The following is a 55,257-nucleotide window of genomic DNA, read 5'->3' as shown; positions in this document are numbered from 1 at the left end:
TAGTTTAATCCACTCTGTTCGATAAGGTTTACCGCATCGGTTACATAAGAACTGAAACTTGCTGTATTTGTACCAACAGGAACAACGCTGATTTCCAGAAACGGCAAAGATATCACCCCTGTTTTATATGGTTTTACATATTGTAAAATGCCCCGAACAGACAAAAATGATGCGATGTTTTAGTGCGGTCCGGGAAAACTCATATATAAACCTGTTGAGGGGGAAATACGGAGACAATCATCCCGTTCGGCACCGGTCTTAAATGAGAAGGTTATTTTTTATTTTTCTATTTTTTTAATCCGATGTTCCAAAAATATTGGGATTCGATATTCGATAAATTCTTAGCCTCTTTAAGGTGTTTTCAGTCCGGTTGTTGATCATACGTGACACTATGCCGCTTGGCGCCATGGTTTGCCGGGCAGTTTGGAGATATAATAGGAATCAGAGGGCTGTATTTTATCTCAAAAAGCCGAGAAGACTCCCACTGCAACAAAGTAGGTGGAGGATAAATCGGCTTCGGACGAGGGAGGGCATGAACCCTCTCAGGAGTCCGACGCTTGTTTCAGATTCCATTGACTCATCATTCCTTGATGTGTCACAAACAGCCTCTTTCATTGCTTCTCACCTTATCCTCACCTCCATGAGTTGTACTCATTTTTTCTGTTTTTCAAAATAGTACTTGCAAACGTATGTTCTATATGTTATAACTTGATCTAGTTCGGAGGTGAAAATCAAGTGCAATTTTAACCATTTTCTAAGTATTCAAAAGGACTTGTATAGCAAAAAGAGCAAGATTCCGGGTCAGGATGTGAACGCGTTTATCAACATTCTGAAGGAAGGTTTAAGGATCCTTGCGGTTGGGACGACCGTGTAAGCTTGGTAAACTTCCTGTCACGAGTCAGGACGTCCCCTACCTCTAAGTGTTTGCGTAGGTGGAGGGAGTGTTCAAGATTGGCGCTTTTATCTGTGTTTTCGCAATGGGGGGACCCTGTCGCCCTATTTTCGCTTTTTGGATGAGGAGCAGATGCAAAAGACGGCCTTATTGTGATGGGATTCGCTAAATAAGAAGTTTTGCCAAGGAACCGATAAATAAAGCAAGTAAAAAGATAATGAAATGGCTCGGGGGGACTTTTGGATGAAATGTCAGGTAAGAGATCTATTGATTCATTATGAAGTGTATGGGGAAGGGACACCGATCATTTTCCTGCATGGCTTTGGGGTTAGTCATCGGAGTCTTATGGGATCGATGGAACCTGTTTTTGCATCTCAAAAAGGCTATAAGCGAATCTATGTAGATTTGCCGGGGATGGGACAGACTCCCGGGAAAGCATGGATTAAAAGTTCAGATCACATGCTGGAAACAGTGAGTGAATGGATTGATCACATTCTTCCCAACCAACATTTTATTTTGGTTGGCGAATCGTATGGAGGTTATTTGGCACGAGGTCTTGTGCATCAGAGAATGAAGGAGATCGACGGGCTATTGTTAATTTGTCCCGCTATACATCCTTATGAAAGAATTCTCCCTCCTCAAACGGTTTTAGAAACTGACCCTGATTTATTATCTGAGTTAACTCCGGATGAAGCGGCGGATTTCCAACAAATCTCCGTGATACAAACCAAAAGGATATGGAACAGATTCAAAGATGAAATATCAGCAGAAAAGCACCTTCCGGATATGGATTTTTTAACGAAACTACGAACTGAAGGCTACTCTTTCTCTTTTGACCCGGATTCTCTTCCTGAACCGTTTGCCAAGCCTGCGATGGTTGTTACCGGACGCCAGGACCATATCACCGGCTATCAGGATGCCTGGGGAATCCTGGATCAATACCCGCACGCCTCTTTTTATGTGTTGGATCGGGCCGGACATTTCCTGACCTGGGAACAGGAAAATCTGTTTCATGCGCTGGTGCGTGAATGGCTTGAACGGGTGAGATTGGCAACCGGAGCTTGTGTATAAGAAGTCAGGTATGTCCCTGTGGGGCTCCGTCCCATTGGTGGAGCTAAAAGTTCTCTGATTTCGCCACTCGATTAATCCATCAACACTTTCACAGCAAAAGCCCCTATTTAAGGCCACTCCACATGGAGTAGTTTTGCAAACGGGATTTGCTTCTTGCAATCGCCGTTGGATAACCGAATCACCCTGGAATAGGGATCCACCTTATCGACAAAGCCGCAAAACTGCTCGCGAGAATATTTGGCCGCATAAGTAACCAGGACTGGTTTCTCTTCTTCCAGGGCTTCCCGGAGAATGTAGTTCATATATTCGAGCTGGCTTTCATCCAGTTCGGGCGGAGTAAACTCTTCGGCGCGGCGGCGTTGTTTTAACAGGGCTTCCCTGTGTTCGGGTAAAAACATGCGGCTTCCTTCCCAGAGCATATTTTTTCGATCCGGAATATCGCTCATTTGTAATGACCTCCGATCTTGCGGGAGCGTTCGATTGCCTGCCCGGCCGGGGTGAGGGAAGAGGCGCGCAAGATGGCGGTGGCGCCAAAACGCTGTTTGATTTCATCCATCACATAGCCGAGCTGCATTTCTTTATCCCGGTCTGCAAATAAGCTGAGCTGAACTGTGTCATCCCGTTGCAGTTGGCTTAAACTCACCCCTAAGGAGCGGATTGGCTGTTCATCCCAAAATTTGTCGAACAACTTCCAAGCATGTTGAAAAACCTCCATCGTCTGGTTGGTGGGATCAGGCATTTTCATTTGCCGGTGAAATCCGCTGGGGAACTCAAAGCTGGCTCCGCGGCACCCGACAGTCACGGTCTGCCCCATTAAATGGTGGCTGCGGGTGCGCCGGCATACTTCTTCACACAGTTCCAGAAGAATAACCCGGATTTCCTCCGGGGTGCGGTAATCGCGGGGGAGGGTCATATGATGCCCGATCGCTTTTTGCTGGCTGAAGGACTCTCTGGTGACAGGAGAGGTGTCAATTCCGTTGGCAGTCAGCCACAGGATGTGGCCGTTCACGCCCCAGCGCTTTTTCAACCGTTCGAGCGGAAAACAGGCCAACTCACCGATGGTACGGATTCCCATTCGCTGCAGATGGCGGGACATGCGGCGGCCGACGCCAAACATCCGGTCCACCGGAAGGGGCCACAGATATTTCTTCATATTGTCTCTCGTTAACTGGAAGATCCCGGTCTTATTTTTTTTGGCGAAGTTATCGCATGCCATTTTGCTGAGCACCTTGTTAGGGCCAATTCCGATTCGTCCATAGATGTCCATCTCTGTGCGGATTGCATCCTGGATCTTCTTTGCCATCTCTTCCGGCTCCCCGAAAAGTTTTTCGCTGCCTTTTACGGAGAGAAACTGTTCGTCAATGGAGTAAGGTTCCACGAGATCGCTAAACCGTTCCAAAATCCCGGTAATCCGGAGGGAGGCTTGCAGGTACAGTTCCATCCGGGGGCGGACAACGGTAAGGTGCGGACAATGTTGCCAGGCTTCCCACAGGGTGGTCGCATTTTTAATTCCGTATGATTTGGCAATCGGACAGGCCGCCAGTACAACCCCGCTGCGCCGCTCAGGGTCCCCAGAGACGACAACGGGGCGGTTTTTTAATTCGGGGCGCCTGGCCTTTTCGATGCTGGCATAAAAAGATTGCATGTCAATCAAAAAAACAACAGAATCCATATGAAACACGCTCCATATCAGAACATATGATTGCTTTTATCAGCTATTATATGCAAATATATGTTCGGTTTATAGCGAAAAATGTTTCCAAAAAAGGGGGGCTTCGGTTTCAAGCATCCGCAAGGGCCGAAATCTGGCAGAAAAACAGGTCTTTGCGTTTCCGCGTGATTCGGCTATCATGAAAACAGGAAAATGATCCAACATCGACCGAGAGGGAAATGGGAATGAGTAAAATCATTTATTACAATGGCCATATCACCCCACTCGACCCCACTTGTCCGCAAGCAGAAGCGATTGTTGCAGATGACGGGCGAATTACGGCGATTGGTTCAAATGAGGAGATTTTATTGGATTTTGCCCGGGCAGATGTACGGAAAGTAGATCTTATGGGTGGATATGCATATCCGGGACTGGTTGACAGCCATATGCATCTGTCCAATCTGGGTCAAAAGTTAAGACAGCTGGATTTGACACATTGCCAATCGAAGGAAGAGATGCTGTTTGCCATCAGGCAAAGGGCGGAAACAATTAAACCGGGTGAATGGATTCTGGGGATGGGCTGGGATGAAAACAAGATACAGGGCCGGGTTCCCAGTTTGGCTGAGCTGGATGCGGTCGCTTCTAACCACCCTGTCTTCCTCAGCCGAATTTGTTTTCATGCTTACCTGGTTAATAGCCGTGCCTATCAACTGGCCGGAGTGGGGCCTGATCAGCCGGATCCCGAGAACGGGGCTTACGGACGGGATGAAACCGGGAAATTAAACGGATGGGTTTATGAAAATGCTGCCAATCCTTTTTATGATGCCCAGCCGGAGCCGGACTATGCCGAGAAAAAAGAATCAATTCGCCAGGCCATGAAAATGGCGCTTTCCTGTGGATTGACCGGTGTACATACGGAGGATTTAAGATATATCGGCAGTGTGCGGGATATGATCCGTATCTGTCGGGAATTGATTGAAGAAGGAGTGCTCCTGCGGACACATCAGCTCATCTATTATCCATTTTTAACGGAATTGGACGAGTTGAAGATACGGGCCGGACAGGGAGATGAATGGTTTCGGATCGGGGCCTTGAAAATGTTTGCAGATGGAGCCATCGGCGGACGGACAGCCCTCTTATCTGAACCCTACGCTGATGATCCCGGAAACTGTGGAATCGCTATTCATGAACAAGCAGAATTGCTTTATCTGACTGCTCAGGCAGCGGATCGGGGAATGCCTGTCGCTGTTCATGCGATTGGAGATGAGGCAGCGGATCGGGTGATCCAGGCTATGCAAGCGTATCCGATAGATCCCGACAAGGGGAGCCGCTTGCGCCACCGGCTTATCCACGGGCAGTTTCTGCGTGCCGATCTTGTGGAGATGCTCAGACGGATGGAAGTAGCGATAGATATCCAGCCCCGGTTTGTGGCCAGTGATTTTCCGTGGGTCCTGGAACGGGTGGGCGAAGAGCGTACCGCCTATGCTTATGCGTGGAAAGCGCTTTTACAGGCCGGCATCCGCTGTGCAGGCGGAAGCGATGCACCTATAGAGCCGCTGCACCCGCTGCTGGGAATCCATGCGGCGGTAACCCGGAGGCGGCCGGACGATCCTCCCAGTCATCCCGGTTATCTGCCTGGACAGAAGCTTGCCCCTTTGGAAGCGCTGTTGTTATTTACAGAGGGAAGCGCCTATGCGGCGGGGGAAGAGCATGAGCGGGGAACGCTGTCTGTAGGAAAATACGCTGATCTCTCGGTCTATGATCGTGATCTGTTAACGATTGACCCGGATGAACTTCTGCAAGCACAAACCATGTTTACCATTGTCAGCGGAAAAGTGGCTTACCAGGCATAAAGCCATGAGTCTCTCGTTTGAAACGGTTGATAAAAGATCCTGTATTGGATTAGAGCCATCCCCAGCCTGTTTGCCGGAGGGCAAAAATGGGCGGGAGACGGCTTTTTTTTCATTTCATCAGCTGGATGATTTTCGCTGGTTCTTTTTTGTCAACATGTAACATAACATAGCTTCAGAGGTGATCTCATGGCCATCATCAACGCACCCGAAGAACATGTAAAGCTACTGGCTAGATTGATGCGTGCAGAGGCAGAGGGAGATGGGCGGATGGGCATGATGCTGGTCGGGAATGTGGGTGTCAATCGTGTCCTGGGGAACTGTCTGGACTTTGAGGGGATCAGGACCATCCAGCAAATGGTTTTTCAATCTCCCGGCGGCTTTGAGGCTGTGCAAAAATCATATTTTTACCAGCGGGCACGGCAAAAAGATATCCGTCTTGCACGGCGCGTGATCCGCGGAGAACGTATGGAACCGGCAAAGTACGCGTTATGGTTTTTCCGTCCGCCCGGTGCATGTCCGAGTACCTGGTTTAACCAGGCCCACAGCGGACGCTATAAAAGCCATTGCTTTTACATACCCTCACAAAATGCATGCCCGAAAGTTTATCTTGTCTAGGAGGAGAAATAAATGTATTGGAATTACCCATATGGAATGGTTTCACACGCGGGAGCGGTTACACAGCAACGACAGGAGCGTGATCGTGATCGCATTTTTTCTGAAGATTTCTTACAGAGAAATATAGGGAAAAGAGTTACTGTTTACATGACGTTTGATGCGAGCAGCCAGTGGAGGGATAAAGTATTTACCGGTGTGCTTCGCCGGGTAGGCCGTGACTTTTTTGTAATTCGTGATCAAAAAACCGGCAGAGATATCATGCTGTTAAACATTAATCTGGATTATATTGTTTTTGAAGAGCAAACATCTGGCATGTCTGATGAAACAAATTAAAAAAGATTCAGGTAAATCATGTGTATGGTAATTGCTATTTAGTAATTTAACATTTAAAATAGAAGAAGAGTTTAGTGAATAGACTATCTCGAATAAAGTCGAAGAAACCCCGAACCTCTGCAGGTCGGGGTCGTTTTTGCGAAAAAAGGTTGCCAGGGTGTGTATTTTGTTTATTCCAGGACATAAGCCAGTGCATCCAGTGCCTGCTCCGGCGTTTCAACGACTGCCTGTGCACGCTGGGCCAGTTCTTTCAACGGGTGATGCAGGCTTTCAGGGCGAACGAGAATCAGCGGTTTGCCTGACGCGATGGCGGCTGAGGCATCCATGGCGGTATTCCACTGGCGGTACTTTTCGCCAAATAAAGCAATGACAACGTCTGCTTTTTGCATCCAGATTCGCGTGCGCAAGTTATTAAATTCAGAGGCAGCATGGTCACGGAAAACGGCATTGGGCTGTTTTCCTTTAATTGTTTCACCGATCGCGTCTGAACGGTCGTGATCCTCCTGGGGACCTTTAAAAAGGATGGGAAGTTGACGTTCTTCGGCCATTTTGCGCATTTTGTCGCGCCAGTCGTCATGAATTTGTCCGGCCAGGTAGACGATGAGTTCCATATTGGGGGCTCCTTTCATTTTTTCTGTTGAAAGTGTGTGTGACAGGGGAAGGCAGGATGCTTTAAATCTGATTGTAACAAATCATTTTGGGATAGATCTACAAGTTCAGGAGATAAGGTGAGGTTGTTTATGGACGAAAAAGAGAGATATATAGAAAAACAATGTGAGGAAGCCGGGGCAACCGTTGCCGTTTTAGCGCCAACACAGGGAATGAATCAGCATGAGCCGCCGGGCCGTGAAAATCTCCAAACAGAGGGGCGGGGAAATTCACAGACAGCCCAGCCGGACCTTTTTGATCCGCATAAACCACTGTGGAAGACGCTGTTCACCTTTTTGGTGCCGCTGATGTTGAGCAATGCGTTAAACTCGCTGGGCGGAACAGTGAGCTCCGTCATTATGGGAAGGGGACTGGGGGAAAGTACATTGGCGGCCGCCAGTGCTGTTTTTCCTGTAACTTTTTTTCTGATCTCGTTAGTGATTGGGCTGGGGAGTGCCAGTTCCATCCTGATTGGACAGGCGTATGGGGGAAGAGAGGAGGAGCGTTTAAAGCAGACGGTGAATACCTCACTCAAATTAGCTTTTCTGCTCGGGGTCCTTATGGCTGCAGTTGGCGTTCTTTTTACCCGGCAATTATTTGAATTAATCGGCACCCCGCCCTCCATCATTCACCTTTCTACAGATTTTGCCCGGATTTTGTTTGCTTTTCTACCGATTCAGTTTATCTATATCAATTACACAACCTTCCTGCGGGGAACAGGTGACTCGAAGACACCATTCTACTTTTTGATTATCAGTACATTTTTAAATATTCTGCTCACCCCGTTTATCGCTTTTGGCTGGCTGGGGTTGCCGGCGATGGGAATTGAAGGGGTGGCGTTGGCCAACATTATCTCCATCACAGTTGCACTCTGTCTGCTGCTCTTTTATTTGAAACGAAAAAATCATGTTCTCGCTTTGGATGGCAGCTTTTTTGCCAGTATGAAAATGGACGGGCAAATTGTAAAGCTTCTCATCAAAATCGGTTTGCCCACCAGTATTCAAATGGTGTTTGTCTCTTTGTCTTCCGTGGCGGTGATTTTCCTGATTAATGCTTATGGAGAAAAGGCAACGGCCGCTTATGGTGCTGTCATACAGGTGATTACCTATGTACAGTTGCCCGCTTTAAGCCTGGGAATGGCTGCCGGGATCTTTGGTTCGCAATTAATTGGAGCCAATAAAGTAAAACGTTTAAAAGAATTGTTGTTTAGCGCCGTTACTCTTAACTACATCATTGGTGTCACCCTGGTGAGTACGGTTTATCTGTTTAGCGGATTTATTCTGTCATGGTTCCTGGTTGAGCCTTCCACACTTGCAACCGCGAAAAAAATTCTCTTTATTGTCCTCTGGTCGTACATGATTTTCGGTCACGGGTCAATCCTGTCCGGAATGATGCGGTCCAGCGGCACCGTTTTCTGGCCTACCTTGATCGGAATTGTGTCAATTTGGGGAGTACAGGTCCCTTTCGCTTATTTTCTGTCTCACCAGGTCGGGTTAACGGGGATTTGGATAGCCTATCCCATCTCCTTTCTGTTTAATGTGGCCGTTCAGTACTTGTATTACCGCTATTTCTGGCGGACGAAACAGCATCAAAGCTTTTTTGCCAAACCTTCCTCCCAAGAGTAAAACAGGGAGATTCCAAATAAAATCAGGCACGGGCGCACCTTCGCGGATGGATGCAGGCTACTGCACCAAATGCAGCAAGAAGCCCGCCATTTCAATGATGATGCAGTTTACGAAAAAGAGTCGGGGAAGAACGGCTCTTTTTTATTTTATCTGCAAAAAAGTTATTGACAGTTGTTTTTTTTGTGTGTATTCTACATTTAACAGCCAACAAAACCTACTTAATCGATAGGAATTAACAAATTATCTTTAATTGAATCAAAACCTTTCTTCATTTAGAGAGGGGGAGGGACTTGGCCCTGTGAACCCTCGGCAACCGGCCCGGATTCCGGGCAAGGTGCCAAATCCGGAGAATGTCTGGGGACATTCAAAGATGAGGAGAGAAAAGTGAGCCTTCAACCCTTTTTCTCTCCCGGGAAAGGGATTTTTTTATAAGGAGTGGTATGATGGCCAGGCAGTGGAAATGGGGCGAAAATCCGGACAAACTGAATAAGGTTGAACTGCAAAAATTAGAGCAGGACGGTCTGGATATTATTGATGAGATTGTTAATGTTTACGCCGTGAACGGATTTGAATCCATACCGGAAGAGAAGTTCTCCCTGTTTAAATGGGCCGGTGTGTATCAGCAAAAACCCAAAAAAGACGGGTATTTTATGATGCGGATTCGCATTCCCGGCGGTGTGCTTACCAGTGAACAGGCCCGCGTTCTGGCACAACTGGGGCAGGAGTACGGGCGCGGGCTGATCGATGTGACCACTCGCCAGGCGGTGCAATACCACTGGTTGCGTATTGAACATTTTCCAGATATCTTCCGCCGTTTGGGAGAGGTGGGTCTGCACTCTTATGAGGCATGCGGCGATTGCCCCCGTACGATTGTCGGTAACCCGCTGGCAGGGATTGATGCAAATGAGCTCATTGACACCCGTCCCATTGTAAAAGCTTTGGAGAAGGAATTTTTACTGAATCGTGACTTCTCCAATTTGCCGCGAAAATATAAAATGTCGATTTCCTCCAGCATTTACAACCCGGCTAACGCTCAAATCAATGATTTGTCCTTTACTCCGGCGGTCAAGGAGATTGACGGTGAGGAAGTGGTTGGTTTCCACGTCTGGGTGGGCGGCGGGCTCTCCAATCGCCCTCATCTGGCGAAGCAATTAGATATTTTTGTCAGGCCCGAACAAGTGGTAGATGTTGCTGTAGGGATTACAACCGTTTTCCGCGATTATGGATACCGTGAAAAACGGCACAGAGCCAGGCTGAAGTTTTTAGTGGCTGACTGGGGGCCGGAAAAGTTCCTGGAAGTGTTAACGGGCATTATCGGACCGTATCCGAAACGGGGAGAAGACAAAATTGCCGATTGGAATGCGGGATACTTCACCGGTGTCCATCCGCAAAAGCAGGAAGGCTATTCCTATGTGGGTCTCAATATCCCCATCGGACGGACTTCTGCGGAGGAGTTTTTCCAGCTTGCCGATCTGGCGGACCAGTACGGTTCCGGATCTCTCCGTACAGTTAATACACAAAACATCATCATTTCGGATGTGCCAAACGAGAAAGTGGAAAAACTGCTGCAGGAGCCGCTGTTGAAGCGTCTCTCGCCCAGGCCGAAAGCATTTGAAGGACACGCTGTATCCTGTACCGGGGTGGAGTTTTGCAATCTGGCCCTCACGGAAACAAAGGGTTTGATGAAGCGGGTTGTGGAGTACCTGGATGAGCATGTTGAACTGGATACCCCCATTCGCCTGCATATCAACGGTTGCCCCAACTCCTGCGGGCAACAGCAGATAGCCGACATCGGCCTGATGGGCGGTAAGATGAAAACGGCAAATGGCATGCAGGAAGCTTATACGATTTCCGTTGGCGGACATCTGTATGGCGAAGGGGAGTTTAATACACAGTTGAAAGGCCGGGTACTGGCAAATGATGTGGCTCCTGTATTGAAAGAACTGGTTGTTTTCTTTAAAGAGAACAAGCAAGAAGGAGAGAACTTCACCCGGTTCGTTCAACGCGTGGGAACCGCTCCATTCCAGGAGAAACTCGACCAGGCTCTAAAGCAGGTGGTTTCCTAAATGAGCGGCCAGGAACTGTATCTGTATCGTTTGGAGGCGGAAGTGGAAGAGAAAGGAATCTATCATATCATTGTGCTTGCACCGTCAGATGAAAAAGCTTTTGACTATGCAGAGAAAGAGCTGGAACGTTACACCATCGCCACACCGGAAGTGAAGGAATGGGTCCTTGAAGAAAAAAAACGGGTTCGTTCAGGTGCCGGCTATGTGATAGAATAAGTTTTTTCAAAAAAAGTGTGACAACATAAGCGACAGACGAATATGGATTGGGAGAGGGAGGGAGCAGATATGAGCAGACCATCGACAGAACAAGCAGTGCTTCAAGACATATCTGCCAATACAACCGAAGAACAGTTCAAACAAGTGGCAGATGAACTTAAACATGCTCATCCCATCGATATCATTCGTTGGGGTGTGGAGCAAATCGGAGCCTCTGCCATCACCTTGGCATGCAGCTTCGGTTACGAAGATGTGGCACTGGTAGATATGGTTTCAAAGGTTGATCCGGAAGTAGATATTTTTTATCTGGATACAAACTTGCATTTCTCTGAGACGTACGAGGTGAGAGACCGCCTCAGGAAACGGTATCCGTTGAATTTTATACGTGTAACTCCCGCGCTCACTCTGGAAGAGCAGGCCGCAGAATATGGTGACGAGTTATGGAAACGCGACCCGGACCAATGCTGCCGCATGCGAAAGGTTGAACCATTGAAACAGATTTTGTCCGGTTATCAGGGATGGATCACCGGGATCCGCCGGGAGCAATCAATTACACGGGCACATACTGAAGTGGTGGAGTGGGATGCGGGATTTGGGTTGATCAAACTTAATCCGCTTGCTTTTTGGACAACAGAACAAGTATGGTCTTACATTCATGAACATAACATCCCGTATAACCGCTTGCATGATCAAAATTATCCAAGCATTGGATGTTTCCCATGTACTCGGCAAGTAAAACCTGGCGAAGATCCGCGGGCAGGGCGCTGGGCAGGAAGCACCAAGACAGAATGCGGACTTCACAATAGTCTGGTCAAATGATCCTGGCAATCGTAGGTACTGGATTTGTCGTCGGCTTTCTGGTCGGGCTCACCGGGATGGGAGGGGGATTGCTGATGACTCCCCTCCTGATTTTGCTGTATGGCTTTTCACCTACGATGGCAGTAGGAACCGACCTGATTTACGCTGCGACGACAAAGGCGTTTGGAAGCTACCAGCATTTCAGGCAAAAAACAGTCGACTGGGGAATTGTAAAGAAGCTGGCACAGGGAAGTATACCAGGCGGTATTGCTGGTGTGCTGATGATTCGTTTACTGGATCGGACCACTTCTCTGCCGGTCGAAGAGGTGTTGGGCCATATACTGGGCATCACCTTTATCTTTGTTTCTCTGTTTATGTTATCTCAACTGCTGAAACGACACGGCCAAAGGCCTGCCAAACCGGCGTGGAAAGTCCCCATACGGCTTGTCGGCCTCTTAGGCGGGCTGTTAGTTGGACTTACCTCTGTCGGCAGCGGAACCCTGTTTATGGTAGTCCTGTTGTCCAGTACCTCTTTATCAGCAGCTTTGCTGGTAGGAACGGATGTGGTACACGCCTTTTTTCTTACCTTAAGTGCGGGGGTTTTACATGCATCGATGGGACATGTGGATTGGTCATTTGTGTCCTGGCTGTTAGTCGGTTCCATTCCCGGAATCTTGTTGGGCGGTCGTTTGACCTTACGTGTGCCGGAACTCCTACTCAGATTAGCGATCATTCTCGTCTTATTGTTCACAGGAATCAAAATGGTTTGAAGGGAGAAGCATTATGGGAGAAACGATAGCCCCTCATGGCGGCATCTTAGTGAATCGAATCTTAGAAGGGAAAGAAAGGGAAGAGTGGCTGTCGCGGGCAGCCACCTTTCCTTCATGGACAGCTTCCCCGGTGACAAGAGCTGACCTGATCTGTATCGCCACCGGTATATATTCACCACTGTCCGGTTTTCTGCGGGAGGAGGATTATCTTGCTGTCCGGGATACGATGCGCCTTGCCAGCGGTACAGTGTGGAGTATTCCCGTCACCTTGCCTGTTCCACGGGAGCTTGCGGGAGAAGTAGCCGGTTCTTCCTATGTTGCCTTGCGCGAGGAAAAAGGAACGATCCTGGCAGTGGTCAAGGTGGAAAGTTTGTATCAGGTGGATGTAAAGGAAGAGGCAAAACAGGTGTTTCGCACGACAGACACCGAACATCCCGGCGTGGCCCGTTTGTATCAACAGTCTTCCCTCTATCTTGGCGGGGAAATCTGGTTGCTGAACCGCCCGGATCAGGGGGAATTTGCGGAGTATTATTTCGACCCTGTTCAAACACGGGCGATTTTCCGGGAGAAAGGGTGGCGTCGCGTTGTCGGCTTCCAAACTCGCAACCCTGTACACCGCGCCCATGAATATATCCAAAAAGCAGCGCTGGAAACTGTGGACGGATTATTTCTCAACCCTCTCGTCGGAGCGACAAAAGCTGATGATATCCCTGCCGATGTCCGCATGAAAAGTTACAACGTGATTTTGGAGAACTATTATCCGAAGGAACGTGTCTTTTTTGCAGCATTTCCGGCGGCAATGAGATATGCCGGACCGCGTGAAGCGATCCTTCATGCTATTTCCCGCCAAAATTACGGTTGTACCCATTTTATTGTCGGCCGGGACCATGCGGGTGTGGGGGACTATTACGGGACCTATGATGCCCAGAAAATTTTTGACAACTTCACCAGTGAAGAACTGGGCATTACCCCGCTCTTTTTTGAACACAGTTTCTATTGCAAAAAGTGCAGCGGCATGGCTTCTTATAAAACATGTCCCCATTCCTCCGAACATCATGTCATTCTCTCGGGAACAAAAGTGAGAAAAATGTTGCATGCAGGGGAAACGCCTCCGCCGGAATTTTCCCGTCCGGAAGTGGTACGGGTTCTTATCGAAGGTTTGAGGGAAAAAAGTATGGCGCAGTAATAACGAAACCGGTGTACTGATCAATAGAGGGGGTCCTTCACGTATTTTTACGTGGGGGACCTTTTTTTTCCTTTTACTCAGGTCGTAAAGAATGGATTGATGCAGCCGGGATTAAAACAGTATGCAGTCCTTGAATACTGCTGCAATGACGTATCAAATTCCGGGTCCCCAAACCTCTTTCTTAACGATTCTTCTTGGCCAGTCTGTCATATTGCATTTTGAACAGCTTTAGCAAATGAGAAATGTCTTGCTCTCCTTTGATCCAAAAACTTACCCAACCTGAATTGGGAAGAACATGATGTGGCTGTGCCAGTCCTGCTTGAATGAGCTCATCTCGAATAGATTTAGGAAAAGGAAAGTCAGCAAGTTCTTCGCCATGTATATGGCCCAATTCTTTATTTTTATAGCGGAACTCAACTCCCCCAAACCGATGTGCATGATCACTGACACCATCCCAACTAAGAAGCTCCTGTCTTAACGATTCAAGTATCATTCGTCTTGCCCTCCATCTTTCGTTTATCAACAAGCTCAATGATTACTTTCCCTGTCGGCTTGTTTAATAAACATAATATACATAAATATTTATTAATTCTGTTTTGGGGTGAAGGGAGATAATCTAAGTGAACAAGTTTAAAATGAGGATAGAAGATTCCCCCCTATACAGAATTTAGCGAAGAGAGATAGGGGGAAATAATGATACTCAGAGGAGGCCTGCTTATGTCCATTCCAATCGGTGTGCAATTATATACACTGAGAAATGAAGCAGAAAAGGATTTTGTCGGTGTACTGGAAAAGGTAAAGGAGATTGGGTATGAAGGGATTGAGTTTGCAGGTTTTGGCGGGCTGTCTGTAAGGGAAGTGAAAAAGGCGGTTGATCAACAGGGCCTGGTTCCTGTTTCTTCCCATGTACCACTGGATTTGCTTGAATATGATCTTGATCAAGTCATAGCCGATCATGCGGAGCTGGGGGTGAAGTTTCTTGTCTGTCCCTGGGTGGAGGAGGAAAGGCGAAAAGGGACTGGGGATTATCAAAAGCTGGCCGAAACGTTCAATCATATTGGAAGAAAATGCCTGGAAGCCGGTTTTCAGTTTTGCTACCATCATCATGAGTTTGAGTTTGTGCGATTTAGCGGAGAACAGGTCCCTGCGCTGGATCTGTTACTTCAGCAGACAAATGAGCGAAATGTTCACTTGGAGCTTGATGTTTACTGGGCTGCCTATGCCGGAGAATCACCGGTTCAGTATTTAAAGCGCTATCAAGGGCGCTGTCCCCTTGTCCACCTGAAGGATATGGAGGCGTTGGAGAAGCGGTCGTTTGCAGAAGTTGGTGAGGGAATCCTTCCGATTGGCGAGATTATCGCTGCAAGCCATCAAACCGGGGTTGAGTGGCTTATTGTGGAACAGGATGAATGTCAACGCCCGCCGCTGGAAAGTGTCCGGATCAGCATGGAAAATTTAAGGAAAAAAGGGTATGTTGCCGGAGTATAATGGAAAACAGATGGGGGACATGATTCCTCTGAACCATGTCTCCTTTCTGTGAAAGTGTGTATTTAAAGGGGAAAGCAGAATTATGTCTCGCTCCCGACTGGTGTCCTGCAAGAAAGTAAAAATGGCCGCTCCCCTGAATTCTGCTTTCCCAGCCTGATTAAAACTTTCATCATGAAGGTTCTCAATAAAGATTCATCGCAGGAAGCGGGCAATCAGTGGCTTGATATCCTCAATGGGAATGGCAAAGCCCATACTCTGTGAGGGATAAATAATCAGGGTGTTGATGCCGATCACTTCACCCAGAATATTCACTAACGGACCCCCGCTGCTTCCGGGATTGATGGCGGCATCTGTTTGGATCACTTTGTTATAGAAGCGGTTGCCTACACGCAAGGGCCTGTTTTTTCCGCTGATTACCCCGACGGTAACGGTTTGTTCCATGCCAAACGGATTGCCGACGGCCAGAACCCATTCTCCTACTTGTGTGGATGAGGAGGTGCCGAGTTTTAGAGGTTTTAAGGAACGGGAAGTGTTTATTTTCAGGACTGCGAGATCATGGTGTTCGTTTGTCCAAACAGGTGCTGCCGGGAAAGGGCTGCGAAAACCTTCAACTTTGACAAGGATGCTGGAAGAATCGTGAATCACATGCTCATTGGTTAAAATATAGCCATTGGGATGAATAATAAAACCGGAACCAAACTGGTTGGCGGGCTGTTCATGGGAACGGGACAAATCCGGGAACAACAGACTCAAAATTTCCTCATTCATGAAAGACGGCTTTGACTTCTCCTTCGTGACGATTGAAACAACACTGTTTTTTACATGACGGACCACAGATACAAAAACGTTGGCAGGATGTACTGAAGCGGTTTGGGCATCTGAACGCGGCAAGCGGATTTTACGCTGGTACATCTGTTTCACTCCCAACCCAGCCTGTATAAAACGGGTGATACATCATATGAACGGACCGGGCAAAGGGATCGGGGCAACCTCCCAGAAGCAGCTCAAATGCCAAAACATCTTTTTGCTTCTCTTAAATCCTGCCTCAAAATCCGGCAAAGGCGGGAGAATTTACTTCACGGGCAGGATAAATATCACCATCATAATAAAATGAATGATGGTTCCGCCCATGATAAACAGATGAAAAATCTCATGGAAACCAAACTTATTGGGGAAAAAGTCGAAAATTTTAGTTGCGTAGATGACTGCCCCAATTGTGTAGACAACACCACCGGCAAACATAAGAATAATGGCTCCGACAGGCAATGAGTGCACCAGTTGCCCGATCGGAATTAAAGCAATCCAGCCTAAACAGACATAAAAGGCAGTAGACAAATAGCGCGGTGCATGGATAAACCAAATTTTTAAAAATATACCGATCAATGTGAGCAACCAGACAGAAGATAACATGATCCATTTCCATAACCCTTCTAATCCATAATAAAGGACGGGAGTATAGGAACCAGCAATAAGCACGTAGATCGCAATATGGTCAATTTTTTTCAAAATCAGTTCTTTGCGTGGTGTAGTTCGTACCCAGTGATATAAAGAACTTGCCCCATACAGCAAAATCACACTTACTCCATAGATGGTCATGGTGATCAGTTTGGAAAGATTATCTTTCGACAGAATGATAAGAAAGACTAATCCCACAATCCCGGCGAGAAAAGTGATAAAATGGGTCCAGGTATTCACAGGCTCTTTCATTTTTAAACGTCGGAACAATTCGGGGTCCTCCTTTTTTAAGATCGAGGGATTACATAACAGACACTTTCACAGAAAAAATTGACCCGGTTGAAATGAATAATCTCTTAATTATACCTTTTTTAATACCTGCAAACCAGGATTTTTTTGTGATAAAATACAGAATATTAGCGATAAATATCAGATAGTCTTCAGTTTTTGCAGGTCATTAATTGAACCGGGAGGCTCTGTGATGAAAATTTATATATCTATCGATATGGAGGGAATTGCAGGCGTTGCGGCAGGGGATCATGTGTTACCGGGAAGCAGTGATTATCATCGTTTTCGCCGTTTGATGACACAGGAAGCCAATGCGGCGATTCAGGGAGCGATTGACGGTGGGGCCACAGAGATTGTGGTCAACGACTCGCACGCTTCTATGACAAATCTTCTGATTGAAGAGCTTCACTCCGAAGCGCGTCTCATCAGTGGAAGCAATAAGCCCCTTCTGCAAATGGAAGGGATTGACAGCAGTTTTGATGCTGTTTTTCTGGTTGGTTATCATCAGCGTGAGGGCGGTGGTGACGGAGTTCTCAACCATACGTTCATGGGCAAGATCGTTTATGACATCCGGATCAATGGACAACCGGTTGACGAAGCTATTACCAACGCAGGAATTGCCGGCTATTACGGTGTGCCGGTTGCACTGGTTACGGGGGACAGCGCGGTTTGCGGCCATGCCGGCGAACGGCTTCCGGGAGTGGTCACTGCACCTGTGAAAGAGCCGTTGGATCGCTATGCCAGTCTGTCCTTAACCCCGGAAAAAGCCCATCAGTTGATTCATGACAGGGCATCCAGGGCGGTGCAGAATGTACGTACTGGCCAAATAAAGCCTTATCAGACTAAGGGGCCATTTACTTTTGAAGTTGACTTTAAAAGAACCGCACCTGCTCTCATGGCCACGTTGCTTCCCAATGTTGAACGGACCGGCCCACGTACCATTGCGCTGACGGATGATGATTATTTGCGGGCTTTTAAGTTGTTTCATGCTTGTCTTCTCATCGGTGACAAAGTATTCGACGGGTCGTTAATCTAGAAGTTTTCCCCCTTTAAACACAAAACAAGGTTGCCTGTTCTTGTTTTGACAGGCAGCCTTGTTTTGTGGGCAGAGAAAAACAGTTGCCCCTCTTACCTTATTGTAAACTGAAAAATAAAATAAGTTGACAATTATCTGCCCAATTTTTATCCTGAATAAGGACGATCTTAGGAGGGGAGTTTTCATATGAGCAAATCGGCTTTATCAGTTCGTAATATGACATTTATCGCTATGTTTGTCGCATTATTGGCTATTGGGGGACAAATTAGTATCCAGACCGTGATCCCGATTACGATGCAAACGTTTGTCGTTATGCTGGCAGGGTCGATTCTCGGGGCACGGCGCGGGTTTGTGAGTATGCTTGTATTTATTGCCCTGGTGGCTGCCGGTGCACCGTTGTTAAGCGGGTGGAAAAGTGGTCCCGGAGCTTTAGTGGGTCCAACCGGCGGCTATATTGTAAGCTGGCCGTTCGCCGCATTTCTGATGGGATTGATAGTGGAGAAGTTTGCGGCAAAGGGGCCGCTAAAGGCCTGGCAGATCACACTTGCACATATCACCGGGGGCATTCTCCTGGTACATCTGATCGGTTTTCCCTGGGCAGTGGCTGCTTTAAAGCTGCCATTAAATATGGAAACCTTTATTTCTTCCTTTCTCATTTTCATGCCGGGAGATTTGATCAAAGCGTTTGTGGCAACACCGGTGGCTCTTGCTGTTTACAGGGCAGTTCCCTGGTTGAAACCAAGGCGCCGGGAACGGGAAAACCAGTAATCCATCAAACAAAAAAAGTGTCCGTTGAGGACACTTTTTTGTTAGACAGGCAGCATCGTAAGATCAGTATGGTTTTTAACAAACTGCATAAAGCGGTCATTTAGTGGAAGAATTAAGTCCGTAGCGCCTCTGGTATAAAGACCCTGGCGATTGATGATATGCAGCTCGCCAACGGAAATTTTATAGCATTTAGCGGAAAAATTGCGGTGGGTCCAACTTTCTTCAATAAATGATTTCGGCAGATGCGCCGATTTTTTTATTTCATAAGGAATTACTCCGATCACATCATCTAAGAGAATATGATAGGAGAGGTGGGGTTTTTGAAAGACAAACTCTTTGGTTGTCAGTGTAAACCCCAGATTGTTCCGTTTCTGGGAGATAAGCAGATCACCGGCCAGGCGTTTAACAGGGATAAAATTTGAGTATGACATGTTTTGCACCTTTCATGATCTGATATATGTACTATTGTATCATGTACGTCAAACAGGATGTTATGAGGAGGACGAAAAGTGAAGACAATAGCAGATGTACGCAAATTATTGAAAAATTTCGGGACGGTCATCTATACCGGGGATGTTGAGGGGGATATTGATCTCATGTTAGAGGAATTAAAGGAATTAAATGAAACAGGACTCATTGAGCGTGAAATATTTTTACAAGCATATGGGATATTAGTAAGTACACAAAACAAAAACTGACCTGTGCAAGGTGAAGGAGGCTTTGCTTTTTGAATCCCCTTTTGCAAAAAAATCAATCGAACATTTACAGAGAGAAGGGACCAAAAAAACGGGATTTGAACGGGTGTTGGGCTTGTGGACCCTGACGGCGATCGACTGGGCGGAATGATTGGTCGGGAATCTTTGTTCTCACCAGAGTAGCAACTGCTGCCAAACCAGATCCTGCAATCCTCATTTCATTTATCATCGCCGGCCTGGCCAGTGCTGCTGCCGCTTTGTGTTATGCAGAGTTTTCCGGGCTGATCCCGGTTGCCGGGAGTACCTATACTTACAGCTATACCGTTCTGGGTGAATTTGTTGCCTGGATGATTGGCTGGGACTTAATCCTGGAATACGCACCGGTGACTCCAATTGTCGGGATTATTGCTTCCATCTGGCTGATCATCAGGCTGCCTCCCGTGACATGGGGTGTTTTTCCATTCTCCCTGGGGATTGTGCTTTATTTCCTTTACGGAATCTGCCATAGTGAGTTGGCGAAGGCAGAGAAAGGAACGGGCGGATCATGATTGTGATAAACTCAAAATACGGAACCCCGCCTCTTCCAGCTTTTGTTTAATTTCTTCCGTATACGGGGAGTGTTGGATTTTTAACAAGATGCGCCGAATCGCTTTGTCTCCGGCATCAAAGGTGACTATAGAGATAATATTCAGGTTATACGGTTTGAGACAAGCGAGCAAATGCTCCAGCTCATGAGGAAAATCCACGATCACCCCCAGCATAAACCGGGCTCCGGGAACATGATGGCCGTAAGTAGCTTCCAGTACCGCTTCAATGTCACTGATTTTCACAATACCCAAAAAAGAAAAACCATCTTCATCGACGATCGGAACAAACGGATAACGCACAATCACAGGCAAGGTTTCCTCGAAATTGGCGTTAATCGACAGGGGCTTTACCCAGTGCAGGCTTTGGATCACCCTGTATTTGCTCAAATCCTGGTTGAGTGTCCCTTCCTCTTTCGATAACAGAAATTTAAATATATAGGAATAACCAGTAATTCCTACAAAGAAACCTTGAACATTAACTACAGGAATGGAGTCTAAGTGATTTTCTTACAGAATTTGAATACATTTTTGTAAGTTTGTTTCCGGTGTTACTGTTGCAATTTGCTTGACGGATGTTAAACAATTTTTAATAAACAATATAAATCAATCCTTTTTAATATATTTTTATATAATAATACAACAAAATGGGAGACCTGTAGTATCATCATGATGTTGACTATTTCTGAGGGGGACCCAATGGTGCAAGAAACACTCCGACGAGCGAAAGAAATAGCTGCCGCTCTCGCAAAGCAGGCAGGAGAGATGGCCAAAGCGCAGTTTGACCGGGATAAACGGGTGATGTTCAAAAGTGAGTTTGATGATCTGGTAACTGAGGTTGAGAGCAAGCAGAAAAGCTGATTATCGAGGGATTGAAATCCGGCTTTCCCCATCATCGTTTCAAGGGAGAAGAGTTTGGCTGGTCTGATGAAGAAGAAAGTGAATGGGTGTGGCTGGTTGATCCCCTGGATGGAACAAATAATTATGCGATCGGACACCCGCTGTATGCCGTTTGCATCACCTGTATCTACCGTGGAGAACCGTTGCTGGGCGTGATTTATGACTCTCATTTGGACAACATGTACATTGCTGAAAAAGGAAACGGGGTTACATGTAACGGTGTTCCGTTGCGAATGAAAAAAAGGGAATTTCGACTACCCACTTTTGCCTGGATTCAAGGACATCAGGTGCAAAAAGATCCTGTGGCGATGCAGTTAAAACAGCATTTGGATCAGGTATGTAAGCGTGTCTTGCGATTGTGGGCACCTGCTTTGGTCTGGTGCATGCTGGCGAGAGGGGATATTGATGGAGTCCTGCTGTACAACTCCGAAGGTGATGACCTGTATGCCGGCCTGCTTGTCGCCCGGGAAGCAGGGGCGATCACTGTTGACTATAACGGAAATCCGTTTGTCGGAATGAAGAAGGAACCGTACATATTAGCCTGCCATCCTGACCGGAAAGAAGAGTTTCTCCGGTTGGTTTATAATGGGATGGCAAAAAATAACAGGGGATGACTGCCGATAGAGAATTAAATCCGGCCATCGGGCGGGCCGGATTTTTTAAATAAAAGATGGCAATGAAACGTTTGTTCATTGATTCATTTTATACGGAGTAATATGAGGGAAGATTTGCTTCATAGGCTGCAATGCGTTGTTCCGATTGCAAGGTGATGCCGATATCATCTAAGCCGTTTAACAAACAGTAACGGCGGTATTCATCCACTGTGAAGGAGTAGCTTAATCCGTCATCATCACAGACTTGTTGTGATTCCAGATCAACGGTTAAACGATAATGCTCTTTTTGCGCAGTTTTTTCAAATAATGCATTCACTTGTTTTTCGCTCAACTGGACAGGCAACATGCCATTTTTAAAACAGTTGTTGTAGAAGATATCGGCAAACGACGGTGCAATGACCACCCGAAATCCGAAATCCATCAGTGCCCAGGGAGCGTGTTCTCTTGAAGAACCACAGCCGAAGTTGTTTCTGGCAAGCAAAATAGAGGCTGTCTCATATTGAGGCTGATTGAGAACAAAGTCGGGCACCAATTCCCCTTTTTCATTAAAACGCCAGTCATAAAATAAAAATTGGCCAAATCCGGAACGCTCAATACGTTTTAAAAATTGCTTGGGGATAATGGCATCTGTATCTACATTAGCCCGGTCTAACGGACAGACAATACCTTGATGCTGTTTAAGTGGCTGCATGAATTTTTCCTCCTTCACTGAGATATGTCCATTCGCGGATGTCGACAAAATGTCCTTTGATTGCAGCGGCCGCAGCCATTTCCGGAGAGACGAGATGAGTTCGGCCGCCGCGGCCTTGCCGCCCTTCAAAGTTTCGGTTGGAGGTGGAAGCACAGCGTTCCCCCGGTTGTAAAATATCCGGGTTCATGGCGAGACACATGCTGCAGCCCGACTCACGCCATTCAAACCCGGCTTCCTTAAAGATTTGATCTAATCCTTCTTCCTCTGCCTGGCGCTTCACCGCTTGTGATCCGGGTACTACCATGGCCTGGACGCGGGAGGAGACCCGGTATCCTTTCACTACCCGGGCGGCGGCACGCAGATCTTCGAGACGTGAGTTCGTGCAGGAACCGATAAAGACACGGTCAATCTGAATCTCTTTCATCGGTGTCCCCGGGGTGAGCCCCATATATTCCAAAGCAAGGCGAACTGATTTTTTTTGGGTCTCTGTCGGGAATGATTCAGGATCGGGAACAGCTTGCGTGATATCTGTTCCCATTCCGGGGCTCGTTCCCCAAGTCACCTGCGGGGCGATTTGGGAGGCGTCAATCTCTACCCTGCTGTCGTAAACAGCCCCCTCATCGCTCTGTAATTCCCGCCACTCGGAGACAGCACGTTCAAATGCTTCTCCTTCGGGGGCATAAGGGCGGCCCCGTAAATAGCTGAAGGTGGTTTCATCGGGAGCAATCATGCCGGCACGGGCTCCTGCTTCGATTGACATGTTGCAAACCGTCATTCTTTCCTCCATTGACATGTTGCGGATCGCTTCCCCGGTGTATTCAATCACATAACCGGTAGCACCGTCTGTTCCAATCTGGGCGATGACGGCGAGGATCGCATCTTTTGCCGTAACACCACGGGGAAGTGCCCCTTTAAAATGCACTTCCATCGTCTTCGGCTTCGCTTGCTGCAAGCATTGGGTGGCGAGAACATGTTCCACTTCACTGGTGCCGATCCCAAAAGCAAGGGCCCCAAAAGCACCGTGGGTGGAGGTGTGGCTGTCTCCGCAGACAATCGTTTTCCCGGGCAGAGTCAGACCTAACTCCGGCCCGATGACATGGACAATCCCTTGCTGTGAGTGATGGAGATCATATAGCTGGATGCCGAATTCTGTGCAATTTTTGGCGAGGGTTTCCATTTGCTTTCGGGAGACGGGGTCTGTAACAGGCAGGGAACGATCTGTGGTGGGGACATTATGATCCATGGTGGCAACAGTTAAATCCGGACGGCGGACACGGCGCCCTGCCATGCGCAAACCTTCAAACGCCTGAGGGGAAGTTACTTCATGGACGAGATGGAGATCAATGTACAGGATGGCCGGCTTTCCTTCTTGCTGGTCAATGACGTGCCGATCCCAGATCTTTTCAAACATGGTACGTGGTTTCACTTTCAGCTCACCTCAACTATTCTGTATTCTCGACTAACTAAAAAATATATTGTTCAATATTGTAGCAAAATTTGAAGCAGGATCAATACTTATTTTTAAAACTTATAACAATAAGGGATGATATAATAATGGGAACCGGTCATAAAACCCTCATAACTGGATGCGTCACAACCCCCAGGATGTAAGTTATCTGATTAGATCCGCTCCGAAATCATATTGAGGCATAGAAGTTCTTAGAGTTTCAACTCTTAGAACTATTTGTCCCTGTGGGACTCCGTTCCGTACCGGCAGCTAAAGTCACTCGCCGCAAATATGATTTCTCCGCTAGATTATTCAATCGACACTTTCACACAATCGACACTTTCACAGAAAAAAGGAGACTCCGGATGGAAAAAAATATTTTTCCCGAGATACCAGCGATTGATACGAAAGTACAGGAAGAGACGCGCAAACATTTGAATCAGCTGACCAAACCACTCGGCAGCCTGGGACAATTGGAAGAGATGGTCATCCGCCTGGCCGGGATCACCAGCCAAAAAATTCCCGATGTCAGCAAAAAAGCGATTGTCGTCATGTGTGCCGATCATGGAGTGGCCGGAGAGGGAGTCAGTGCTTATCCCCAGGAAGTGACAGGCCTTATGATCCAAAATTTTATCCGGGGTGGAGCCGCCATTAACGTCCTTGCCAGACAGACGGCAGCCGAAGTGTGCGTAGTCGACGTTGGTAGCTTGCTTATAGATGTTCCGGAGGGGGTGATGAATCGTAAAATTCGTGCGGGAACGGCTAATTTTATGAATATGCCGGCAATGGAAAAAGCAGAAGCGCTGAAAGCAGCCGAAACGGGCTTGGGAGTTGTGGATACACTTAAACAAGAAGGGGTCCGGCTCTTAGCTGTGGGGGAAATGGGGATTGGGAATACGACGGCGGGTACAGCCATTGCCGCCGTTTTCACGAAGATGCCCGTCACAGAGCTGACAGGCCGGGGCACAGGTATTCAGGAAGAAAGTTACCGGCATAAAATCCATGTGATTGAGACAGCTCTTCACAAACACCAGCCTGACCCCGGAAACCCGCTCGAGGTGCTATGTAAAGTCGGAGGGTTGGAAATCGCAGGAATGGTGGGGTGTATCATCGGAGCGGCAGCGGCGCAAATACCTGTCGTGATAGACGGACTGATCTCCACGGCAGCTGCACTCATTGCCGTGAAAATGATCCCCGGAGTCCGTTCTTATCTGTTTGCCTCCCATCTTTCCGCCGAGCCGGCTCACTCCATATTATTGGAAGAACTGGGCCTCCGGCCAATCATTGATGCGGAGATGCGTTTGGGAGAAGCAAGCGGGGCCGCCCTTTCCTTTCCGCTCTTTGATGCCGCAGTTGCCCTCTCACGGGAAATGGCCACTTTTGCCGATTTAGGACTGCCGGGTCCCGAGTGACAAAAAATGCGATGCACACCATCAGTTAAAGCGGACGGAATGTTACGAACTGTTGTACCAGAGCAGTCCAAAGACGATTGTTCCAATCAACCATAACCACCATAGTTCAATAAATTGATTTAATATCAGAAAGCGAAGCGGCGGCAGCTTTTCCTCATCTTCCCTGTAGATGATTACCCAGTATCCGTCGGTGGAAGGATGTACGTCATGGGACCAGCCGTTGATAAATTTACTGGTAATCCAATCATCCATTTGCTTTTCCAATCCACGGGCAAAAAAACGAATCCGGGTAAAAACCCCTGTTCTCGGGTCAGATACGAGATGGGCAAAATATCCGGACTCGATTTCCTTCAGCTCCACGATCACATAACCTTTGGCAAAGTGTTCATTGAGCCAATCTTCTTTTTCCCTTACCGCATCTTTGGCAAAAAACTGGGAACGAAAATGAATTTCTTTGCTCATCAAGCATTCTCCTGACTTTGGTTGGAGACCTTTTTATATCATATATTCGTAAATATGTCTACTTTTCTAGCAACAAAAACATTTGTAGAATATGACAAATTTGAATTTTAAGGTTTGTGAACGGGAATGACACAGGGTGCAGCCTGATTGGACAGCAATCCTGATTCTTATACACACCTTTACAGAAACAGCCACATCGGATTGGAATTTTTCCGGTGTGGCTGTTCATTTAGCAAAAGTTGACCAGTTTCATGCCATTATCGATCAAAGATTTCAGTCTCGGCTTTTTTTCCGTAAGTTGAAGCAGATGTTCTTCTACCTGTTTTTTTATCGGATGCTTGGCAAAGAGAGGAGTCTGTGCGAGAAGTTCCAAAATCTCGATGCGGAGCAACCAATCTTCCGGGTACAGATCATTTAACGTTCGAACAATAGTTGGCAGGATGGTTATTGACTCTTTCCCTTCCCTGACATAGCGAACGGCCCGGTAAAGGTGATCCAGCGTTGAAAGAGAGGGGAGCTGGTGAGTTTGTCCGGATTGTTGCTCATGTTCAACAACATCGGCAAAAAATTGCTCAGGGTCTGCGGCACCGGCAAAGACTGAAGTGATTTTTTCCCCGACCGCCAGATCGTAGTCTCCCCATTCCGGGCGAAACAGGATTTTATCCCGGTAAACAACGGTACAAGAGGACAAAGTTAGAAGGAGAATCCTGTTTTGGCGGCAGATCCAGTCTTTAATGACTCCGTGAACTCGGATTCCGCTTTCAAAGTTCCATTCGATTTTGCTTCCGATGTGGATGTCATAAAGATGCAGATCAGCCGGAGATAAAAGCTCCAGCGGCTTATGGAAGCCTTTTGCTTTGCCGACCGGTGAGCCAAAACCGTCGGAATGCATTGCCTTACCATGTCCGGGAAGCTCTTTTCCTCCATGGGCTAAAGCGGTAGGTCCCATTGTTTGTAAGTAAACAGCTTCTCCGTGATCATCGAAAGTAAGTTTGTCAAAAGTGCCGCTCACTTGAAGGCCGGAACTGTATTCGGCAGTGGCTGTATCACCGGAACGAACGGCTTTGATCAAGCCCTGAGTGCCTCCCGTCTTAAAGGCCATCCGTCTGGAAAAGAGTTCAACCGCCTCGATCAGCTGGCCAAAATCTTTGCAGACAAAGAGCTGCGGCTGTGGCCGGGTTACATCGTAATCGGTTTGGATACAGGTTTCTAAATCAAAAGGCAGCTTTTTTACTTGATCGGATAAACAGTGACGGCTTTCACCAGTGGAAGAAAGCAGTCCGGCACCATAAATAGACGGGCGGTCACAATCTCCGATCAATCCGTATTCTACCGTCCACCAGTAAAGTCTTGAAATCTGTGTTGCCTCAGAGATCACGTCCGATTGTTCCACTTTCTCCTGCAGTTCTTTTTCGGCAGCAGCGATTATGTCAGGAGTGGAGTTCGGGTCCTCCATCAACTTGGATAAGTGGCGCGTGGCCTGAAAGACCTCATGCTCTTCTTTGCTTGCCAGCGCATTTCTCCCAATTTTTCCAAATAGCTTCACGTAATGGGCGTATGTCTCATCACAGAGGATGGGAGCATGTCCGGCCGCCTCGTGGATGATATCGGGAGCCGGGGTATACGAGATATGTTCCAGTGTTCGTATATCTGTTGCAATGGGCAATAAGCCGTGTGCCTGGAAGTCAAAAAAAGCGACTCCGGGAATCAGCCCGTCAATAGGAACGGCTCCCCAGCCAAATGGCTGTAAACAGGCATCCATCTCTTCCACACGCGGAATGCGCTCCATCAAAATGCCGGACTTTTGCAAACCATTTCTATAGGCGGAGTGGGCCCGATCCTTTAAAAAGTGGTAATTTTGTCTCATCACATAACGCCACACGGCCTGATTGACGGGGGTATATTGTGTATAATCCTGTTTTGCCACATACTTCAGAAGGTGTGCGGGGATTTTTTTGTTTAGCGTTTGCGTAGCACTCATTTCATTTCACTCCTCCCAGCGATCAGCAATGCCTTGGTATGTTCATGAAAAAGCCCAAACAAAAAAAGCCTCCGTCAACATAGGGACGAAAGCTTCGCGGTACCACCCTACTTGGCAAACCCATGGTTCACCCACTCTTTGTTGTTCATCCTGAATGCAAGTGTAATTCGCATGAGCGGAACACCCGGGTTTTCACCAGCCACCCGGTCTCTTTTTGCTGTGTTGCCGTTAGCTACTTCTTCTTGCTGATGAGGATATGTCATTGCTTCGCTTTATCACTTATACGCTTTTAAGCATTAAAGAAATTCTAAAAGAGTCTTTTTATCCTGTCAACCCGCTTGATAATTACAAAATTTGGCTGGTGAGCAACAGGGGATAAAGTCTCTTTTTAGCTTTCGTCTTTTCCATTAGAATGAGTAGATAGAATCAGCGATAGAAATCATCAGTGGTTGTTTTTTTCAGAAATGAGGTGTGAAATGGGACGACTGGAACGGTACGGACATGGCGGTGATATCGTGACAGCCGCGGAAATCTTTGCAGTAAATGGGCGGGAATGGATTGATTTTAGTTCCAACATTTATCCGTACGGCCCTCCCGGAACGGTAGTTGAGAGATTGCGTGAATGTTTGTCCGAACCGGGCTGGACGGCTTTGACCCGTTATCCGGACCCGGAATCGCGCAAGTTAAAACATCAGATTGCCACTTTTCACGGCATAGACGCGGACCAGGTGCTAGTGGGAAACGGAGCCGCGGAGCTGATTGACCTTTTGCTATCCGTGCTGGGACCGGAGCGGGTCGGGGTGATCGAACCGGCATTTGCTGAATATTCTGCGGCTGCCAAAAAGAGAAAAATGGCTGTCACTAGTCTCATTACCAAATGGGAAAAGAAGTTTCAGCCGTCGCTGGAAGAGGCGATTCAACTGATCAATCAAACCGGCCTTGTTTTTGTCGGTATTCCCAATAATCCCACAGGGCACTCGCTTTCTTTCTCCTTTCTGGAGGAAATGGCGGCTGCTGCTGTCCGATCGGGAACCTGGCTGGTGATGGATGAAGCGTTTATCGACTTTCTGCCCGATGGTGAAAATCGTTCTTTTATTCATCAGATCCGGAGATTTCCCACCACGATTGTGGTGCGGTCAATGACCAAATTTTATGCGTTGCCGGGATTGCGTCTCGGCTATGTTGTGGCTGCAAGTTCAGTAATTCGTCAGCTGAAGCGGATGCAGACCCCCTGGAGTGTGAACAGCCTGGCACAGGTGGCGGGCTGTACGGTCCTGGATCAACAGGTAAACCAGGCATTTGCGCAACAGGTACACAATTGGTTACGGGAAGAAAAAGCGCAATTGAAAGCCGATCTTGAACGCCTGACCTGGCTGGAGGTATTTCCGGGTGAAGCCAATTATCTCCTTTTGCGCATTCAAACAAAAAAAGCTTTTCTTTCAGCATCGCAGTTGCAGGAGGAACTAGGGAAAAGAGGGTTGCTCATTCGCGATTGTTCGATGTATCAAGGGCTGGATGAACGCTATTTTCGCATAGCAGTGAAAACCCGGTCCCAGAACCAGACACTGATTTCTGCACTTACAGAGGTATCCGCCTGTTTGGAAAGGAAAGAATGACACGGTTTCAAACGCAAGAGAACGGAGGATGGAGATGTGGGTATTCGATTAATTACCGGCGGGGTAAAGTCGGGCAAAAGCCGATTTGCTGAATCGTTGTTCGGCGACAGATCAGGATGTGTGATCTACATAGCAACAGGAATGGCTTCTGATGATGAAATGGAAGAGAAAATTGCCCGCCATAAGTATCGCCGCCCGGACGAATGGGGGCTGGTGGAAGAGCCGGTTTATTTGCCGGAGGCGGTGGAGCAAACCCCGGATGAGGCGGATTTGCTGATTGACAGTTTAAGTACATGGGTTTCCAACCGGATGTTGAAGGCAAATGCAACAGAAATATGGACACAGGCGGAGAGGAACCGGTTTTTGGAGGAGCTGACAGGGGAAACAGACCGGCTGATTAAAACCTTGCGGTCCCGGACAGCGGTGATCGTTACAGATGAGACAGGGCTGGGCGGTGTTTCCATGCACGCTGTGGCGCGTTTATTTCAAGAGGCTTTAGGGAAAGTGAACCAACAAGTGGCTGGGGCGGCGCAAGAGGTTTGGCTGGTTGTATCCGGTATTCCGTGGAGGATAAAAGGATGAATTCTTTCTTCCACGCGATTGGTTTTTTATCCCGGATACCAGTCCCTGTGCGCGAGAACCGGGACGACTGGGAGAAAAGCCCGATGTGGTATCCACTGGTCGGACTGATTCTAGGAGCGCTTATCACCCTGTTTGACATGCTGATCGCCGGATGGTTTCCCGCCTTTGTACGGGCAGTGATGGATGCCGCGTTTTGGTTTTTTTTAACCGGTGGTTTGCATTTGGACGGCTTGATGGATACGGCCGACGGGCTTGGAGCCTGGAGGGACCGGGAACGCACCCTGCAAATCATGAAGGACAGCCGGGTTGGAGCGATGGGGGTTCTTGCCGGTGTTCTTTCTATTTTGTTCAAAGTGAGCTTGCTGGCTTCATTGCCCGCCGCAAATCCGTTGGCAGTGTCAGTCATTGCGGCAACGGTATTGGGACGCACTGCTGTGCTGGGAATGATGTATGCCTTTCCATATATCCAGGAACACGGAACAGGTACAGGGATGAAAGAAAAGTTAACTGTCCGCCGCTTCCTGTTTGCCCTCCTTTGTATGGTCATCATCGTTATTTTCCTCACCCGCTGGTGGGCAGGGGTTTTACTGGGAGCGGCTGCTTTTGTGGTCCTCTGTTTCGGCTGGCAGGTCACGAAGCGTCTGGGAGGGTGCACCGGTGATGTTTACGGTGCAGTGATTGAAGGAATCGAAATCCTTACGCTGTGCATCCTGGTTGTGCCGGGGGTGAGTGTTCATGCAATTGATCTGGCTCCGCCATGGTGAAACCGGAGAAAATGCTGCGGGACGGTACCTGGGTCATCTTGATCCCCCGCTGAATTCGCGGGGACGCCAACAGGCCCGCCGGCTCGCTGATTCTCTGCAATCCGTGCCCGTTGATTATGTCTACATGAGCGATCTTTTCCGCGCCAGGCAGACGGCGGAAGCATTTTTACAACTGGCACCCGGTCTTTCCTCCTGCCGGATGAAAAGTTTGCGCGAATTATCCTTCGGTGAGTGGGAAGGTTATACTTTTCAGGAAATCTCAACGCGACATGCAAAGCATGTGCAAGAATGGCTGTCCGACCCGTTTCAGACCGCTCCGCCGGGAGGTGAAAGCCTTAATGAGATGGATGTCAGGCTGTCGGGCTGGCTGAACCGGGTGGAACAAACCCATTCTGAGGGAGAAGTGATTGCAGTATTTACCCATGGCGGTCCGATCCGCTGGTTTTTGTCGAAAATGGTGCGCCGGGATTGGAGTTCATTTTGGGACCCGCCTGTCCCGCACGGAAGCGGGTGGATTGTGCAGAAGCGGGATGACGGCTGGAAGACGGTAAGAATGATGAAAACAGAATAATTGAAATAAACGGAGGGAGCTTATGCTCAAATTCGGGAAGCCGGATGTGGAGCAATTTTTTCGCACTTATGGCATTCAGCGGTTTGCTGTAAGTCCGGATGAAAAACAATTGGTTTTTAGTACAAATTTAAACGGAAAATATGATTTGTGGGCGATGGATCTGCCGCATTCTTTTCCCTATCCGCTTACTTTTAACGGGCAAAACTGCCACGATCTGCGGTTTGACAAACAAGGCCGGTTTATTCTTGCTTCTTTCGACCATGACGGAGATGAAAATATACAAATCTATGCCCTCCCCCGGCAAGGGGGACACAGTATTCCCATTTGCCCGGCGAAAAAAAGACAAAACCGTGTAGTCAAACTTTCCGGGGACGGACAACGGCTGTACTATTACTCCAATAAAGAGAACAATACATTTTTTAATTCTTATTGTTATCATATCGGTGAAGACCGGGAGGAGGTAGTCATCGAAGGGAAAGATGTCCCCACTTATCTTGGCGGAGTGAGTGATGATGAGAAAACACTGGTTTTTTACAAGTTTTTTTCCAATACATATATTCCCGCTTATGTGAAAAGAGGGGGGCAAACGATTTGTCTCACTTCTGAACAGGGACCGGCCCATACAGTTTCTGATGTGGTGTTTTACAAAGGGGACTCGCTGTTGATCACAACCAACTTTGGACAGGACTTTTCCTATCTGGCACACTTTAACCTGCAAACCCGGTCTCTCACCCGATGGCTGTCCCTGGATAAAGAAGATATAAAAAAAATCGAATACCACCCGGGTGATACTCATCTTTATCTGATTACTTCAAAAGGGGTGCGGGATTTTCTCTGCCACTTTGACCTTGAAACAAAGCAGGTGACAAACATTCCGCTGCCAGTTGATGTGATCAGCCAGATGGTTGTCACGGAAACAGGAAATTTATACATCCTGGGCAACCGGTCAACCCGCCCGTGGAATATATACTGTAAACGAAAGAATAGTGCCGGCTGGAAGATGCTGACCCATTTTCAGGTCCCGGCGGTCGCGGAAGAAGAGCTGGTTGAACCGGATGTTCTCACATATCCTTCTTTTGACGGAATTCCCATTGAAGCCCTCTTTTTTCGTGCCAGACCGGAAGCGAGCAACGGACATGTCATCCTGTGGCCGCATGGCGGTCCGCAAGCAGCCGAACGCAAGAATTTTCGTGCGCTGTTTCAGTTTTTGGCCCATCGCGGATACAGCATCTTTGCTCCCAACTTCCGCGGTTCTGCCGGATATGGAATTACATTTGCCAGGTTGGTTGAAGGAGACTGGGGGCATGGTCCCCGCCTGGATCTTATTGCAGGGCTTGACTGGCTGATCCGGCGGGGCGATGCGGACCGGGATAAAATCTTTCTTATGGGGGGAAGTTACGGCGGGTATATGGCTTTGCTCTTAGCCGGCCGACATCCTGAATATTTTAAAGCAGTTGTCGATATCTTTGGCCCAAGCAACCTGTTCAGCTTTATCAACTCTGTACCGGAGCACTGGAAACCGACCGTAAAGCAATGGGTGGGTGACCCGGAAAAGGACCGCGATAAGCTGATCGCAGACTCACCCGATACATATCTGGATCGCATGGTGAAGCCGGTACTGGTGATCCAGGGGGAGAACGACCCGCGTGTGGTTAAAGCCCAATCGGATCAAATCGTAGACAAACTGAAGCAAAACGGAACCGAGGTGGAGTACCTTGTGCTCGAAGATGAGGGGCACGGCTTTTCCAAAAAAGAAAATGAAATATTAGTCTACCGCAAAGTACTGCAATTTTTGGATCGTTTTCTTTAAACGCGTATACGGGTGAATGAGTCAAATGGATGGGGAAACTTTAGTTGAGCCTGTACAACTGGCTGATTTTCAACGGGTGGAATTTACGGGCCGCCCTCTTTTTATGCAGACAGAGAAAGGAGCCGCAAAAATGAAACCTGTGTTTGCGCAATCCAGCTGGCCAATCTGTTATCAGGTGACCTCTGAGATGATACAGATCCATTCGGATCGTCCCCTCCGAGTTTTAACGAGTGCCATCATGGGTGGAGAGGAACAGGCGGCGACTCTTATTTTAAACCGCCATGTGCAAAAATCATATTGTCCGCCGGACCCGGAAGCGGAGGTAAAAGAGTGGCTGAACGGCAAAAGAATCTCAACAAAAGGGACAGTCGTTTTGCTGACGGCGGCATATGTGGATCAGGCAGATTTCCGCGTGCAGGCATCGGACGGGTTCCGGATCGCTGTGTGGGCCACCGCCGGAGTGGGGAATGCGGCCAGAGCCGGAGTGGAGGGCATGGACGACAGTCCGGGGAAGCCGGGCACGATTAACCTGGTTCTGGTGATTGATGGGGAGCTCACACAGGCGGCGATGGTAAATAGTATCATCACGGCGACAGAGGCGAAATCTGCCGCCTTGCAAGATCTTGCAGTTACAGATTCAGCCGGAAATATTGCCACGGGCACCACTACAGATGCCATTGTTGTTGCCGCCACTCAACAACGGGTAGGCTCCGTTTTGCACAGATATGCGGGTGTCGCCAGTCCGCTGGGGCAAGTGATCGGAAGATTGGTCTATCGGGCGGTGCGGGAAGCAGTGTTGAATGAGAAAAGAATAAAGCAGAAAGGAATCGTTAACAATGGAAGTCGCCTGGATTATTTTTGCAGCTTATCTGTTAGACCTTCTTATCGGTGACCCCCGCTGGCTTCCTCATCCTGTGGTCGGGATCGGACGATGTATTTCCGGATTTGAAAAAGGGTTACTGAGCCTGATCAGGCGACAGCGATGGAAAAATGAATCTCATCCGGTTCAGATCCGGCTGCTTGGCATTTTGTTTCCTTTACTGATCGCCGGCAGTACCTATCTGCTTGTCTTTTTTATCACACAGCTTGTATATGACTGGAACGTCTGGGCAGGACGTCTGCTTGAAATTTGGATCATCTCAACGACAATTGCGACGAAAGGGCTTGCGGAAGCGGGGAAAAAGATATATGAAAAGTTAATTTCCGGGAATATCCGCCAGGCACGGGCAGCTTTGTCTATGGTGGTTGGCAGGGACACAGAGAAGCTGGATGAAGAGGAAATTGTTCGCGGCGGTGTGGAGACGGTGGCAGAAAATATCGTCGATGCAGCGGTCTCCCCGCTGTTCTATGCTGCTCTCGGAGGTGCGCCGCTGGCCATGGCGTATCGGGCAATCAATACACTGGACTCTATGGTCGGGTATCGCAATCAAAAATATTTACATCTGGGCTGGGCGTCTGCCCGGCTGGATGATTTGGCAAACTGGATTCCTGCACGCCTTGCGATTATTCCGATGTTAGGGGCTCTCGTCCTTTTACAGCTTCATCCCCGAACAGCCTTTCATATATATCGGCGGGATGCCAGTCTTCATCCCAGTCCCAACAGCGGCATACCTGAAGCCCTCATGGCAGGGGGGTTACATATCCAATTGGGCGGGGTTAACACATATCAGGGACAGCCCTCCAACCGGGCGACAATGGGTGAACCCGTGGAGCCAAAAAAACCGTCCCATCTGCTGCAAGCGATTCGGGTGTTGCACTTAACTTCAGCCATCTACATCAGCATTCTCATGCCGGTCACTTTTCTCATCCAAGTTCTGTTTGCTTATGTTTAAGGTTTAAGGTCCGTGTAAATCAGGTAAATAGAAAACGCCGGCCCGGCAATCTGATCATAAGTTTTTGGCAAAGTAGGAAATCATTAAGATAAAGGTATGATTCTGTTCAGGCCAAACGGTTAGGAGAATGCATACCCGGTTTGATTAAATATGGTATGTTAATGAAAGAAGTATCTGGTAAAACAGGAGGAACTGGAAATAGATGAATATCAATTTGATTGAGTCTCAGTTAAAACAGATAGATTTTCATGTGAATCCCGGCAATGAACTGGTTACGATCAAGTGGGTTCCGCCTGTTTTTCATCTGATTGGATGGGGGACGGATGCGGTTGTCGTCCAGCATCCGGATGGTCCCGACCGTGTTTTTAAAGTATTCGCCCGGGAACGGCTGCATAAAAAAGAGAATGAATATGACGTATACCAGCGGATCGGCCAATCCCCTTATTTTGCCCGTTGTTTCGCGAAAGGGGAAAATTATCTTGTTTTGAGCTATGAAGAAGGTCCTACTCTCTACCAATGTTTGGAACAGGGAATCGTGATCCCTGAACAAGTGATTGCCGATGTGGAAGATGCACGCACCTATGCAAGAAGTCGGGGCTTAAATCCCCGGGATATTCACTTAAAAAATGTACTGCTGCAAAATGGCAGAGCCAAGCTGATCGACGTATCAGAATTTCTCCAACCGGGAGATGACGGGAGATGGGATCACTTAGTCCAGGGGTATCGGGACTTTTACCACCTTATTAAAGGCAAAAAAATCCCGTCCTGGGTTATCGAGTTAGTGAAAAAAACGTATTACATGCAAGTCACGGATGAGTTCTCAGTCAGCGAGTTCGGCAGGCGCTTTGTGCAACTGCTGGGGTTGGGCAAACGAGACTAGCAGGTATCGCAAATCCAGCTGTCCGGGACATTGTGATGGCCGTTTCGTTCCGGGGAGTATACAGGGAATCAATTTTGATAAAAGTGATCATAAAAAGCTAAGGTGAAAGGATGATTTGTAATGTTTCAAAATCCGCCGGATGACGAAAGAGCGAAGCTTTTAGCAGAAGCCAAAAACGTTGCAGTGGTTGGAATGTCCGATAACCCGGACCGTACCAGTTACATGATTGCCGAAGCGATGAAACAGGCAGGTTATCGCATTTTCCCGGTAAATCCAAACTTAAAAGGAACTGTGTTGGGTGAAAAGCCGTATGGTTCACTCACTGAGATTGAGGAGCCGATTGATATTGTCAATATATTCCGCCGCAGTGAAATGGTAATGCCGGTCGTTGAAGACGCTGTGAAGATCAAAGCCAGATCCATCTGGATGCAAGAGGGTGTGATCAATGAAGAAGCGGCTCGCCTGGCTGAACAAAATGGGCTGCAAGTGGTTATGAACCGCTGCATTAAAGTAGATCATGCCATTTTGCTGGGAAAAAAGAGTGGCCGTTAAAAAAGGGCCAGGGTCCATTGACAACCGGTATCAACTTGTGACCATAATGAGAAAACAGGAACAAGAGTGAAGGGATGCTTCGGTTTGGGCTGATTTATAACTTCCAATGAGGTGATCGCTATGCAAACCGTCAAATTGTCTGATTTGGTTTTGGCAGTGTCACCGGAGTTATACGATTTGTTGACTGAAGCAGAACGAGATTCTGATATTATCGTTCAAGGAGACCCTCGTTCGTTGAGTGAAGAGGATATTAATACGATTATCGCTCAGACAATTGCCCATTATCATCAGAATGGTCCTTATCATTAACGATACCGCCCAGCCCCGCTTTGGAAGGGAAGCCGGGCGGTTTTTGATATTCCGTTTTTTTTCAGGAAATTTGCTTTGGCTTGAATGTTCGCTATGCCTCTTTCCAATCACGGTTAATTTTGGAACCGTTTGTACTTATTTGAGCAATCAGTGTTTTCTTGTGATATACTAAATTGGAATAAAGTCATTTGGAAGGTTGGAGTTTTGAGGGGGTTCATATTCTTATGCCAGCTGAAGAAACCAAACAGCTTTGTATCTTAACTCGGGAAAAGCTGCGCGATGCAAAACAGGAATTAGAGCAATTTTTGAACAACCACTGTGTCACTCAGCTGACGGAAGGACAGACGGATCAACCGGCAGAAACAGAAGCATATATCTGTGATTTTCTTGCTGATCTCAGGCATTTGAGCGTAGCGTGTGAATTGGGTTATGAAAAAGTAAGCCTGGTTTTGCGCAGGGCAAAATTTAACCATGATTTTGCGGAAAAAGTACTGAGCGAGATTGTCCATTCTTGCATATATTGTTTTTATTATCCAAGGAATGAAGTGTACGAAGAAGACGGACGTTACTCATATACCAGCGTTGATGCTATTAAATTTAGACAAACTCCCCCGGAACCCCTGCGTCAAATTACGGTTTCTCTTTCAAAGATCTTTGAAATTTTACGGGATGAATTAGAATATTACGAAACTGACTATGTTACTCGGATTCGTATGCAAAAAACATAACTGGTTAATATAGAATTCATTTCCAATTAATATAAAACAAACCCTTTGATCCTAAATTGCTGGAATCAGGGTTTGTTTTTTGTTTGTTCGTGACATTTTTTGTCGAATAAGTTACACTAAAATTATTAAAAGAGATGAACGGTAGACTTTCTGGAAACGATGGCTAAATGAGCAAAGGGGGAAATAAAGATGGCAGGACCGATGTTTGAAGTGTATTCCATCGTTTACAAACAGGGGAAGAAACAGGTGGTTCAAGGTAGTTACCGCCGAAACCGTGCTCGTATAGAACGTCTGATCAAAAAAGATCCGCAAGCTGATTATTATCTGGCCCTGGCCCATTTGGAAGCCAGGAATCGTCAGTGGGACCGTGCACAGGCTGCGATTGGGTCCGCATTGGAGTTGGAACCGTTATGTGCTGAGGCGCAACTGTTGCTTGCACAGGTTCTGGAGGCTAAAAATGAGCTGCAACCTTCAAATGATGCTTATCAATCGGTGTTGAACTGTCATCCTGATTTTAGCAGAGGCTACCGTGAGTATGCACGATATCTGATGACTCATTCAGATTCTCTCCGTCTCGCACAAAATCTTTTGTTGCGCAGTTTGGAACTGGATCCGAAGGATGCTCTTGCCCATACGTTACTGGCGGAAGTGTATCTGCTGCAAAGCCACACCAGACAAGCTTTGCTCCATCTTGAACTGGCTGCCCACTATCATGAGGGACAACCTTTTTATCACCAACGGACCGCAAATTTGTTCATGAAGATGGAACAGTACGACGAGGCGGCCAAACAACTCAAGTTGGCTCTTCGTATTGATCCGAAAAATAAGCTGATCCGCTCCCAGTTCCGGCAGGTTCTTAAAGAGACCAATTCGCCAAGATTTTCATCGCTCTGGAAGCGGTGGGGGATCTAGCAGTCTCTTCTTCTTTAAATAAATCAAACACTTTGAAATCCGGTATTGAAATTTAAAAAGTTTGAAAACATTGCTCGACAAAATATCGACAAAATTCGGGGAGCATGATAAAATGAATGCTGTAAGTAAGGTTGACCTTCTTGCTTACGCTACCACGCTTCTTTTAACTCCTTAATCTTGACCCTCTTTCATGTGACCAGGAGCGACCTGGTCTTTTTTTTGCAGAAAATTTATGTCTGATGAAAATGGTTATATGATAAATAATGAATGGGATCAAATCTGTAAAAGTGATGATCAAGCGGGGAAATTAACTGAGCAGGGAAAGGAGAGCCGGAGAATGAACCAGACATATCACCCCCTCTATTTGGAGTTTTTCAGATGCTATCATAGGGGAGAATACTGGGAGGCACACGAGGTTCTTGAGGAATTATGGCAAACTCAAAGAGAGAACGATTTTTACCATGGCCTGATTCAAATTGCTGCCATCATGCACCAGTTGAGAAGAGGGAAAGTCCGGGGTGCGAGAAAGCTTGCCACCACCGCGATTGGTTATCTCCAGCCCTATTCCCCTCAAAAAGAGGGTGTCCAGGTAGACCGGGTGCTGGACTGGCTTCACAAATGCCTTCATATCCTCCCGGATGGCATTGCAAAAATGGAACCTTCCGAATTGGAAAAACTGGGAATTGAGACGTGTGAGCTGCCCGATTTTGATAAGACTGCAACCAGATAGAAAAGAATACTCTGATCCGAACCTGAAGATATAAGGGTTCGGATTTTTTGTTTGGTTGAAATCTAAAAGCTGCCGGAAGATAGCCCTCATACAGCCCTGGGATGAAGTTTGAATTCTGACTCCCCCCTTAGTTACACACACTTTCACAGAAAAAGGTCAGACATGAATTTTTATCTAAAAATAACATAAATAGATACAGATCTGACTGAATAATGATATAAAAACATTTGATTATTTCCAGAACCAGGTCCGAAAAGCGGGAGGAGGATGGATGGGATGAAAGGGAGAAGATGGACCGAACAAGAGGACCAATTATTGAGGGAAAGTGTTCTGCAATCGATCAGCAATGGAGGAACACAATTGGAAGCGTTTGAGAAAGTCGGCCGCAAGCTGGAACGAACCCCCGGTGCATGCGGATTTCGCTGGAATGCCGTATTAAGGCGGCAAGACCCCATTTCCTATTCAGAGGCGAAGAAGAAACGGGTATACAAGCAGATACAGAAAAAAAGAGGGCTTCAGCTGGAGTCATTTTCACAAATCATCGCGTCAATCAGGCAGATGGAAAAAGTGTGGAACCAATTGCGCGATGAAGTGCAAGAACTATCCAAACAATTAACTGAAAGAAACAAGCGTTATGAACGGTTATTAGAGGAAAATAAAAGGCTGAAAGATGAGAAAAGGTCCTATGAATGGTACCAGCAAGAGGTCAAAGGGCGTTATCTGGATCTGTTGCATTTGTTAAAACATTTACAGGAGGAATCCTCTTTGGATCCAGCCGAAAAGATAAACGATGAAAAAGAATCAGAGATAAATGCGGATACAGGCAGCAATTCCTCTTCATAAGCTTTTCATATGAATGTAAGGAGAGAAAGAGGTGCATGATTTGCACGCAGAAGATCTCAGCAGCGAAATCAGGGCTCTACGGGAACGGCTTGCCTGTCTGGAAAAAAAGATCGAATTGGCCGAACAACGGTTGGATCAGTTAGTCAAAGAAAACCAGAAGCTTAACCAGGATATGAGGTTTTTTGAACTTATGCTATTGGAGGAATATCATCTGCTGCTTCAGTTATTGGGGAAAGATCAAAGCAATCTTCGTATTCATTCACTTGAACCGTCATCCGGAAAATTGCCAAATGCGGATTAGACAAAGAAACGAGCCTCCAGTTGTCCTTTGAAAGGCTCGTTTTCAATTGTTGTTTCCAACTAAGGGGAAAAATTCCCCGCCTCTTCCGAATAAACCAGACATGGTTGATGAAAAGAAATAAGAAGTGTCCCCGCCTGTGGACACTTCTCTTCCTGTGAAAATGATAAAAATCAGCAGAACTTGTTTGGCCGGAGTTTTTTACAAACATCCGACAAACCAAAAGATCGTCGGGATGATCAGCAAGAACAGGAGAAGGTTTCTATAAGGAGATGGATAGCCGTATGAATAACTTGCGGTTGCCGCTACAGGTTTACTCATCTGTTTGATTCCAGTCCTTTCATTTTAAGTGTAAGAGTATATTGATTATTTATAATTATTCATGCCGCTTCCCTTAAGGTGATAGGTTGTTCACCTATATTGCCGATGATTAGGCTTGGTTCCTGGGCATTTGACCTTACCCTTACGTCCTGATTCACATAAGTTGTAAGGGACTCGTGGAAAAGGAGGCTTTCGCATGACTGGGAACGGGCCATCGATTAAAGATTTGGCAAACATGATCAATAATGTTATGGGCTATAAGGTTCTGACTGAACAACAAATGGAGCAAATTATGCAGGGTGCCAAGAGAGCAAATGACAGAGGGGGAATGGGTGCAGTTTTGGATTATTTGATGAAAGTGACACAAGCAGATGTGGATAAAAGCGAACTAAAGCAGTTTGCCGAGCAGGTGAAAGCAAACCCCAGGACGGGGATGGATATTTTACAAGGGAAAAAAAGAATTCAGCGCAGAAAAAAGTAAGGCCCTGAGGACCTTTTTTTTACCGGATGTTTGCCGGCAGCACATCTATTTGTATGAAGGGCGGCGGGCGAAGTCAACAAAGCGAAATTTGTCCGGGCGATGGCGGGATTCAGTGTATTGAAATAATGTGTTGTTATCCAAATACACATAGTTGCGGACAACCACAATCACCGGATATCCGTTGTGATCAAGATGTTTTCGGTCTTCTTCCGTCGTCTCTTCAATGGTGATGATCTTTTTGGCAAAGCTGATCTTGTTATCCAGGGTTTGCTCCAAATATTCGTAGATGGAGTCCTCACAGATCTCCTTTGATAAAGGGGGGATGATCCTCTGGCGAAAGTGATCTTTATCTAGAATAATTTTTTCACCCCCGATTTCACGTACGCGGATCACTCTCCAAATCTCTTCAGATCTTGAAATGTTCAGCTGGGAAGCGATATATATGCTGGGCTTTGTCAACACCAGGGAGATCACATGTGTTTTTGATTGCTTGCCCATTTTGGCCGCCAGTTCTTTAAAGCTGATCAATCCCGAGATCGGGAAATCAAGTTTATTTACGTGAAGAACAAAAGAGCCTTTTCCTTTGATTTTGTGAATGTAGCCATTCTGAGAGAGAAGATTCAGGGCCTTGCGTACTGTTTCACGGGAGGTGTCATACATTTTCGCCAGTTCGTTTTCAGATGGAAGCCTGGTGTTTACAGGCAGCCGGCCCTGTTCAATTTGTTCAACGAAATCTTGGTAGATAGTCAGATAAATATTGTCGATAAACGACCCCTCCCAACATCGACAATTATATAGTTTGAGTCAGTCGAAAAATAATTGATTCATAAGGCCTTAACTTCATCCGTTTGAAGTTGTCAGGGACGTCTCTGTAGTTGGACAGGAGAACCTCTCTGTTCCAATCGCTGCCTTTCATTGTTTCCGGCAGACTAAACGTTGTCTCGTGGCGGCGGAAGTTATTGATGACAAGCAGTTTCTCGCCATCACCGTTGCGGAGATATGCAAATACGTCAGGATGCTCCGAATCGAGCAGCTCAAAGGAGCCGGTTGTAATAATGTCGTACGTTTTGCGGAGCCGGATCAATTCTTTGTAATGATAAAAGATAGAATCCGGATCGGCAAGGGCTTTTTCGGCATTAATCTCCTGATAATTGGGTGCCGTTCTGATCCAGGGGGTCCCTGTAGTAAATCCTCCGTTTGGCGATGTGTCCCATTGCATCGGGGTTCGCGAGTTATCGCGTGATTTTTGGCGGATGATGTCCATCACTTCATCCTCGCTTAAGCCGCGTTGCCGAAGAAGGTGATACATATTCAGAGTTTCTACATCCCGGTAGTCGTTGATCGAGGTGAAATTCGGATTGGTCATCCCGAACTCCTCGCCCTGGTAGATAAACGGAGTCCCCTGCATCAGATGGATGGTGGTAGCCAGCATTTTAGCTGATTCTTTGTGATAGGTTTGATCATCACCGTAACGGGATACAATGCGCGGCTGGTCGTGATTGCACCAGAAAAGCGCGTTCCATCCGCCAGCTTTGCCCATCTCCGTTTGCCAGGAGGACAGAATCTGCTTTAATGCCAAAAAATCAAATTCACCAACGCTCCATTTTTCGCCGTCGGGATAATCTACCTTCAAATGATGAAAATGAAAGATCATGTTTAACTCGCGGCTGTCAGGCCGGGTATATTGAATACAATGGGGAATCGTAGTTGAAGACATCTCCCCTACTGTCATCATATCGTATTTAGAGAATACTTCCCGGTTCATTTCGCGCAGAAACTCATGCACCCGCGGACCGTCGGTGTAAAACTTTCTCCCGTCTCCCGGGGGCTGGTCATCAGGAAACCGCTGGTCTTTGGAGATCAGGTTGATCACATCGAGGCGAAACCCGTCTACTCCTTTGTCCAGCCACCATCTCATCATGTCATAAATTTCCTGGCGGACTTTCGCGTTTTCCCAGTTGAGGTCCGCTTGAGTCACATCGAAGAGATGCAAATAATATTGATCCGTGTTTTCATCATATTGCCATGCCGGACCGCCGAATTTGGACTGCCAGTTGGTTGGCTCCCGGCCTTCTTTCCCGTCTTTCCAGATATAAAAATTACGATAAGGATTTTCTTTGCCCGAACGGGCCTGCCGAAACCATTTGTGCTCTGTTGAAGTATGATTGACAACCATATCAAGAATGATTTTCAGGCCGCGGGCATGAGCTTCGGCAAGGAGCTCATCAAAGTCTTGCATTGTACCGTACTCTTCATAAATGGAACGGTAATCACTGATATCATAACCATTATCCCTTTGCGGTGAACGGTAGATCGGCGTCAGCCAGAGAACGTCCACCCCGAGCTCTTTCAAGTAATCCAGTTTTTCAATGATTCCCCGCAGGTCTCCCACACCGTTTCCCGTTGTATCCTTAAAACTTCTGGGATAGATCTGGTAGACAACTGCTTTTCTCCACCATTCTGTCAAGGGTTTCCACCAACCTTACATGATCTCTTCGATTTCCTCTTTGATGACAGACGATTTCGTACCGTATACCGCCTGCACGCCATCCGCCAGTTTGATCACGCCTGCTGCTCCCAAACGCTTGAGCTCTGCTTCATCTACTTGATTTAAGTCTTTGACCCCCACACGCAGCCGGGAGATACAGGCATCCAATTTCGTGATGTTTTCTTTCCCGCCCAGTGCGGCGAGAATTTTGGCCGCCCGGCTGTCATCGCCGGCCTCATTTGCCATTGTCTTTTTATTTATGCCCGCTTTGCTGCGGAATTCTTCTTTGGTATAAAGCCGCGTTTCTTCCTGTTCCTCTTCGCGACCGGGAGTTTTAAAGTTCATCTTCACAATCAGCATTTTAAAAATAAAGTAATAAATAACAGCGAACAGCAACCCCAAACCAATGATAACCAGCCATGCACTGGATTGGTTTGGCAGCACATTGAACAGAACAAAATCAATCAGTCCGGACCCGCCGGCAAAACCGGCATGATAATCGAGAGCATTCATGACGCCAAAAGCGAGGGCTGTCAGGAACGCATGTACTGCATACAAGACCGGTGCAACGAAAAGGAAGGTAAACTCCAGCGGTTCAGTAATCCCGGTGAGAAATGCGGTTACAGCCGCTGCAATTAACAGGGATTTCGCTTTTGCTTTTTTGCTCTCTCTGGCAGTGCGGTACATGGCCAAAGCTGCTGCGGGAAGGCCGAACATCACGGGGATAAACTTCCCGGCGATATAGGTGCCGCCTGTGATTGGGATTCCGGGGTCTTTCAGTTTGTCGATCACCTGGGAAATGTATACATTTTGATCACCGACCACACGGGCACCCTCAAGACTGGTATAGGTGCCGCCGATTTCTGTAAACAGGAGCGGTGTATTGTAGATATGGTGTAACCCAAACGGGATCAACAGTTTTTCAATTCCGCCGTACAAGCCTACAACAAGCGGATTGGTATGCCGGGCCACAAAGTCACCGAGTGTGAGCACACCCTTGCCAATGATCGGCCAGACGAAGAAAAGAGCCACAGCCATCAGAATGGCAGCAAACGAAGCGACAATCGGCACCAGCCGTTCCCCGCTGAACAGGGAGATGGATTCCGGGAGGTCAACTTTGTGAAACTTATTATAAAGGTAAGCGGATAAGAAACCGATAAGAATGCCGCCAAACACACCCGTCTGCATCGTTTTGATTCCCAATTCACTGCCGAGTATCCGCTCATTCAGCTTGATTTCTGTAATATCAATCAGTGCCCCGATCGTGGTATGCATGATAAAGAAGGCGATCAGGGCAGCGAAACCGGCCATTCCCCGGCCCGTCCAGGTAATGGCGATTGCCACGGCAAATAGTACTGGCAAATTGTTGAATACGGCCTGACCAGCCCTTTGCATCAGTTCACCGGCCACCTGCCACCCGTGTCCGGAAAGAAACGGCAATAGTTCTTGTACACTTGGATTTAACAGCACTCCACCGAGTCCCATCAGAATGGATACAAGCGGAAGAATCAGAACAACAGCCATCATGGCCCGCCCAATTCGCTGGAAGAAATCAAATGATATTTTTGTAGTCATAAAGTTACCCCCTTTAAAGTGAGCAGATCATAAGAATCCTTTATTAGTTTTTGCTGAACCAACATGTATATACAGGCTGGTGTGCAAAAAAATAAACAGGAAAGCCCTTTCATTGTAACCTGTATATACAGGATTGTAAATAAGATGGAAACTTTTAAAAGCTGATTTCCCACACAAATGGTTGTCAATCGGCTTTCTCTGTAAAAAGTGTTAAAGTGTGGATAACGTTGAAAAAGGCATCCTGCGCCGGGCTCTACTGAAGAGAATAAATTCCACCCTGATTCGTTCATAACGGTCAGGGCGGGATTTTTGCATAGAGTGGATTTTGCGTCGGTGAGATTGTAAAAGATGTGCTTATTCCAGAACTCTTTAATCATTGACTTTCAGTCCGCCTATTTTTTTTGAAAAAATGGCTCAATCTTAGGCAGGAAAAATTGCAGCAAAGGTCCGATTAAAAATGTGATGAGGATCGTTCCGATACCGATCGGGCCTTCCAGCAGCCATGCCAGGATCAGAGCAAGTACTTCCCCGATCGTTTTAGAAACCCGCAGGCTGAATCCCGTCCGTTTAGAGATCGCATACATAAGCTTGTCCACAGAAGTCATGGCAAACTGAGCCTGAAAGTAAACGGCTAAGCCCACAGCAATAACAAGCGTTCCCAGCGAGAAAAGAAGAAACTGCCATACCCATTGGTTTGTTTCCCATTGCAAGAGGAAAAGCCATCCATCGATAAGAAAACCGATCAGCAGGATGGTGATCATGGCGGGAAAATCGGGCCGCTCTTTCAATAAGAAAGCATTAACTGCAATCAGGATGAACCCGACAATAATCACCCAGGAACCTACGGTAAGCCCCACTTTTTGGGACAGCCCTACATTCAGGGCATCCCAGGCACCAGTGCCGATGTTGGCGCGGATGACAAGGGAGATCCCGAAGGATAAAATAATGAGTCCAAGTATATAGGCAATGATTCTGTGAAGAGAAATTTTCAACAAAAGACACCTCTGTGGATGAAATTCAAAAGATCACCATGTTGTCGCACTGCCTATACAGGAAAGAGAAGGCAGGAAAAAGAAGCCAGTCGTTATTTTCGGAAACTGGCTTTTTCTCCCTGAAACATTAAAATCCTTGCAAGGTGCTCCATACTTCAAGCTTGGTTTGTACTTTGCTGATTACTTCATTGGTAAATTCAGTTGTGGTTGCACTTCCTCCAAGATCAGCGGTACGAACTCCCTCCCGAACGCTTTCGATAACGGCTTCGTAGATGGCGCGGGAGGAGGCGGACGCTTTAGGATCGTTGAAGTAGGTAAGCAGGGAAGCACCGGCCAGAATCATAGCCATCGGGTTGGCAATGTTTTTGCCAAACAGGGATGGGGCTGTTCCATGCGGGGCTTCTGCCATGACCACCTGGGTATTGAACTTTTCGTCAAAGCCCATCAAGATTGATTCAGAACCGGCGATGGAACCAAACAGTTGCAGAACAAGGTCGCTCAGGCAATCTCCGTCGCGGTTGAGGGCAGGAATCACCAGGGGATCGCCGGAATTGTTGATTAAGAGGGCGTAAGTGGCATCAATTAATTGCGGCTCATAGCGGACTTCAGGATAACGTTTGCTCGCTTCATCCATCTCTTCTTTCAACATGCCTTCATAAACGGGGCTTACAGTATATTTGGGGCCGCCAAATACTTTGGCATTTGTCTTTTTGGCGTGGCGGAAGGCAAATTCGGCGACAGCACGGCAGGTTTTTCGGTCGATTTTTTCGGTGCGGAAAGCGACTTCCTCCAACCCGTCTCCTTCGCGCCATTCCTCGGCTCCGTAAGCATCGCCCACAGCCATGCGGATCACGGAGATGGGGGAATATGTACCAGCTACCGGACGAACCCCGGGGATCCGGCGGCCGGTGCGGATAATTACCTTTCCGTCAATTTCTTTCCGCAAAATTGCGTTCGGGCTTCCAATATCTCCTTTTGCTTCAGGTGTAATCGTGGCTGCCTTTAAACCAAAGCCTGTTCGCTTCATGGCCCTGGCTGCTTCGTGAACCACCTGGTTATTTGTTTTCCTGCGATTTTCAAGACTGAGATCAAAATATTGAAAATCGATATCAAAGCCGATCACATTGGGATCAAGGACGCGTAATGCTTCATCTAACAATTCTTGTCCGGTTTGGTCGCCTTTCATGACAACCACAGATTTGATACTGCTCAACAGACTTCACCTCAATTTCTTGTTACATTCCCCGTCTATTATACTCTTCGATTCTTCCCTGTACTAGACGCAGAAGATTTGGACAAATTGATAGAAAATGTCTTTCCTTTTCAGGAAGATCAGGTACAATGGAACAGGTAGGGAGGAATTTTTTTGTTTGCAAAACGGGAAATGAAGTCGAAAATCCAACTTCAACTATTTTTGATGCGGTTTTTGGCAGTTTTGCCCCGTTCCGTTGCCAGTTTGGGACAATGGCGGAGGCCCTGCCACTCTTTCCATTTAAAGCAATTTCTGCTAAAAAAACTGGCGTTATCGCTGAGCTTTCTCATGTTTATTTTTTCCGTCGCCTGTTCCGGCCAGCCAAAAACGACCTTGACCCAGAAGACAGGTCCTGATTGGGTGGATGAAACATTGAAGGAAATGTCGTTGGATGAAAAGATCGGGCAAATGTTTATCGTCGGCTTTCAAGAGACATCAGGCGGGGAAGCGACGGTGGCGAACGAGCATGCCAAAAAATTAATCACTGACCATCATGTTGGCGGAATCATCTATTTTGACCGCAATATTCAATCCCCCGGTCAAGTAGGGGCCTTAAGTAACGAGTTGCAGGATTTGGCTCTTTCTTCATCACCACAGATCCCGCTGTTTATCTCGATTGACCAGGAAGGGGGAAAAGTGGTACGTATCAAAGAAGGAGTTACAGTTTTTCCGGGCAATATGGCCCTGGGGGCCGCCCGTGATCCCGACCTGGCGTACCAGACGGGAAAGCAGATGGGGATGGAATTGCGGGCCATGGGAATCAATCTGAATATGGCTCCTGTTCTTGATGTGAATAATAACCCGAAAAATCCGGTCATCGGAGTGCGTTCTTTCAGTGAAAACCCCGAATTGACGGCACAGATGTCTGTCTCCATGATAAAGGGATTTCGCGACGGAAAAGTTCTGTCGGCAGTGAAGCATTTCCCCGGTCACGGAGATACTTCGCTGGACTCCCATATTGATTTGCCGCAGATCCCCCACAACCGCAAACGGCTGGACCGGGTTGAACTGGTTCCGTTCCGTGAGGCGATTGCCCATGAGGCCGATATGGTGATGACCACCCATATTACCTTTCCGGCTCTGGAACCCACTCCGGGGCTGCCGGCTACCCTGTCCAAAAATGTGTTAATCAGTTTGTTGCGGAAAGAGCTGGGGTATCAAGGGGTGATTATCACGGATGATCTGGAGATGGGAGCGATTGCCAAAAACTTTGGCACCCCTGTGGCTGCAGTGAGAGCGATTCAGGCCGGTGCGGATATGGTCTTGATCTGCCACTCTCAGTCCAAACAGGAAAAATCGATTGAAGCAGTGAAACAAGCCGTAGAGAAAGGGATATTGACCGAAAAACGGATTGATGAATCTGTCCGCCGAATTTTAAAGCTGAAAGCGGAACGGCTCGGGGAAAACTCTATAATTGAAAAACCACACACCACAGCCAAAGAGATTAAGCAAAGGGTGGGAAATGCGGAAACAAAGGCATTATCTGTCCGGATCGCTGAAAAAGCAGTTACTCTGGTCAATGATCAACGAAAGTTTTTGCCTTTGCCTCCAACCTCGCATTCACGTCTCCTGGTACTGACCTCCCAAAAGCCGGAAACTTTTAGGGAAGCTTTGGAACAGGAAGGGTTCACCCCAGAGGTGGTTCTTACAGATGAACTGGACAAAGAAAAAATCCCGGAATTGGTCAGGCAGGCTGAACAAATGGATGCAGTGGTCGTTGGAGTAAGCCGGCTAAAATCCGGTTCGGCACAGGCAGAGCTCATTTCCCGCCTGCAAGCCGGGAATAAACCTGTGATCATTGTAGGGCTTGACACTCCGTACGATCCAAATGCCCTGCCGAAGGAATCTACATATCTCACTGCTTACGGGTCAACCACAGCCTCTCTTACAGCGGTTTCCAGGGCAATCTCGGGTAAGATACCATTAACAGGCCGCCTGCCGGTTACGATATCAGAAACTTATCCATTTGGGTCTGGTGTTGTGCAAAACAAATAGAGGGCAAAGGGGAGGACAAACTCTGCCCTCCCCCTTTGGCACATACTTTTACAGCATAGGAGGAAGCTTCGATGATTATTGAGATCAGTGTGGGAGTGGTTTCACTGGCCGTCACCGTCCTTATCATTTTTTTGATCCGATCGCTGGTCACTCTCACGAAAACGATGAACTCGGTCAACGAAACTTTACACGATTTGAAGGGAAAAGTAGAAGAGGCAGTGGGGGAATCGACCAATGCCTTTAAGGAAACCCGCCTGCTCGTTGAAGATCTGCGTGTAAAATCACAACAGACAGAGGAACTCTTTCATTCAGTCAGTGAGGTCGGCAAAACGTTTCAGCAAGTCTCCACCAGCCTCGTCCGTCATGCGGAAAAACATAAAGACCGTTTGAGCAATATTATTGCGATCCTTGGTGCGGGAATGGAGTTTGCGAGGCAATGGCGAAATGAGAGGTTAGACCAGGTACAAGAAAAGGAAGTGAAAGCAGATGAGTGAAAAAAAGGAAAGCGGCCATTTAAAATATTTTGTTATGGGGGCCGTATTTGGCGGGGTTGTCGGTGCGGCAATCGCCCTTTTGGCGGCACCGAAAACAGGCAGAGAAATGAGAAGAGATCTTGGAATAGGACTGGAAGCGGCGAAAGATAAAGGCATTCAAGTTTATCACAGCTTAAAAAACCAGACCGGGGAGATGGCGGGAAAGATCAGTGATGTCCGTGATCGTACTCAAATCAACTGGATTGATCTGTGAGCTATTCTCCGTTGAAGCGGGAGAGATCAGATTTAGGCAGAGCAATTTTAGAGAGGCATCCTTTCGACAGGATGCTATTTTTTTCATTTGTTTTTTCGCAAAAATGGGGTATCTTAGTAAAAAGACAAAAAAGCAAGGTGAAAAAGATGAAATTTCAACAACTTACCAACTCGCAACAAATCGACGATGTATTAAAATATTCTAAAGTCCTTCTTTTCAAACATAGTACCACCTGTCCGATCAGTGCCAATGCTTATTCTGAACTTGAGGAGTTCAGCCGCTCCGAAGAGGCCAATGATGTCAACATTGCCGTTGTTTACGTGATTGAAGACCGTCCTGTCTCCAATGAAATTGCTGAAAGGTTTCAGATCAAACACGAGTCTCCCCAGGCCCTTTTTATTCAAAGCGGAAAAGTGGTATGGCACGCTTCTCACTGGAATATCACCGAAGATGCGCTCAAAAAGGCATGTAAATCAGCCGACTAATTTGAATCACATTTTTGTGGGAGGGTATTATGGTATCCAAACAGATAGGGGACCGGCCATGGAGGGGTGTCGCCGATGAGTTTATGGAACGATTGCAACAGCATCAGCGATATTTGTTTCATGTCGCCTACCGATTGACAGGCAACGCCGAGGATGCCAAAGATCTCACACAGGAGACCTTATGGCAAGCACACCGCAAGTCCAATAAATATGTTTACGAAAAGTCCTTGAAAGCCTGGTTGCGAACATTAATGACCAATCGTTTTCGCGATCAGAAACGGAAAAAAAGCTTAAACTTTGTTACGCTGGATGATGCCTTTATCCAATCGGACCCTTCCCCTGCAACTGCGATGAAGTCTGTGGAGGAACAAGTTGAGCAAAAGATCCTGTTGGAACGGATTAAAGAGGAAATCCAGGAATTGCCTGATATTTACCGTCGTGTCATTATTTTGCGCCATTATCACGGATATTCTTATACGGAAATTAGCAAAGAATTGGATATTCCTGAAGGAACGGTTAAAACCCAGCTCTTTCGGTCCCGCAAAATGTTAAAAGAACGCCTATCGAGGAAAATTTAAGGGAGATGGCTGAATGATGTCTTCGTGCAGAGAGATAGACCCACTCATTCAGTTATTCGTGGACGGGGAAATCAACTTCAGGGAAAGACAAATTTTGGGTGAACATATTAAGGTCTGCTCTTCCTGCCGTGAGCAGCTAAACGAAATGATCGTACTTGTTCAGGGATTGGAAGAGATTGGTGTCAAGGAGAGAAGGCGTCAAAAGCAACTCTTTCTTCAGCCGGTCAAGTGGGCTGCTCTTTGTACTTCAATCATCCTGCTTGCTTTTGTGTCGCCGGTTCACTCTGTCCCCTCTTCCAATAAGCCTTTGCATGAGACAGAGACAGCCGGGAAGGACCAGCCACAGGAGATGTTGGCCATGATGACGGTACTTGCAACCCAGGGAGAAAAACTTCATATTCCCGATGACGAATATATCCATGTTGTGCAGCCCCGACAGATCGATTCGCCTCCGCTGTCACAAACCGCCTTAATTTATCCGAGTGCGATGCCTTTTTTTAAACATGAACAACAGCCCTGGTTGAAAAAAATAAACCAGTTTGTTTTTGTCAAGGTCCCGGATGTCCGGACATTGCATACATTGCTTACAACAACCGGGATCCGGCTGGAACCGGATCAACTGGTTGAAGGACAAATTGAATTTCCTGCATCCATGATTATTAAAACGGGGGAAAATCCCCAGATTGAAACGTTTCAGTTTCCCGATAATGAACAGGGAATTTCTCACTGGTTTAATAAAATGGCATCCCAGTCAGCTCTTCATTGATTTGGGGGATGACATTTTGGATTTTTTTCGATATAATGACCGAAATATTTTTTAGTTGAGAAGAGAGGAGAAAGACGAGTGAGCGAACATGAACTAGACGGATTGCGAAGAAAACTGGATGAAATCAATCTACAGCTGTTGCAGCTATTGAACCGGCGGGCCACATTAGTACAGGAGATCGGGGAAATTAAGAAAAAACAGGGAATTAATAAGTTTGATCCCGAACGGGAACAGGATATGCTGAATCAATTGGTCAAGCAGAATCAGGGCCCATTTGATGATCAAACGGTGCGTTACCTGTTTAAACAGATCTTTAAAGCTTCCCTCGACCTGCAAATTGATGAGCAAAAGAAAACGCTCTTAGTCAGCCGTAAAGAACAAGCGGAAAACACCGTGATCAATCTTGGCGGAACTCACATCGGAAACGGAACCCCCCATGTGATTGCCGGACCCTGTTCCGTCGAGTCCGAAGAACAGGTATTTGCCGTTGCCCGTGCCCTGAAGGAACAGGGATTGACTCTGATGCGGGGCGGGGCATTTAAACCGAGGACCTCCCCCTATGATTTCCAGGGGCTGGGGGAAGAAGGGCTGAAAATATTACGTCGTGCGGCAGATGAGTTCGGGCTTCAGGTGATCAGCGAGATTGTTAATCCCGCGGATATGGAAATGGCTGAGCGCTATGTTGATGTGATACAAATTGGTGCCCGAAATATGCAGAACTTTGAACTGCTAAAAGCCGCAGGCTCTGTTCGCACACCCGTCCTGTTGAAGAGAGGCCTTTCCGCCACGATTGAAGAATTTCTGTTTGCCGCAGAATACATCGTTTCCCGGGGAAATTCCCAAGTGATGCTATGTGAGCGTGGCATTAGAACCTATGAAAAATGGACCCGGAATACTTTGGACATCTCTGCGGTGCCAATCTTAAAAAATGAAAGCCATCTGCCAGTCTTTGTTGATATTACCCACTCGACCGGCCGCCGGGATATTTTACTTCCATGTGCCAAAGCAGCTCTCGCAGCCGGTGCTGACGGAATTATGCTGGAGGTTCATCCCAATCCGGCCGTTGCCCTGTCAGATGCAAAACAACAGATCGATATTCCTTCTTTTGAAACTTTTATGAAAGACCTGAGAGCATCTAACTTGCTTGGTAACGGAAATCTGGTTTTAGAAAGAAGATAACTTCCATTCACAAAAAAAGCGAACAGACGTGACAGTCGGTGCGCTTTTTTTGTTATGATGAATAGGAGGATGTGATCGATGGAGTCCGTATACGAGAAGATGCTGATGGGAGCCTCTAGAAATAAATTTAGAATCGAACTTGAATTCGATTGGATGTTAGTGTTTTAGGGGGAAGATTTCATTGAATGTCAGGGAATGTTTGGAATTAGCCAGTTCCGGGAGTATGAAAACGGAGCAGTTGTATGAGTTTTTTGCGAGCCGGGTTTCTAGGCTTGTTGTGCTGTACCAAAAAGACGACTCGGGAAGCAAGCCGTTTTTGGCAAAGGGAAATACCCCGGACAGCAAATTTGTCGCTGCCTTCACCGACCCTGAAGCGGCACGGATTGTGAAGGTTCACCATCCTGAGATGGTTGAGATGGTGGAAGAGCCAGTTCTGCCTTTTTTAATTAAAGCATACCGTTCCGAAGCAAACGGAATTGTACTCAACCCGGGTTTACCTTCCCGTTTATTTGTGGTCAAACAGCATTTATTGGATTTACTGAAGGAATATGCGGTAGATAAACTGGCTCAATTGCCGGGTGCCTGGGTCCCGACTCAGGGGCAGAATTTATTGTTGGTTGAATACAAGAAGGGTTCTTATACAGTTGCCATTTATGCGAGTGAAGAGGATGCCAAGTATGTCTCCCGAAAATCGGGAGGTACGGTAATTCAGCATCCCTGGAATGTAATATTCGGACGATGCAGGGAGTTGCGGGCTCCCGCCCCTTACTTTCACTTCGGTTTACCGGAGCAAACCCACTTATCCCCACAGCATGCCGAGAAAATACTCCAGGGAAGACACAGCGGTTACATAGAAGAGAGACCTGTCGTACTGCCTTTTATTGAAATACCGCCTTCGCAAGACAAGGAGGATCACCAGGAGGTAAACAAGTCCTCCGAAAAAGAGGAACCGGCTCAGACACATATCGTCGAAATGAAACAACCGGCAACAGTTCCTCCGGCAGAAGAAAGAAAGAATCCTTACAGCATCAAAAGCCAGTCAAAGCCCGGTTCCGAGATATACAGAGGGGGGAACCTGGAAATACAGGAGGAAGACTGGCCTGTTCAACAACCCCAGGCCAAGGACACCCAGCATGAACAGCGCATTCATAAACCCTCCACCGTTTCGGCTCAGAGTCCCAAGAAGGAGAAAAGTTTACCACCCTCGCTGGCTTCCGGTTCGGGTGAAGTCCAGGCCGGGCCATCTGCAGTCAAACAAACGCCTGTGGCAGATCCGGCAGTGGAAGAAGCATTGAAGAAGCTGGAAAAAGCTACGGTGGAAGGGCAGGGAATGGCAAACGGCTGGGAAGTGTGCCGGGCAATGGCTGAGCTCAGAAGGATTTGGGTCGTTGTTGATCCCGAGGGAAATATGGTGATTTTAGCAGGACAGGACAAGAGCCCGATTGTTGATTTCTTCACCTCTGCCCGCCATGCACAGGTGCTGATTGATGAAGCCCATCAAAAAAACCCGAGCCTGCCCAAGATGGTACCGCGTCTTGTTTCGACTAAAAAGCTGTATAAAGCATTAGCACCCAGGCAGCCAATCGTTTGGATTAACCGGGGCTCCCCGGAAGCCTGGACCAGTATTATGGGCGATACTCTTCCTTATGTGCTGCAGTTGATGGCACAAGGAGAGCGTGAAAAAAAGATCTGACCTTCGGGTTGGTTCTTTTTTTTGTGATTGGAAAAAATAAAAACACCGGTCGTTACAGGTTTGCACGTAATAAGGTTTTATCGTATGCTTAAACTAATTATAAACCTTGAACCATACTGCATTGGATGTGAAAATAAAGATGGGGAAGAAAAAAGAAACCATTACGATTTATGATGTAGCCAGGGAAGCTGGTGTTTCCATGGCAACCGTATCCAGGGTAGTCAATGGAAATCCGAATGTGAAGCCGGCTACCCGCAAAAAAGTTTTAGATGTCATCCGCCAATTAGGTTATCGTCCAAATGCCGTTGCCCGCGGACTGGCGAGCAAAAAAACAACGACGGTTGGTGTGGTTATTCCCGATATTTCCAATACTTTCTATGCGGAATTAACCCGTGGTATTGAAGATATCGCCACCATGTATCATTACAATATTATTTTGAGCAACTCCGATTTAAAAAAGGAAAAAGAGCTGGAGCTGATTGAAACACTGCTTGAGAAACAGGTTGACGGACTTCTCTTTTTAGGGGGGGAAGTGACGGATGCCCACCGGGAAATTTTCTCCGCTACCGCTGTTCCGGTTGTATTGGCTGCCACCAGGGACGAGAAAAAGGAATGGCCTTCTGTAACGATCGACCAGATTCAGGCAGCAAAAGAAGCTACCTGTATTCTCGTTCATGAAGGGCATGAGAAGATTGCGTATCTCGGCGGGCCGCTGACCGATTCAGTCAATGGC

The 55,257-nt window shown here is 47.2% G+C and carries 64 protein-coding genes and 1 riboswitch (2 of these 65 only partly in view); of the genes, 45 read left to right on the top strand and 19 right to left on the bottom strand.

All coding sequences use genetic code 11. The annotated features are described in order from the left end of the window. On the bottom strand, positions 1 to 107 hold the 5' end (the start) of the coding sequence (locus I8U27_RS02905) for an MTH1187 family thiamine-binding protein (protein ID WP_181750008.1). It extends 184 nt beyond the left edge of the window; 107 of the gene's 291 nt are visible here — the first part of the coding sequence; the start codon lies at positions 105 to 107; its stop codon lies off the left edge, out of view. Positions 108 to 1,135: 1,028 nt separating this feature from the next. Here I8U27_RS02905 and I8U27_RS02900 point away from each other — a divergent pair. Beyond that, entirely contained in the window at positions 1,136 to 1,963 is an 828-nt protein-coding gene (locus tag I8U27_RS02900; RefSeq protein ID WP_181750009.1) for an alpha/beta fold hydrolase, read from the top strand. Between the two features lie 107 nt (positions 1,964 to 2,070). Here I8U27_RS02900 and I8U27_RS02895 read toward each other — a convergent pair whose 3' ends face one another. Both I8U27_RS02895 and I8U27_RS02890 read right to left on the bottom strand, forming a co-directional pair. Then, entirely contained in the window at positions 2,071 to 2,409 is a 339-nt protein-coding gene (locus tag I8U27_RS02895; protein WP_181750010.1) for a YolD-like family protein, read from the bottom strand. Further along, positions 2,406 to 3,635 carry a DNA polymerase IV gene (locus I8U27_RS02890; RefSeq protein ID WP_181750011.1) on the bottom strand — a complete coding sequence of 410 codons (1,230 nt, stop codon included), beginning with the start codon at positions 3,633 to 3,635 and terminating at the stop codon, positions 2,406 to 2,408. Before I8U27_RS02890 ends, I8U27_RS02895 begins: the two co-directional genes overlap by 4 nt. Before the next feature lie 224 nt (positions 3,636 to 3,859). On the opposite strand from I8U27_RS02890, the gene I8U27_RS02885 reads away from it, so the two are divergent. The 3 genes from I8U27_RS02885 to I8U27_RS02875 all read left to right on the top strand — a co-directional run bounded on the left by I8U27_RS02885 (position 3,860) and on the right by I8U27_RS02875 (position 6,415). Then, positions 3,860 to 5,467, top strand: coding sequence for an amidohydrolase (locus I8U27_RS02885; RefSeq protein ID WP_181750012.1), 1,608 nt, complete (start codon positions 3,860 to 3,862; stop codon positions 5,465 to 5,467). Positions 5,468 to 5,653: 186 nt separating this feature from the next. Continuing rightward, positions 5,654 to 6,082, top strand: a complete 429-nt coding sequence (locus tag I8U27_RS02880; protein WP_181750013.1) for a cell wall hydrolase — start codon at positions 5,654 to 5,656, stop codon at positions 6,080 to 6,082. 12 nt (positions 6,083 to 6,094) lie between these two features. Next, the gene (locus I8U27_RS02875) at positions 6,095 to 6,415 is read left to right on the top strand and encodes a spore coat protein GerQ (RefSeq protein WP_181750014.1); all 321 of its coding nucleotides are present in this window, start codon (positions 6,095 to 6,097) and stop codon (positions 6,413 to 6,415) included. Positions 6,416 to 6,585: 170 nt separating this feature from the next. On the opposite strand, the gene I8U27_RS02870 is transcribed toward I8U27_RS02875, so the two are convergent. Beyond that, positions 6,586 to 7,026: a YtoQ family protein gene (locus tag I8U27_RS02870; RefSeq protein WP_181750015.1), complete on the bottom strand. Its 441-nt coding sequence runs from the start codon at positions 7,024 to 7,026 to the stop codon at positions 6,586 to 6,588. A 210-nt stretch (positions 7,027 to 7,236) separates the two neighbouring features. On the opposite strand from I8U27_RS02870, the gene I8U27_RS02865 reads away from it, so the two are divergent. The 6 genes from I8U27_RS02865 (at position 7,237) to sat (ending at position 13,724) form a co-directional block, all read left to right on the top strand. Then, on the top strand, positions 7,237 to 8,688 hold the full coding sequence (locus I8U27_RS02865) for an MATE family efflux transporter (RefSeq protein ID WP_181750523.1): 1,452 nt from the start codon (positions 7,237 to 7,239) through the stop codon (positions 8,686 to 8,688). 265 nt (positions 8,689 to 8,953) lie between these two features. Beyond that, positions 8,954 to 9,065: riboswitch (SAM riboswitch) on the top strand. A 66-nt stretch (positions 9,066 to 9,131) separates the two neighbouring features. Then, positions 9,132 to 10,754 (top strand): nitrite/sulfite reductase, encoded by a 1,623-nt coding sequence (locus I8U27_RS02860; protein WP_181750016.1) that lies wholly within the window; start codon positions 9,132 to 9,134, stop codon positions 10,752 to 10,754. Continuing rightward, entirely contained in the window at positions 10,755 to 10,970 is a 216-nt protein-coding gene (locus I8U27_RS02855; protein ID WP_374057894.1) for a DUF3906 family protein, read from the top strand. Positions 10,971 to 11,039: 69 nt separating this feature from the next. After that, entirely contained in the window at positions 11,040 to 11,789 is a 750-nt protein-coding gene (locus tag I8U27_RS02850; protein WP_181750017.1) for a phosphoadenylyl-sulfate reductase, read from the top strand. Continuing rightward, entirely contained in the window at positions 11,786 to 12,538 is a 753-nt protein-coding gene (locus tag I8U27_RS02845; RefSeq protein ID WP_181750018.1) for a sulfite exporter TauE/SafE family protein, read from the top strand. The genes I8U27_RS02850 and I8U27_RS02845 overlap by 4 nt, the downstream gene beginning before the upstream one ends. A 13-nt stretch (positions 12,539 to 12,551) precedes the next feature. Further along, positions 12,552 to 13,724 carry a sulfate adenylyltransferase gene (gene sat, locus I8U27_RS02840; RefSeq protein ID WP_181750019.1) on the top strand — a complete coding sequence of 391 codons (1,173 nt, stop codon included), beginning with the start codon at positions 12,552 to 12,554 and terminating at the stop codon, positions 13,722 to 13,724. Positions 13,725 to 13,905: 181 nt separating this feature from the next. Here sat and I8U27_RS02835 read toward each other — a convergent pair whose 3' ends face one another. Next, positions 13,906 to 14,217, bottom strand: coding sequence for a luciferase domain-containing protein (locus I8U27_RS02835; RefSeq protein ID WP_181750020.1), 312 nt, complete (start codon positions 14,215 to 14,217; stop codon positions 13,906 to 13,908). Between the two features lie 224 nt (positions 14,218 to 14,441). On the opposite strand from I8U27_RS02835, the gene I8U27_RS02830 reads away from it, so the two are divergent. Continuing rightward, positions 14,442 to 15,212, top strand: coding sequence for a sugar phosphate isomerase/epimerase family protein (locus I8U27_RS02830; protein WP_181750021.1), 771 nt, complete (start codon positions 14,442 to 14,444; stop codon positions 15,210 to 15,212). 192 nt (positions 15,213 to 15,404) lie between these two features. On the opposite strand, the gene I8U27_RS02825 is transcribed toward I8U27_RS02830, so the two are convergent. Together I8U27_RS02825 and trhA are read right to left on the bottom strand one after the other, a co-directional pair. Beyond that, positions 15,405 to 16,124 carry a S1C family serine protease gene (locus I8U27_RS02825; protein WP_181750022.1) on the bottom strand — a complete coding sequence of 240 codons (720 nt, stop codon included), beginning with the start codon at positions 16,122 to 16,124 and terminating at the stop codon, positions 15,405 to 15,407. Between the two features lie 159 nt (positions 16,125 to 16,283). Further along, a complete protein-coding gene (gene trhA / locus I8U27_RS02820; RefSeq protein ID WP_198065826.1) occupies positions 16,284 to 16,937 on the bottom strand; it encodes a PAQR family membrane homeostasis protein TrhA in 654 nt (217 codons plus the stop codon). 211 nt (positions 16,938 to 17,148) lie between these two features. Here trhA and I8U27_RS02815 point away from each other — a divergent pair, with 211 nt between their 5' ends. Next, on the top strand, positions 17,149 to 17,991 hold the full coding sequence (locus tag I8U27_RS02815) for a M55 family metallopeptidase (protein ID WP_181750023.1): 843 nt from the start codon (positions 17,149 to 17,151) through the stop codon (positions 17,989 to 17,991). A 186-nt stretch (positions 17,992 to 18,177) separates the two neighbouring features. Further along, positions 18,178 to 18,759 carry a biotin transporter BioY gene (locus I8U27_RS02810; RefSeq protein WP_181750024.1) on the top strand — a complete coding sequence of 194 codons (582 nt, stop codon included), beginning with the start codon at positions 18,178 to 18,180 and terminating at the stop codon, positions 18,757 to 18,759. Positions 18,760 to 18,800: 41 nt separating this feature from the next. On the opposite strand, the gene I8U27_RS02805 is transcribed toward I8U27_RS02810, so the two are convergent. Next, positions 18,801 to 19,190 (bottom strand): hypothetical protein, encoded by a 390-nt coding sequence (locus I8U27_RS02805; RefSeq protein ID WP_181750025.1) that lies wholly within the window; start codon positions 19,188 to 19,190, stop codon positions 18,801 to 18,803. Positions 19,191 to 19,268: 78 nt separating this feature from the next. Between I8U27_RS02805 and I8U27_RS02800 the strand changes: the two genes are divergently transcribed. The 3 genes from I8U27_RS02800 to I8U27_RS02795 are packed head-to-tail and all read left to right on the top strand — an operon-like array spanning position 19,269 to position 20,002. Then, positions 19,269 to 19,457 carry a YqgQ family protein gene (locus I8U27_RS02800; RefSeq protein ID WP_181750026.1) on the top strand — a complete coding sequence of 63 codons (189 nt, stop codon included), beginning with the start codon at positions 19,269 to 19,271 and terminating at the stop codon, positions 19,455 to 19,457. Between the two features lie 22 nt (positions 19,458 to 19,479). Continuing rightward, on the top strand, positions 19,480 to 19,605 hold the full coding sequence (locus I8U27_RS20905; protein ID WP_258567718.1) for a hypothetical protein: 126 nt from the start codon (positions 19,480 to 19,482) through the stop codon (positions 19,603 to 19,605). A 10-nt stretch (positions 19,606 to 19,615) separates the two neighbouring features. Further along, positions 19,616 to 20,002, top strand: coding sequence for an amino acid permease (locus tag I8U27_RS02795; RefSeq protein WP_181750526.1), 387 nt, complete (start codon positions 19,616 to 19,618; stop codon positions 20,000 to 20,002). Here the strand turns inward: I8U27_RS02795 and I8U27_RS02790 are convergent. Further along, on the bottom strand, positions 19,997 to 20,428 hold the full coding sequence (locus tag I8U27_RS02790; protein WP_181750027.1) for a hypothetical protein: 432 nt from the start codon (positions 20,426 to 20,428) through the stop codon (positions 19,997 to 19,999). The genes I8U27_RS02795 and I8U27_RS02790 overlap by 6 nt on opposite strands. A gap of 312 nt (positions 20,429 to 20,740) precedes the next feature. On the opposite strand from I8U27_RS02790, the gene I8U27_RS20455 reads away from it, so the two are divergent. Both I8U27_RS20455 and I8U27_RS02785 read left to right on the top strand, forming a co-directional pair. After that, on the top strand, positions 20,741 to 20,899 hold the full coding sequence (locus tag I8U27_RS20455) for a hypothetical protein (RefSeq protein ID WP_232345183.1): 159 nt from the start codon (positions 20,741 to 20,743) through the stop codon (positions 20,897 to 20,899). A gap of 11 nt (positions 20,900 to 20,910) precedes the next feature. Beyond that, positions 20,911 to 21,552, top strand: a complete 642-nt coding sequence (locus I8U27_RS02785) for an inositol monophosphatase family protein (protein WP_232345182.1) — start codon at positions 20,911 to 20,913, stop codon at positions 21,550 to 21,552. 88 nt (positions 21,553 to 21,640) lie between these two features. On the opposite strand, the gene leuD is transcribed toward I8U27_RS02785, so the two are convergent. Beyond that, a complete protein-coding gene (gene leuD, locus I8U27_RS02780) occupies positions 21,641 to 22,243 on the bottom strand; it encodes a 3-isopropylmalate dehydratase small subunit (RefSeq protein WP_181750028.1) in 603 nt (200 codons plus the stop codon). Further along, entirely contained in the window at positions 22,230 to 23,669 is a 1,440-nt protein-coding gene (gene leuC, locus I8U27_RS02775; protein ID WP_181750029.1) for a 3-isopropylmalate dehydratase large subunit, read from the bottom strand. Before leuC ends, leuD begins: the two co-directional genes overlap by 14 nt. Before the next feature lie 386 nt (positions 23,670 to 24,055). On the opposite strand from leuC, the gene cobT reads away from it, so the two are divergent. Further along, positions 24,056 to 25,102, top strand: a complete 1,047-nt coding sequence (cobT, locus tag I8U27_RS02770) for a nicotinate-nucleotide--dimethylbenzimidazole phosphoribosyltransferase (protein ID WP_181750030.1) — start codon at positions 24,056 to 24,058, stop codon at positions 25,100 to 25,102. Positions 25,103 to 25,144: 42 nt separating this feature from the next. Here the strand turns inward: cobT and I8U27_RS02765 are convergent, their stop codons facing one another. From I8U27_RS02765 to I8U27_RS02755, 3 genes are all read right to left on the bottom strand, one after another. Next, on the bottom strand, positions 25,145 to 25,564 hold the full coding sequence (locus I8U27_RS02765; RefSeq protein ID WP_181750031.1) for a hypothetical protein: 420 nt from the start codon (positions 25,562 to 25,564) through the stop codon (positions 25,145 to 25,147). A gap of 229 nt (positions 25,565 to 25,793) precedes the next feature. Beyond that, complete coding sequence (locus I8U27_RS02760; RefSeq protein ID WP_181750032.1) at positions 25,794 to 27,545, bottom strand: aromatic amino acid hydroxylase; 1,752 nt, start codon at positions 27,543 to 27,545, stop codon at positions 25,794 to 25,796. 107 nt (positions 27,546 to 27,652) lie between these two features. Then, positions 27,653 to 27,808, bottom strand: coding sequence for a hypothetical protein (locus tag I8U27_RS02755; RefSeq protein ID WP_181750033.1), 156 nt, complete (start codon positions 27,806 to 27,808; stop codon positions 27,653 to 27,655). Between the two features lie 213 nt (positions 27,809 to 28,021). Here I8U27_RS02755 and cobD point away from each other — a divergent pair, with 213 nt between their 5' ends. From cobD to I8U27_RS02675, 16 genes are all read left to right on the top strand, one after another. Further along, the gene (gene cobD / locus I8U27_RS02750) at positions 28,022 to 29,161 is read left to right on the top strand and encodes a threonine-phosphate decarboxylase CobD (RefSeq protein ID WP_181750034.1); all 1,140 of its coding nucleotides are present in this window, start codon (positions 28,022 to 28,024) and stop codon (positions 29,159 to 29,161) included. 36 nt (positions 29,162 to 29,197) lie between these two features. Next, positions 29,198 to 29,743: a bifunctional adenosylcobinamide kinase/adenosylcobinamide-phosphate guanylyltransferase gene (gene cobU, locus I8U27_RS02745; protein WP_181750035.1), complete on the top strand. Its 546-nt coding sequence runs from the start codon at positions 29,198 to 29,200 to the stop codon at positions 29,741 to 29,743. Then, entirely contained in the window at positions 29,740 to 30,507 is a 768-nt protein-coding gene (gene cobS / locus I8U27_RS02740) for an adenosylcobinamide-GDP ribazoletransferase (RefSeq protein ID WP_181750036.1), read from the top strand. Before cobU ends, cobS begins: the two co-directional genes overlap by 4 nt. Next, the gene (locus I8U27_RS02735; protein WP_181750037.1) at positions 30,479 to 31,078 is read left to right on the top strand and encodes a histidine phosphatase family protein; all 600 of its coding nucleotides are present in this window, start codon (positions 30,479 to 30,481) and stop codon (positions 31,076 to 31,078) included. The genes cobS and I8U27_RS02735 overlap by 29 nt, the downstream gene beginning before the upstream one ends. A gap of 22 nt (positions 31,079 to 31,100) precedes the next feature. After that, entirely contained in the window at positions 31,101 to 32,888 is a 1,788-nt protein-coding gene (locus I8U27_RS02730; protein ID WP_181750038.1) for a S9 family peptidase, read from the top strand. Between the two features lie 25 nt (positions 32,889 to 32,913). Then, positions 32,914 to 33,780: an adenosylcobinamide amidohydrolase gene (locus I8U27_RS02725; RefSeq protein WP_232345181.1), complete on the top strand. Its 867-nt coding sequence runs from the start codon at positions 32,914 to 32,916 to the stop codon at positions 33,778 to 33,780. Next, on the top strand, positions 33,725 to 34,720 hold the full coding sequence (gene cbiB / locus I8U27_RS02720) for an adenosylcobinamide-phosphate synthase CbiB (protein ID WP_181750040.1): 996 nt from the start codon (positions 33,725 to 33,727) through the stop codon (positions 34,718 to 34,720). Before I8U27_RS02725 ends, cbiB begins: the two co-directional genes overlap by 56 nt. A 202-nt stretch (positions 34,721 to 34,922) precedes the next feature. Next, a complete protein-coding gene (locus tag I8U27_RS02715; RefSeq protein ID WP_181750041.1) occupies positions 34,923 to 35,600 on the top strand; it encodes a serine/threonine protein kinase in 678 nt (225 codons plus the stop codon). Positions 35,601 to 35,720: 120 nt separating this feature from the next. Next, positions 35,721 to 36,152 carry a CoA-binding protein gene (locus tag I8U27_RS02710; protein WP_181750042.1) on the top strand — a complete coding sequence of 144 codons (432 nt, stop codon included), beginning with the start codon at positions 35,721 to 35,723 and terminating at the stop codon, positions 36,150 to 36,152. A 120-nt stretch (positions 36,153 to 36,272) separates the two neighbouring features. Next, the gene (locus I8U27_RS02705; RefSeq protein ID WP_181750043.1) at positions 36,273 to 36,461 is read left to right on the top strand and encodes a hypothetical protein; all 189 of its coding nucleotides are present in this window, start codon (positions 36,273 to 36,275) and stop codon (positions 36,459 to 36,461) included. 224 nt (positions 36,462 to 36,685) lie between these two features. After that, positions 36,686 to 37,189, top strand: a complete 504-nt coding sequence (locus I8U27_RS02700; protein ID WP_181750044.1) for a DUF3907 family protein — start codon at positions 36,686 to 36,688, stop codon at positions 37,187 to 37,189. A 189-nt stretch (positions 37,190 to 37,378) separates the two neighbouring features. Further along, positions 37,379 to 38,101: a tetratricopeptide repeat protein gene (locus I8U27_RS02695; RefSeq protein WP_181750045.1), complete on the top strand. Its 723-nt coding sequence runs from the start codon at positions 37,379 to 37,381 to the stop codon at positions 38,099 to 38,101. A gap of 337 nt (positions 38,102 to 38,438) precedes the next feature. After that, positions 38,439 to 38,831 (top strand): DUF309 domain-containing protein, encoded by a 393-nt coding sequence (locus I8U27_RS02690; protein WP_181750046.1) that lies wholly within the window; start codon positions 38,439 to 38,441, stop codon positions 38,829 to 38,831. Between the two features lie 276 nt (positions 38,832 to 39,107). Continuing rightward, the gene (locus I8U27_RS02685; protein ID WP_181750047.1) at positions 39,108 to 39,674 is read left to right on the top strand and encodes a hypothetical protein; all 567 of its coding nucleotides are present in this window, start codon (positions 39,108 to 39,110) and stop codon (positions 39,672 to 39,674) included. Between the two features lie 31 nt (positions 39,675 to 39,705). Further along, complete coding sequence (locus I8U27_RS02680; protein WP_181750048.1) at positions 39,706 to 39,975, top strand: hypothetical protein; 270 nt, start codon at positions 39,706 to 39,708, stop codon at positions 39,973 to 39,975. A 514-nt stretch (positions 39,976 to 40,489) separates the two neighbouring features. Continuing rightward, the gene (locus tag I8U27_RS02675) at positions 40,490 to 40,774 is read left to right on the top strand and encodes a hypothetical protein (protein ID WP_181750049.1); all 285 of its coding nucleotides are present in this window, start codon (positions 40,490 to 40,492) and stop codon (positions 40,772 to 40,774) included. A gap of 45 nt (positions 40,775 to 40,819) precedes the next feature. Here I8U27_RS02675 and treR read toward each other — a convergent pair whose 3' ends face one another. From treR to I8U27_RS02650, 5 genes are all read right to left on the bottom strand, one after another. Beyond that, entirely contained in the window at positions 40,820 to 41,539 is a 720-nt protein-coding gene (gene treR, locus I8U27_RS02670; RefSeq protein WP_181750527.1) for a trehalose operon repressor, read from the bottom strand. A 25-nt stretch (positions 41,540 to 41,564) separates the two neighbouring features. Beyond that, positions 41,565 to 43,241 (bottom strand): alpha,alpha-phosphotrehalase, encoded by a 1,677-nt coding sequence (gene treC / locus I8U27_RS02665; protein WP_181750050.1) that lies wholly within the window; start codon positions 43,239 to 43,241, stop codon positions 41,565 to 41,567. A gap of 15 nt (positions 43,242 to 43,256) precedes the next feature. Beyond that, complete coding sequence (locus I8U27_RS02660) at positions 43,257 to 44,837, bottom strand: PTS transporter subunit EIIC (protein ID WP_181750051.1); 1,581 nt, start codon at positions 44,835 to 44,837, stop codon at positions 43,257 to 43,259. A gap of 392 nt (positions 44,838 to 45,229) precedes the next feature. After that, positions 45,230 to 45,829 (bottom strand): YczE/YyaS/YitT family protein, encoded by a 600-nt coding sequence (locus tag I8U27_RS02655; protein WP_181750052.1) that lies wholly within the window; start codon positions 45,827 to 45,829, stop codon positions 45,230 to 45,232. A 127-nt stretch (positions 45,830 to 45,956) separates the two neighbouring features. Next, positions 45,957 to 47,015 (bottom strand): isocitrate/isopropylmalate family dehydrogenase, encoded by a 1,059-nt coding sequence (locus I8U27_RS02650; protein WP_181750528.1) that lies wholly within the window; start codon positions 47,013 to 47,015, stop codon positions 45,957 to 45,959. Between the two features lie 155 nt (positions 47,016 to 47,170). Between I8U27_RS02650 and I8U27_RS02645 the strand changes: the two genes are divergently transcribed. The 10 genes from I8U27_RS02645 to ccpA form a co-directional block, all read left to right on the top strand. After that, complete coding sequence (locus I8U27_RS02645) at positions 47,171 to 47,437, top strand: hypothetical protein (RefSeq protein WP_181750053.1); 267 nt, start codon at positions 47,171 to 47,173, stop codon at positions 47,435 to 47,437. Between the two features lie 25 nt (positions 47,438 to 47,462). Continuing rightward, positions 47,463 to 49,076 carry a beta-N-acetylhexosaminidase gene (gene nagZ, locus I8U27_RS02640; RefSeq protein WP_232345217.1) on the top strand — a complete coding sequence of 538 codons (1,614 nt, stop codon included), beginning with the start codon at positions 47,463 to 47,465 and terminating at the stop codon, positions 49,074 to 49,076. Positions 49,077 to 49,147: 71 nt separating this feature from the next. Continuing rightward, positions 49,148 to 49,570: a DUF948 domain-containing protein gene (locus tag I8U27_RS02635; RefSeq protein ID WP_181750055.1), complete on the top strand. Its 423-nt coding sequence runs from the start codon at positions 49,148 to 49,150 to the stop codon at positions 49,568 to 49,570. Then, positions 49,563 to 49,823: a YtxH domain-containing protein gene (locus tag I8U27_RS02630; protein ID WP_181750056.1), complete on the top strand. Its 261-nt coding sequence runs from the start codon at positions 49,563 to 49,565 to the stop codon at positions 49,821 to 49,823. Before I8U27_RS02635 ends, I8U27_RS02630 begins: the two co-directional genes overlap by 8 nt. A gap of 146 nt (positions 49,824 to 49,969) precedes the next feature. Continuing rightward, positions 49,970 to 50,308 (top strand): bacillithiol system redox-active protein YtxJ, encoded by a 339-nt coding sequence (gene ytxJ / locus I8U27_RS02625; RefSeq protein ID WP_181750057.1) that lies wholly within the window; start codon positions 49,970 to 49,972, stop codon positions 50,306 to 50,308. Positions 50,309 to 50,337: 29 nt separating this feature from the next. Then, positions 50,338 to 50,886, top strand: a complete 549-nt coding sequence (locus tag I8U27_RS02620; RefSeq protein ID WP_181750058.1) for an RNA polymerase sigma factor — start codon at positions 50,338 to 50,340, stop codon at positions 50,884 to 50,886. Positions 50,887 to 50,902: 16 nt separating this feature from the next. Continuing rightward, positions 50,903 to 51,652, top strand: a complete 750-nt coding sequence (locus tag I8U27_RS02615) for a zf-HC2 domain-containing protein (protein WP_181750059.1) — start codon at positions 50,903 to 50,905, stop codon at positions 51,650 to 51,652. Positions 51,653 to 51,730: 78 nt separating this feature from the next. Continuing rightward, the gene (locus I8U27_RS02610) at positions 51,731 to 52,831 is read left to right on the top strand and encodes a bifunctional 3-deoxy-7-phosphoheptulonate synthase/chorismate mutase (protein WP_181750060.1); all 1,101 of its coding nucleotides are present in this window, start codon (positions 51,731 to 51,733) and stop codon (positions 52,829 to 52,831) included. A gap of 181 nt (positions 52,832 to 53,012) precedes the next feature. Beyond that, positions 53,013 to 54,524: a hypothetical protein gene (locus I8U27_RS02605; RefSeq protein ID WP_181750061.1), complete on the top strand. Its 1,512-nt coding sequence runs from the start codon at positions 53,013 to 53,015 to the stop codon at positions 54,522 to 54,524. 139 nt (positions 54,525 to 54,663) lie between these two features. Beyond that, positions 54,664 to 55,257, top strand: the 5' portion of a protein-coding gene (gene ccpA, locus I8U27_RS02600) for a catabolite control protein A (RefSeq protein ID WP_181750062.1). Its footprint extends 444 nt past the window's final position; 594 of the gene's 1,038 nt are visible here — the first part of the coding sequence; it begins with the start codon at positions 54,664 to 54,666; the stop codon falls past the right edge of the window.

The sequence above is a fragment of the Paenactinomyces guangxiensis genome, assembly GCF_016055185.1.
GTDB classification, from domain to species: domain Bacteria; phylum Bacillota; class Bacilli; order Thermoactinomycetales; family Thermoactinomycetaceae; genus Paenactinomyces; species Paenactinomyces guangxiensis.
Note: the sequence above shows the minus strand (reverse complement) of the source record. Positions and strands in the feature narration are given on the sequence as shown.

What these genes read in the sequence shown, in the direction of transcription:
- I8U27_RS02900 (WP_181750009.1), top strand. Translation starts at nt 1,136, where the DNA reads ATGAAATGTCAGGTAAGAGATCTATTGATTCATTATGAAGTGTATGGG.
- I8U27_RS02895 (WP_181750010.1), bottom strand. Translation starts at nt 2,409, where the DNA reads ATGAGCGATATTCCGGATCGAAAAAATATGCTCTGGGAAGGAAGCCGC.
- I8U27_RS02890 (WP_181750011.1), bottom strand. Translation starts at nt 3,635, where the DNA reads ATGGATTCTGTTGTTTTTTTGATTGACATGCAATCTTTTTATGCCAGC.
- I8U27_RS02885 (WP_181750012.1), top strand. Translation starts at nt 3,860, where the DNA reads ATGAGTAAAATCATTTATTACAATGGCCATATCACCCCACTCGACCCC.
- I8U27_RS02880 (WP_181750013.1), top strand. Translation starts at nt 5,654, where the DNA reads ATGGCCATCATCAACGCACCCGAAGAACATGTAAAGCTACTGGCTAGA.
- I8U27_RS02875 (WP_181750014.1), top strand. Translation starts at nt 6,095, where the DNA reads ATGTATTGGAATTACCCATATGGAATGGTTTCACACGCGGGAGCGGTT.
- I8U27_RS02870 (WP_181750015.1), bottom strand. Translation starts at nt 7,026, where the DNA reads ATGGAACTCATCGTCTACCTGGCCGGACAAATTCATGACGACTGGCGC.
- I8U27_RS02865 (WP_181750523.1), top strand. Translation starts at nt 7,237, where the DNA reads ATGAATCAGCATGAGCCGCCGGGCCGTGAAAATCTCCAAACAGAGGGG.
- I8U27_RS02860 (WP_181750016.1), top strand. Translation starts at nt 9,132, where the DNA reads ATGGCCAGGCAGTGGAAATGGGGCGAAAATCCGGACAAACTGAATAAG.
- I8U27_RS02855 (WP_374057894.1), top strand. Translation starts at nt 10,755, where the DNA reads ATGAGCGGCCAGGAACTGTATCTGTATCGTTTGGAGGCGGAAGTGGAA.
- I8U27_RS02850 (WP_181750017.1), top strand. Translation starts at nt 11,040, where the DNA reads ATGAGCAGACCATCGACAGAACAAGCAGTGCTTCAAGACATATCTGCC.
- I8U27_RS02845 (WP_181750018.1), top strand. Translation starts at nt 11,786, where the DNA reads ATGATCCTGGCAATCGTAGGTACTGGATTTGTCGTCGGCTTTCTGGTC.
- sat (WP_181750019.1), top strand. Translation starts at nt 12,552, where the DNA reads ATGGGAGAAACGATAGCCCCTCATGGCGGCATCTTAGTGAATCGAATC.
- I8U27_RS02835 (WP_181750020.1), bottom strand. Translation starts at nt 14,217, where the DNA reads ATGATACTTGAATCGTTAAGACAGGAGCTTCTTAGTTGGGATGGTGTC.
- I8U27_RS02830 (WP_181750021.1), top strand. Translation starts at nt 14,442, where the DNA reads ATGTCCATTCCAATCGGTGTGCAATTATATACACTGAGAAATGAAGCA.
- I8U27_RS02825 (WP_181750022.1), bottom strand. Translation starts at nt 16,124, where the DNA reads ATGTACCAGCGTAAAATCCGCTTGCCGCGTTCAGATGCCCAAACCGCT.
- I8U27_RS02815 (WP_181750023.1), top strand. Translation starts at nt 17,149, where the DNA reads ATGAAAATTTATATATCTATCGATATGGAGGGAATTGCAGGCGTTGCG.
- I8U27_RS02810 (WP_181750024.1), top strand. Translation starts at nt 18,178, where the DNA reads ATGAGCAAATCGGCTTTATCAGTTCGTAATATGACATTTATCGCTATG.
- I8U27_RS02805 (WP_181750025.1), bottom strand. Translation starts at nt 19,190, where the DNA reads ATGTCATACTCAAATTTTATCCCTGTTAAACGCCTGGCCGGTGATCTG.
- leuD (WP_181750028.1), bottom strand. Translation starts at nt 22,243, where the DNA reads ATGCAGCCACTTAAACAGCATCAAGGTATTGTCTGTCCGTTAGACCGG.
- cobT (WP_181750030.1), top strand. Translation starts at nt 24,056, where the DNA reads ATGGAAAAAAATATTTTTCCCGAGATACCAGCGATTGATACGAAAGTA.
- I8U27_RS02765 (WP_181750031.1), bottom strand. Translation starts at nt 25,564, where the DNA reads ATGAGCAAAGAAATTCATTTTCGTTCCCAGTTTTTTGCCAAAGATGCG.
- I8U27_RS02760 (WP_181750032.1), bottom strand. Translation starts at nt 27,545, where the DNA reads ATGAGTGCTACGCAAACGCTAAACAAAAAAATCCCCGCACACCTTCTG.
- I8U27_RS02755 (WP_181750033.1), bottom strand. Translation starts at nt 27,808, where the DNA reads ATGACATATCCTCATCAGCAAGAAGAAGTAGCTAACGGCAACACAGCA.
- cobD (WP_181750034.1), top strand. Translation starts at nt 28,022, where the DNA reads ATGGGACGACTGGAACGGTACGGACATGGCGGTGATATCGTGACAGCC.
- cobS (WP_181750036.1), top strand. Translation starts at nt 29,740, where the DNA reads ATGAATTCTTTCTTCCACGCGATTGGTTTTTTATCCCGGATACCAGTC.
- I8U27_RS02735 (WP_181750037.1), top strand. Translation starts at nt 30,479, where the DNA reads ATGCAATTGATCTGGCTCCGCCATGGTGAAACCGGAGAAAATGCTGCG.
- I8U27_RS02730 (WP_181750038.1), top strand. Translation starts at nt 31,101, where the DNA reads ATGCTCAAATTCGGGAAGCCGGATGTGGAGCAATTTTTTCGCACTTAT.
- I8U27_RS02725 (WP_232345181.1), top strand. Translation starts at nt 32,914, where the DNA reads ATGGATGGGGAAACTTTAGTTGAGCCTGTACAACTGGCTGATTTTCAA.
- cbiB (WP_181750040.1), top strand. Translation starts at nt 33,725, where the DNA reads ATGGAAGTCGCCTGGATTATTTTTGCAGCTTATCTGTTAGACCTTCTT.
- I8U27_RS02715 (WP_181750041.1), top strand. Translation starts at nt 34,923, where the DNA reads ATGAATATCAATTTGATTGAGTCTCAGTTAAAACAGATAGATTTTCAT.
- I8U27_RS02710 (WP_181750042.1), top strand. Translation starts at nt 35,721, where the DNA reads ATGTTTCAAAATCCGCCGGATGACGAAAGAGCGAAGCTTTTAGCAGAA.
- I8U27_RS02705 (WP_181750043.1), top strand. Translation starts at nt 36,273, where the DNA reads ATGCAAACCGTCAAATTGTCTGATTTGGTTTTGGCAGTGTCACCGGAG.
- I8U27_RS02700 (WP_181750044.1), top strand. Translation starts at nt 36,686, where the DNA reads ATGCCAGCTGAAGAAACCAAACAGCTTTGTATCTTAACTCGGGAAAAG.
- I8U27_RS02695 (WP_181750045.1), top strand. Translation starts at nt 37,379, where the DNA reads ATGGCAGGACCGATGTTTGAAGTGTATTCCATCGTTTACAAACAGGGG.
- I8U27_RS02690 (WP_181750046.1), top strand. Translation starts at nt 38,439, where the DNA reads ATGAACCAGACATATCACCCCCTCTATTTGGAGTTTTTCAGATGCTAT.
- I8U27_RS02685 (WP_181750047.1), top strand. Translation starts at nt 39,108, where the DNA reads ATGAAAGGGAGAAGATGGACCGAACAAGAGGACCAATTATTGAGGGAA.
- I8U27_RS02675 (WP_181750049.1), top strand. Translation starts at nt 40,490, where the DNA reads ATGACTGGGAACGGGCCATCGATTAAAGATTTGGCAAACATGATCAAT.
- I8U27_RS02660 (WP_181750051.1), bottom strand. Translation starts at nt 44,837, where the DNA reads ATGACTACAAAAATATCATTTGATTTCTTCCAGCGAATTGGGCGGGCC.
- I8U27_RS02650 (WP_181750528.1), bottom strand. Translation starts at nt 47,015, where the DNA reads ATGAAAGGCGACCAAACCGGACAAGAATTGTTAGATGAAGCATTACGC.
- I8U27_RS02645 (WP_181750053.1), top strand. Translation starts at nt 47,171, where the DNA reads ATGGAACAGGTAGGGAGGAATTTTTTTGTTTGCAAAACGGGAAATGAA.
- nagZ (WP_232345217.1), top strand. Translation starts at nt 47,463, where the DNA reads ATGTCGTTGGATGAAAAGATCGGGCAAATGTTTATCGTCGGCTTTCAA.
- I8U27_RS02635 (WP_181750055.1), top strand. Translation starts at nt 49,148, where the DNA reads ATGATTATTGAGATCAGTGTGGGAGTGGTTTCACTGGCCGTCACCGTC.
- I8U27_RS02630 (WP_181750056.1), top strand. Translation starts at nt 49,563, where the DNA reads ATGAGTGAAAAAAAGGAAAGCGGCCATTTAAAATATTTTGTTATGGGG.
- ytxJ (WP_181750057.1), top strand. Translation starts at nt 49,970, where the DNA reads ATGAAATTTCAACAACTTACCAACTCGCAACAAATCGACGATGTATTA.
- I8U27_RS02620 (WP_181750058.1), top strand. Translation starts at nt 50,338, where the DNA reads ATGGTATCCAAACAGATAGGGGACCGGCCATGGAGGGGTGTCGCCGAT.
- I8U27_RS02615 (WP_181750059.1), top strand. Translation starts at nt 50,903, where the DNA reads ATGTCTTCGTGCAGAGAGATAGACCCACTCATTCAGTTATTCGTGGAC.